The organism is Pleomorphomonas sp. NRK KF1, from assembly GCF_023721755.1.
Classification (GTDB): Bacteria; Pseudomonadota; Alphaproteobacteria; order Rhizobiales; family Pleomorphomonadaceae; genus Pleomorphomonas.
Genome location: NZ_JAMDLH010000001.1, coordinates 571,772 through 628,305, shown reverse-complemented (window position 1 = coordinate 628,305; position 56,534 = coordinate 571,772). Strand labels below are relative to the sequence as shown.

Below are 56,534 nucleotides of genomic sequence, written 5' to 3'. Positions count from 1 at the left end.
CGTATCCAGCTCGAACTGCTTGGCCCGGAGTATGCGCTTGAGTTCTCCTCGCTCAACACCGGCCTCAAAGTGTTCATGTCGCGCCGGGTCCGCGGCAGCGAGGGCGAAGATCTGGTCGAGAAACAGAATGCCGAGCAGGGATTGATGCCGGTGCTGGAGGATGAGGCCGGTATCTACGGTTACACCGACGAGAACCGGCACATGGTCGAACGCTTCCGCAAGGGGCAGGCGCCCGACGAAACCTTCGCCGACGGTGTGGCGGTGATCGAGATGCTGATGGCTCTCTACAAGTCGGCCGAAGAGGGACGCACGGTCTATTTCGACCGCGAGGACCTTTCCGATTTCGTGCCGGCGGTCGGCCGGCCCGAGTAAGCGGCTGCTATGCCTCCTGCGCTAGAAACTCCTGGCGCAGGAGGCCATAGCAAACCGATCCGGTGACGGAGCCGTCGGGATGGCGCTTGTCGGCGCGCACGTGCCCTTCCTGACGCATGCCGAGTCGTTCGGCGATGCGCCGGCTGGCAATGTTGGTGTCGTCGCACCAGATCCCGACGCGCTGGGCGCCGCATTCGCCAAAGAGAGATACGACCGTGGCCGTCGCGGCCTCACGGATGTAGCCCTGTCTCACATGGGCTTCGTCGCAGAAGTAGCCGACTAGGTAGCCGGGCAAATCGGCATTGCTGACCCCGACATAGATCTGCCCGACAAAAACGCCATCATGGCGCCGGAAGACGCCAAGAAAGGCAGCCCGACCCGCCTGTGCCTCCTCGTCGAAGTCGCGAATGGCGGCCGCGGCGTCGGCTTCCGTTGCGATCTTCATCGCGGCGTTGTCTCGCTCGTGGCGCGACAGGTGCTCGCGGTTGCGTTTTGCCATGGCTGCGTACCAGCCGGCATCGTCCGTGGTGTAGCGACGAAGGATGAGACGTTCGGTGGTAAGACTGACGGGAAGGGCGGGCATCGGAGGGAGCTCATTCTAAAGTCATTATCGCTCAGGACTGGACCTCCGTTCCGACGCCGTCAATTGTCGTGTTTCTCCTGACACATTGCGCGTATAGGCCACTCGTGAGTTTACGGGCCATTGCTTTCGCAAGAAATCGGTGCGTTGCCAGCAATGGTTACACTTTTCAACCTCTTTTGATTTGCGGGCTGGAGCGGAAGCAGTCCAAATCGCAACGGTTCGAAATAGGGATAGTCAGTGCAGCCATGATTTTGCGCGCGGATACGATGGTCAGCGGTTCTTCCTCCCTCCGTCGCGCAGTGGGGATCACCGTCCCCCTTCTCGGCCTGCTTTTGGCGGGCTGCGCCGTCGGTCCCGATTATATGATGCCTCGACTTGCGCTGCCGGCGAGCTGGAGTTCTTCCGGTGCCGAGACGCCGGCGAGGCCGGTCGAACTCGGGCGCTGGTGGGAGCGTCTCGGCGACAAGGAGCTCAACGCACTGGTCGAGGAAGCTGTCGCAGGCAATCTCGACGTTGCAGCCGCCAAGGCCAAGATTCGCGCGGCACGTGCCACGGAACGGCAGACGAATGCTGCACTGGCACCATCCGCCGATGCTTCTTCCTCGGCCTCGCGCCAGAGGTCGCAGGGCGACGTTGGCAACCAGTTCAAGGGGGGCTTCGATGCGTCATGGGAGCTCGATCTGTTCGGCGCCAATGCGCGATCGTCGGAAGCGGCGAGTTACGGTCGTCAGGCGGCCGACGAGGATCTCAACTCGGTTCTCCTGACGCTGGTCGGCGACGTCGCCTCCAACTACGTGGCGGCGCGCGGTTATCAGGCGCGCATGGCGCTGGCGAGACAGACTGCCGCCTCGCAACGCGAAACGGCAGGGCTCACCCGGAAGAAGTTCGAGGCGGGTTCGGCTTCGGCGGTCGATGTCTCCAACGCCGAGGGGCAGGCGGCGAGCACGGAGGCCAAGCTGCCTGACCTGCAGACGGCCTATTCCGAAGCCGTCCATCGCCTGGCGGTTCTGACCGGCCGCGTCCCGTCGGAGCTCGACGCCCGCATGAAGCGGGGCGGAGCCATCCCGAGGCCGCGCCAGCCCGTGCCGACCGGATTGCCCGCCGATCTTCTCTCCAACCGGCCCGACATCCGCAAGGCCGAACGTGAGTATGCGCAGGCAACTGCCAAGATCGGCGCCGCCGCCGCCGCTCGTTATCCCTCCGTCAGTCTGTCCGGCGCCATCGCAACGACGGCAACCAGCGTCGGCGACCTCGGCAAGTCTTCGTCGATCTCCTGGAGCCTGGGGCCATCCCTGTCGGTGCCGATCTTCAATGCCGGCAAGCTTGCCGCCGCGCAGGAAGCGGCCGAGGCCACCCGCGACCAGTATTTCGTCGCCTACAAGGCGGCCGTGCTCGGGGCGCTGGAAGATGTCGAGAACGCCATCGTCGCCTTCCGGCAGGAGCGCATCAAGTACGGCCGTCTGGCCGCCGCCACGCAGGCCTATCGCAAGGCGTCCGAGCTGGCGCAGTCGCTCTATCAGTCGGGTTCTTCAAGCTTCCTCGACGTGCTCGATGCCGAGCGGTCGCTTTACTCTGCCGAAGACTCCTTGCTCACCAGCACGGTTGCCATTGCCGACAACTACATTGCCCTCAACAAGGCGCTTGGCGGGGGGTGGGACGGAGCGGTCGATGCGTCAAAACCGGAAGTGGTGGACACCAACACCGGCCCGCGTCTGCGCAGGGTGGCCGCCAACTGATCCAATGGCCTTGGGCCGCGAACCGGCGCTTCCCCGGTAGACCCGTGAAACGATGTCCTCTTTTGCGTCCGTCAAACTCAACATCCTAAGCCTGACCCTTATTCTTGCCGCCCTCACGGCTTTTGCACCGCTTTCGACCGACATGTATCTCGCGAGCTTTTCCAGCCTCGCCGAGACTTTCGGCACCGACGAGGGCAGGGTGCAGCTTTCGCTGTCCGTGTTCTTTTTCGGTCTGTCGGTCGGTCAGCTCATCTACGGTCCCCTGGTCGATCGCTTCGGTCGCAAGCCGCCTCTGATCGCCGGTCTCGTGATCTTCACCTTGGCCTCGGCCGCCATTGTCGTCGCGCCGACCGTCGAGAGCTTCATCGCCCTGCGCCTCTGTCAGGCACTCGGCGGCTGCGCCGGCATGGTGGTGAGCCGCGCCATCGTCGCCGACCTGTTCGACGAGCATGGAAGCGCCCGCTTTCTGTCGCAGATGATGCTGGTGCAAGGCCTTGCCCCGATCGTCGCGCCGCTTCTCGGGGGATATATCCTGGCCGTGGCGCCATGGGAGGCGATCTTCGTCGTCCTGACGCTGTTCGGCGTCGGTTGCCTCGTGGCCACGTTGCGTGGGCTGCCGGAAACACTGCCGCCGGACCGGCGACATGCTGTGGGCATCGCCGGGATTGGTCGCGCCTTTGGCGAAGTCATTGCCAACCGTGCCTTCATGGCCCCAGCGCTGTCCGGTGCTTTCGCAGCTGCCTGCATCTTTGCCTTCATCACCGGATCCCCGTTCGTCTACATGCATCTGCATGACGTCGACCAGCAGCACTATGGCTGGTTGTTCGGGCTCAACGCTTGCGGCATGATTGTCGCTTCTCAGCTCAACCGATTGCTGCTGAGGTGGTTTTCGACGCGGAAGGTCATGGCCGGCGCACTTGCCTTCAACGTCGCGATGGGCATCATTCTCGTCGCCCTGGCTGCGGAGGTGCCGCTGCCGATGCTCGTCGCACTTCTGATGCTCTGTCTGTCGACAGGACCTTTGATCGGCGCCAACTCGACGGCGATCGCCATGAGTCACGTGGGCGCCCATCGCGGAACGGCATCGTCGGTTCTCGGCGTCATGCAGTTTGCCGTCGCCAGCCTTGCCAGCGCCGCCGTCGGGCTGCTGCACAATGGAACCGTCTATCCGATGGTGGGTATCATTCTCGCCGGAGGGGTCCTTGCCTCGTTGGCCTACTACATGGGGCGCCACGCATGACTGCCGCACCGCGCAAACGCAAGAACCGTCGCGGTCTGATCCTGCTGATGGCGCTCGTCGTCCTCGGCGTTGGCGCCTATGTCCTCAGGAGTTCCTATTACGCGACTCCGGCCGTCACTATGATGACCGCAACCGTTTCGCGGGGCAGCGTCGAGGAGACCGTACTGGCAACGGGTCAGGTGCGACCGGTGAAGCTGGTCGCGGTCGGCGCGCAGGTGTCGGGCCGCATAACCTCGCTCGAGGTTGCTCTCGGCGATCGGGTGAAGGCCGGCGATCTCATCGCCGAAATCGACTCGGTGACACAGCAGAACGACCTCAAGAAAGCCCGGGCGTCGCTTGCCAGCGTTCGCGCCCAACGATCCGAGAAGGAGGCGTCGCTTTTGCTGGCCCAGCAGACTATGGAACGCCAACAAACCATGGTCAGTCAGAACGCCATCGCTCGGGCCGATCTCGAGAGCGCGGAGGCGACCGTCAAGACGACGGAGGCCCAGATCGCCGCCCTCGATGCCGAAATCCAGTCCTCGGAGGTGGCGGTGGAGACGGCAGAGGCCAACCTCGGCTACACCCGCATCACTGCTCCGATCGACGGCACGGTTCTCGCCGTGGTCAGCCAGGCCGGACAGACCGTCAATGCCGCCCAGTCGGCGCCGACGATCGTCGTGCTGGGGCAGCTCGACACCATGACGGTGCGGGCCGAGATATCGGAGGCCGACGTCGTGCATGTGGCGCCGGGCCAGAAGGTCTACTTCACCATCATCGGCGATCCCGAACGTCGTTATGATGCGACGCTCGAAAGCATCGACCCCGCCCCGGAGTCGATCCGCACCGACGCGGACATCACGTCGTCGAGTTCCTCGTCGTCATCAAGTTCGTCGTCTTCCGCCATCTACTACTACGGCAACTTCAGCGTTCCCAATCCCGACGGGCGTCTCCGGACCTACATGACCGCCGAGGTGAATATCGTGCTCGGACGTGCCGAGAACGTGCTGACCGTGCCGGCCGCCGCGCTGGGCACGCGCGGTTCCGATGGAAGCTATCGGGTCAGGGTGCTGAATGCCGACGGCAGTACGACCGAGCGGCGGGTGGAAGTCGGTCTCAACGACAAGGTCACCGCCGAGGTGAAGTCCGGACTTGCCGAGGGCGACAAGGTGGTGACCGGTGAAATGACGGCTGCCCAACGGGCAGCGGCCTCGTCATCGCTCCGGCTCGGGCGTGGCGGCGGTGGACCGCCGCCAGGGATGTGAGCCATGGCCGAACTCATCCGCCTGGAAAAGCTTCGGCGTGATTTTCCCTCGGGCGACGGCACGATCACCGTGCTGAAGGACCTCGATCTCGTGATTGAGGCGGGCGAGATGGTGGCCATCGTCGGCGCGTCGGGTTCCGGCAAGTCGACGCTGATGAACATCCTTGGCTGCCTCGACCGGGCGACGGCCGGCAGCTATCGCATCTCGGGCCGTGAGACCGCCTTGCTGGAGCCGGATGAACTCGCCGCTCTCCGGCGCGAGCATTTCGGCTTCATTTTCCAGCGCTATCACCTGCTGGGCGAACTCGATGCGCTCGCCAACGTGGAGATCCCGGCCATCTACGCCGGAATGCCTCCACGCGATCGACGGGCACGAGCGGAACAACTGCTCGACCGGCTCGGCATGAGCGACCGCACGGATCACCGTCCGGGGCAGCTTTCCGGCGGTCAGCAGCAGCGCGTCTCCATCGCCCGTGCCCTGATGAACGGCGCCAACGTCATCCTGGCCGACGAGCCGACCGGCGCCCTCGACAAGCATTCAGGCGAAGAGGTGCTGCGCATCCTCGAGGAGTTGAACGCCGAGGGCAAGACGATCATCATCGTCACCCATGACATGAATGTCGCAAGCCGCGCCCGCCGCATCATCGAGATTTCCGACGGCGTCATTCTGAACGATCGGAAGAGCGAGACGACGGAGGAGCGCGCGCCTGCGGCTGCTCCCACGCCGCAGGGGGAGCGCCCAAGACGCGGTGGCTATTTCCGCTCGGTGGTCGATCGCTTCAAGGAAGCGTTGCGCATGGCCGTGCTGGCCATGGCGGCTCATCGGCTCAGGACTTTTCTCACCATGCTCGGCATCATCATCGGCATCGCGTCGGTGGTGTCCGTCGTGGCGATCGGGCAGGGCACGCAACAGCAGGTGCTCGCGAATATTTCCAGTTTGGGCACCAACACGCTGGAGATTTTCGCCGGCCGCAACTTCGGCGATACCCGTTCCAGCAAGATCACCACGCTGGTCGTTTCCGATGCAGAGGCGCTGGCACGGCAGAGCTATGTGGCGGCCGTAACGCCGACCGTCTCCACAAGCGAGACGTTGCGCGTCGGCTCTCTGGAGGCCAATGCGCTCGTCAACGGCGTCGGCGAGCAATATTTCGCCGCGCGCGGTACCAAGCTGGCGGAGGGCAGTTTCTTCGATGCCCGGTCGGTGCGCAACCGGGCGGTGGACGTTGTCATCGACGAGAACACTCTCAAGACGCTGTTCGCCGACAGCCAGGCATCGCCGGTGGGGCAGGTGCTGCTGATCGGCAATGTGCCGGCTCGCATCGTCGGTGTCACCCAGCCGCAGCAGGGCGGCTTCGGTTCCAGCCAGAATCTCTCGGTCTATCTACCCTACACCACGGTGCAGACGCGCTTTCTCGGCAACATGTCGCTGCGATCGATCACTGTCCGCGTCGCCGACGACGTCGATACCAGCCTGGCCGAGCAGGACGTCACGCGCTTTCTGACGCAACGACATGGCAGCCAGGACTTCTTCATTCTCAACACCGACGACATTCGCCAGACGATCACCTCGACCACGCAGATGCTGACGCTGCTGATCGCGGCCATTGCCGTCATCTCGCTTGTGGTCGGCGGTATCGGGGTGATGAACATCATGCTCGTTTCGGTATCGGAGCGGGTGAGCGAGATCGGCGTTCGCATGGCCGTTGGTGCGCGACAGGGCGACATCCTCCAACAGTTTCTGATCGAAGCCGTTTTGGTGTGCCTGATCGGCGGTCTCTTGGGCATAGGCGCCGCCTTCGGCATCGGCCAACTCGTGAAGCTCATTTCCAGCGACTTTGCGCTGATCTACTCGACCACATCGATTGTGGCCGCCTGCCTTTGCTCTACACTGATCGGCGTGGTGTTCGGCTTTCTGCCGGCCCGCAACGCTTCACAGCTGGATCCGGTGGTCGCATTGTCGCGCGACTGACGATCCCTACAAGACCCTCGAAGATTTCGCGCATAAAGCCGGTCCGGTTTGCCTCTTGCCATCCGTAAATCAGTCGATTGACTGAATTGGTGTTAGGTGTAGATTGGTGGCATGACAAAGCCCCCATCAACCGATATCGCCCGTAACGACGGGACCCGCGAAAAGCTCCTTCTCGCCGCGCTCAACCTGTTCGGCCAGTATGGCTTCGAGGGCGTTTCAACCCGCAAGCTTGCCGAGCTGGCAGGCGTCAACCTTCAGGCGATCAACTACTATTTCGGCAACAAGCGTGGCCTCTACAATGCCGTTGCCGACTACCTGATCGAGCGGTTGCAGGTGCGCATCGGCGAACGTCGGAAGATGGTGCTGGGCCGCTTCGCCGAAGCTCAGTTCGGCGGGCGGCCGATCGACGTCGAAGAGGCGCGCGCCATTCTGACTACGCTCGGCGAAGCCATGTTGACGCTGTTCGCCGAAGATGAGTCGGCCGTGTGGGTCCGCTACATGGTTCGCGAGCAGGCCGAGCCGACCGAGGCCTACGATCGAATCTACACGGGGTTCATGCAGCCGATGCTGACGGCCGTGCGCCATCTCGTCGGCATCCTCCTCGAAGCCGATCCCAACTCCGAGCGCGTGCGATTGCGGACGCTGTCTCTGGTCGGCTCGCTGATCGTCTATCGCGTCGGGCGGGCAACCATCCTTCGCGAGATGGAGTGGTCGGCAGTCGGTTCGAAGGAAACCGCCGCGATCCGCAGTATCGCCGGCGAACTCGTCGCCGGCATTCATCCCACCGGGGAAAGTGCAACATGAACAAGATCGTCCCCGTCGTCCTGCTTCTCGCGGCCGCTGGCGCCGGTGCCGCCTGGTACCTTGGCGTGCCGCAGCGCTACGGCTATTTTGCCCCAGCGCCGCCGACGCAAGTGATCTATGGCAATGTCGACATCCGTCAGGTGTCGCTCGGTTTCCGTGTAGCCGGCCGGCTCGCTGCCGTGGTGGTGGAGGAGGGCGACGTTGTGAAGACCGGCGACGTTCTGGCTCGTCTGGATTCCGGCCCTTACGAGATCTCCGTTCGAGCTGCCGAGGAAAACGTTGCGGCACTTAAGGCGACGCTCGACAAGCTCAAGGCCGGCGCCCGTCCTTCGGAAATTGCCAAGGCGCGGGCCGCCTACGAGGAGCAGGTTGCAAGTCTCGCCAACGCCGAGCTGGCTCTGTCCCGCGCCGACCAACTGCGCAGCCAGGGTACCGTTGCCCAAGCCAGCCTCGACACGGCGACCGCCGCCAAGGACATGGCCAGCGCCCGTGTCGCCAGCGCCAAGGCGGCGCTTTCGCTCATCGAGGAGGGGAGCCGGACGGAAGATGTCGCGGCCGCCGAGGCTCAGCTTCGCGCCGCCGAGGCGCAGCTCGACGCCGCCCGCACGTCGCTTGCCGACACCGAACTGAAGGCGCCCGCCGACGGCGTGATCCTGTCGCGCGTCAGCGAGCCGGGCGCCATCGTCGCCTCCTCTACCAATGTTCTGGTTCTGGCGCTGACCGAACCGGTCTGGGTCCGCGCTTACGTTTCGGAACCGGATCTCGGCCGTGTTCATCCCGGACTGAAGGTCAAAGTCACGTCCGACAGCATGACCGGCGCCGGCTATGAAGGACAGGTCGGGTTCATTTCGCCGGTGGCGGAGTTCACGCCGAAGGCGGTCGAGACGCCGGACCTGCGTACCGATCTCGTCTATCGTCTTCGCGTCATCGTCGAGCATCCGGGCAAGGATTTGCGGCAGGGCATGCCGGTGACCGTTCACCTGCCGCCCGCCCCGAGCGAGGCAAAATGAGCACCGCCGCGGAAGGCCAGCCCGTCCTTGTCCGTCTCGAAGGGGTCGTCAAACGGTTCGGCGCCGGCGCGCCGGCGCTCGATGACGTGTCGGGCGATATTCATGGCGGCGAGATTACCGGCCTCGTAGGCCCTGACGGGGCTGGTAAAACAACGCTCATCCGCCTGATGACGGGCCTGATGCAACCGGAAGCGGGCCGTATCGCCGTACTTGGGCATGACGCGCGCGCCGAGGCGCCGGCCATACAGGCGGCGATCGGTTACATGCCGCAACGCTTCGGTCTCTACGAAGACCTGTCGGTTCAGGAGAATCTCGACCTCTATGCCGATATGCGCGGCCTGCCGCACCGCGAGCGACCTGGTGTTTTCGATGAGTTGCTGACCTTCACGGATCTCAAACGCTTTACCGGTCGCCTTGCCGGCAAACTTTCCGGCGGCATGAAGCAGAAGCTCGGCCTCGCCTGTGCCTTGATCCGCAAGCCACGCCTCCTGCTGCTCGACGAGCCGGGAGTCGGCGTCGACCCGATCTCGCGGCGCGAACTGTGGAAGATGGTCGAGAACCTGACCGCCGAGGGTATCGGCGTCGTCTGGTCGACCGCCTATCTCGACGAGGCTGAAGCTTGTGATCGCGTTCTGTTGATGAATGCAGGCAAGTTGCTCTATGCCGGCACGCCGTCCGGCCTCACGGATCGCGTAGAGGGCAGGGTGCAGCGCCTGACCGGCATTGAGGGTAGTCGTCGCCGGCTGTTGGCTCGGCTGCTCGAAGAGGACAAGGTGGTCGATGGCGTGATTCAAGGCGAGGCGATCCGCTTGGTCCTGGCCGCCGAGGGCGACGCCGAAGAGATCGCGAAAACCGCGGGCCTTGGGTCCGCCCGCCTCGGCTCCACCGCGCCGCGCTTCGAGGACGCCTTTGTCGACATGCTGGGCGGAGGTCCCGGCGGCCGCTCGGCGCTGGCCGACGCGCAGGCACTACGCCCCACCGGCGACGGTCGACCGGTGATCGAAGCGCGCGGGCTGACCAAGCGTTTCGGCGACTTCACCGCCGCCGACCGCATCACCTTCGATATTCCTCGTGGCCAGATCTTCGGCTTGCTCGGACCCAACGGCGCCGGCAAGTCCACCACCTTCAAGATGCTGTGCGGCCTTTTGAAGCCGTCGGAGGGCGAGGGCAGGGTTGCCGGCTTCGATCTTCGCAAGGACGCGGCCGAGGCGCGTAACCGCTTGGGCTACATGGCGCAGAAGTTCTCGCTCTACGGCGATCTCTCGGCTGTTCAGAACCTGGACTTCTTCGCTGGCGTCTACGGCCTTTCGGGCGCGCGCCGGCGCGAGCGCATTGCCATGATGCTGGACATCTTCGATCTGGGGCCGCACGCGACCATGTCGGCCAAGGATCTGCCGCTCGGTCTCAAGCAGCGTCTCGCACTCGCCGCCGCCGTCATGCACGAGCCGGAAGCCTTATTTCTCGACGAGCCGACTTCGGGCGTCGACCCCATCACCCGCCGCGAGTTCTGGACCCACATCAACGGGCTTGTCGAGAAGGGCGTGACGGTCCTCGTCACCACCCATTTCATGGACGAGGCCGAGTATTGCGACCGCATCTCGCTCATCTATCGGGGCAAGTCGATCGCGCTCGGTTCGCCCGATGAGCTCAAGCTCCAGGTAGCAGGGCCAGACCGGCCCGATCCTACCATGGAGGACGCGTTCATCGCCCTGATCGAAGAGAGCGAGAGGGAGGCCTCGGCATGAACGCTCTTCGTCGAGGGCGAGCCCCCCGCGTTCTGGCGCTTGTTCGCAAGGAGAGTTTCCAGATCATTCGGGATCCGTCCAGCATCCTGATTGCTCTCGTATTGCCACTCATCCTGCTGTTTCTCTTCGGCTACGGGGTATCGCTCGACACGACCCGCACCAGGGTCGGACTCGTGCTTGAAGAAACGACCCCGGTCACTCTCGATCTCGCGGCAAGCTTCCAGAACTCCCGCTATTTCGCCGTGACCATCGGTCGTGATCGGCGCGAGTTCACCTCGGATCTCGTTCAGAGCCGTATCGGCGGCATTCTCGTCATTCCCAGCGGCTTCACCGCCGATCTCTCGGCCACCCGCCATCCCGCAGTGCAGGTGATCGTGGATGGCGCCGATCCCAACACGGCCAACTTCGTGCAGAACTACGCGGCCGGCACCGTCTCCAACTGGGAGGCGCAAAGAGCGGCTGAGCGGGCGCTCACGGCGACGCCGCTCTCCATCCAGCAGCGCTTCTGGTTCAATCCCGAACTCAAGAGCCGCAACTTTCTTGTCCCCGGGTCGATCACCATCGTCATGACGTTGGTGGGCACACTGCTCACCTCGATGGTGATCGCTCGCGAATGGGAGCGCGGCACCATGGAAGCGATGATGGCGACGCCGGTCACCGCCTGGGAGCTGCTCGCTGGCAAGATCGTGCCCTATTTTCTGTTGGGCCTTGCCTCGATGACACTCTGCGTCGTTCTCGCGGTATTTCTGTTCGGCGTTCCGTTTCGAGGGTCCGTCCTGGCGCTTTATGCGCTGTCGGCCGCCTTCCTCATGCCGGCACTGGGGCAGGGGTTCCTGATATCGGCGGTCACCAAGAACCAGTTTCTCGCCTCGCAACTGGCGCTTCTGTCCGGCTTCCTGCCGAGCTTTCTCTTGTCGGGGTTCATCTTCGAGATCAACTCGATGCCGCTTGTGATCCAGTACGTCTCGATGATCGTGCCGGCCCGCTACCTGATCCCCAGCCTTCAGTCGGTGTTCCTGGCCGGCGACATCTGGCCGATGTTTCTTCGCGCCATCCTGATCCTGATCGGCTTCGGTCTCGTTCTCTTCGCCGTTGCTATTCGCAAGACCGCCAAGAGGATTTCCTGACGATGGAACTGACCCGCCTCCTTGCGCTCGTCCGGAAGGAGTTCCTCGCTCTCTTTCGCGATCCGAAAAGCCGGATGATCCTGATCGCGCCGCCGGTTCTTCAGCTACTGGTGTTTTCCTACGCGGCGACGCTGGAGGTCCGGAACGTCGACGTGATGGTGCTCAACCGCGATGCCGGTCACTGGGGGAGCGAGCTGACGAGCCGCATCGAGGCTTCGCCTCAGTTTCGTCTCGTCCGGCGGACCGACAACCCCGAGGAGCTTCGCGAGGCGATCGACCGCGAGCGGGTGATCGCGGCCGTCGAGATCGGCGCCGATTTCTCGCGCAACATCGAGGCAGGCGAGACCGCCGACGTCGCCATCATTCTCGACGGCCGCCGCTCCAATGCCTCGCAGATCGTATCCGGCTACATCTCGTCGATCGCCACCGGGCTTGCCGCGGATACGCCGGCCGGCCAGCGGCTTGCCTCGGTCAGGGTTGGGACCGTCGCGCGCAACTGGTTCAATCCCAACCTGGACTTCAAGTGGTTCATGGTGCCGGGCCTCGTTGCCTCGATCGCCATGTTGGTGGGCCTGTTGGTCACGGCTTTGTCCATCGCTCGCGAGCGCGAACTCGGTACCTTCGATCAACTGATGGTCTCACCGCTCCGGACGCACGAGATCCTGGTCGGCAAGGTCATTCCGCCGATCCTGATCGGCTTCCTGCACATCACCCTCTTCGTGCTCGCGGCCGTCTGGATCTTCGGCATACCGTTGCGCGGATCGGTCGTCGCCCTCTACGTCGCCGCTTTCTTCTATCTGATCTCGCTGGTCGGCTTCGGTCTGTTCATTTCGGCGCTGGCGGCGACGCAGCAGCAGGCGATCCTCGGCGCCTTTCTTTTTCTGGCGCCCGCCATGCTGCTTTCGGGCTTTGCGACGCCCATCGCCAACATGCCCGAGTGGCTTCAGATACTTACCTACGTCAATCCGCTCCGCTACTTCCTGGTCATCGTGCGTGGCGTGTTCCTGAAGGATATCCCGATCGCCGAGATCGTCGTCGAGACGGTGCCGATGGCGCTGATTGCCTGCGTGACCCTGCCGACCGCGGGCTGGTTGTTCCGTCGCCGGCTGGAATGAGCAAAAGAAAACGGCGGCCCGTGAGCCGCCGCGAAGGTGCTGTCAGATATTGGTTCTCAGGTGCTCCGCACCGAAGACAGGAAGCGAGTGACCTCGTCGCGAAGCGTGTCCGACTGGCGAGCGAGGTCGTCGGCCGAGGACAGAACCTGCGTCGCGGCGCTGGAGGACTCGGTAGCCGCCTGGGTGATGCCGACGATGTTCTGTGACACCTGATGGGTTCCCGACGAGGCCTGGGCGACGTTGCGGGCGATCTCGTTGGTTGCCGCGCCCTGCTGGTCGACGGCCGCAGCAATCGAGGAAGCGATGGCGTTGAGCTGCTCGATGATCGAGGTGATGCCGACGATCGCTTCGGCCGACGACTGCGTCGACGACTGGATCTCGCCGATCTGGCGGGAGATCTGCGACGTGGCCTTCGACGTCTGGTCGGCAAGCTGCTTCACTTCGGCGGCGACCACGGCAAAGCCCTTGCCTGCCTCTCCGGCCCGCGCCGCTTCGATGGTGGCGTTCAACGCCAGAAGGTTTGTCTGGCTGGCGATGTTGTCGATGAGGTTGACCACCTCGCCGATGCGATTGGCGCTTTCGGCCAGTTCACGCACCCGGTTGGCGGTGTCCTGGGCGTCGCTGGCCGCGCGGGAGGCGACGCGGGTGCTCTCATCCGCCTGACGCTTGATCTCGCCGATGGAGGAAGCGAGCTCCTCGGCCGATGCGGCCACCGTTTCGACGTTGGTGGACGCCTCTTCGGCGGCGCTCGCGACGGTGATCGACTGGCCCGATACTTCCTCGGTCGCCGAGCTCATCGAGCGCGCGGCGAGCTGCAACTGGGAGGAGGCGCTGACCACGGACTGGACGACGCCGCCCACGGCCATTTCGAAGGCATCTGCGAGTTGACTCATCTCCCCGCGACGGCGCTCCTCCGTCGCGGCCTTGGCATGATCCTGCTCGACGCGCAGTCGCTCGTTCTCGGCCAGCCCTTCCTTGAAGACGTTGAGTGTGGCGGCCATGGTGCCGACTTCATCCGTTCGGCCAAGTCCGGGAACGGTCACGTTCAACTCGCCGGCAGAGAGGCGCTGCATGGCGCGGGTGATCGATACGATCGGCCTGGAAATGCCGCGACCGAGGAGAAGGGCGAGGACGAGCCCGACAACGAGACCTCCGGCGGAGATTCCCCACAGCATGGTCTCGGACGAGGCCAGCATCTGCTCCGATTTTGCCTGCAGGGCGGCCTGGCTCTTGGTGGCAACCCCCATGAAGGCGTCGAGCGTGCTGATGATGGCCGTGACCTTATCGTTGAGGGCGGCGACGTCCTTGATGTTCTGGAGGCTTGAGGCCTGAATGACCGTGAAGTCCGATTCAAACTGCTGCGCCTTGCTCAGCAGTTCGGCGAACGTCGAGCGCAACTCCTTGGGGCCGGACTTGGCCGAGGAGTCGATCCAGCTGTCGGCGGTGGTCAGCGTGTCGAGTGCCGCCTGAAGAGACTCTTCATCAAGGTTGGCGAGGGCGACATTGGCCTGGTTCTGCACCAGCAGTACCAGCCGCAGGATCTCGTTGACGGTATCGCGCGTCGAAGCATCGCTGGTCGCCAGCGCGATGGCGGCGACGTCTTCGAGGCCCTTCTGCACGGCGGCGATGGCCGGTTCCATGGACTCGACGCGCATCGTCGCCAGCTTGGCCTTTTCCGTGCCGATGCGGGCAAGTTCCGTTGCGTAGGATTCGAATTCGAGGCTCAGTTCCTGAAGGGTGTCGCGCTGTCCGAAGTCCGAAACCTTGCTGACGCCGTCGGCGATGGCCGAACGCAGCGTCTCTGCTTGTTTCTCGGTGGCCTGGGCCGTTCCGGGAAGCGAGGTGTAGATGAGCTCGCGGCTGAGACGACGGTATTCGAGGAACTTCGCCTGGATGTCATTGGCGATGCCGACCTCGACGTTGCGTGTGGCGAGATCGGTCACCACGCTGTTCGATTGAGAGAATGTCCTGAGCGAGACGCCAGCTACGACAGCCATTAGCGTTAGCGCTATCAGGAAGCCGGAAACAATCTTTCCGGATATGCCGAGCCGCAAGGCCTTCACCTTGAGTTTGCCAACAGTCCAGCGCATCTCTCTCTCTCCCAAAAGCAATCGCCCAGCCAACTTTGTTGTCCGAACCGCGCATTCAAATGTGTAGGCACATTTCAGGGCATGCGAGGTTAAGCTGTCGTTTACTCGAGGACCAAACTTGGGAGGCATGTTTGTGTGGCTGAACAAATGTCGAGATACTTATCGTTGTGCGTTGTTTTGACTTAAGATGAAACGATACAAATGATGGTGATTGTGCACTCTATTCTATGTATAGACCTGTTGTTTTCATGTTTATTCTGTCGTGAGCATGAGTGGTTCGCTTTTTGAGGGTGAAAAAGCAATGTGATCCTGAAGGCGATGAGGGCTTTCCGTCTCAACGCATCGTCCTGTAGCCTTGTCTCGGCGCAGCTGGATATTGAATGCTCGGTTCTCCGGCTGGACGGCCGGACAGATTTTCTTTCCGGGCGCGGGAGACGGACGCGACCTCTCATCTTGCTTCATAAAAATACGTATAGACAAAAGGCTTAGGCGTTTTTGCGGTTCAGCGCGACGCGCAGTGCAAGCAAAGTGCTGGGTCAGACCGGAACACGCATCCGGTTTTCATCGGCTCCTCCCCGATACTGCAATCTGCGTGGCGAAGACGAGAACCGTCCCGGGGCGTCCTCGGGCGTCACCGAACCGTCATGCGGCGGCAATGCCTCTGTCACAAGCCGCTCCTACTGCTTGCCGTCACCGACAACCTCGAGAGTAGGAAGACGCCATGCTGACGCGGTCCCTCATCGCCGGACTTGCCCTGACCTTCTTGTCCAGTTCCTCCTTTGCCGCTACCGAGATCACCTGGTGGCACGCCATGGGTGGCGAACTCGGCAAGAAGCTCGACGAGATCGTCGCCAAGTACAACGCCTCGCAGGATGAGTACAAGGTAACCGCCGTCTACAAGGGGTCCTATCCCGAAACGATGACGGCTGCCATCGCCGCCTTCCGCGCCAAGCAGCAGCCCGATATCGTGCAGGTGTTCGAGGTCGGCACCGGCACGATGATGGCGGCCAAGGGCGCCATCTACCCCGCCTACCAGCTGATGAAGGACACCGGAGCCGCTTTCGATCCGAAGGCCTTCCTGTCGGCCGTGGTGGGCTACTACACCGATGCCGACGGCAACATGCTGTCGATGCCGTTCAACTCGTCGACCCCGATCCTCTACTACAACAAGGACGTCTTCAAGAAGGCCGGTCTCGACCCCGAGCAGCCGCCGAAGACGTGGGAAGACGTCGAGTCCTATTCGCAGAAGATCATGTCCTCGGGTGCCGCCAAGTGCGGCTTCACCACCGGCTGGATCTCCTGGGTGCAGCTTGAGAACTTCTCGGCCTGGCACAACAAGCCGATCGGTACCCTTCAGAACGGTATCGGCGGCATGGACGCGGAACTGACCGTCAACGGCGACCTGCAGGTGCGTCATTGGACCAACCTGAAGAAGTGGCAGGACGAGGGACTGTTCCAGTATGGCGGCCCGGCCGGCGGCAACGATGCTCCGCCGAAGTTCTACAGCCAGGAATGCGCCATCTACATGAACTCGTCGGCCTCGCGCGCCGGCGTGATCGCCAACTCCAAGGACTTCGAGGTCGGCTTCGGCATGCTGCCGTACTATTCCGACGTCCAGGGCGCTCCGCAGAACTCGATCATCGGCGGTGCCACGCTCTGGGTTCTGAAGGGGCACGGCGAGGCCGAGTACAAGGGCGTCGCTGACTTCTTCAGCTTCCTGTCGTCGCCGGAAGTGCAGGCCGACTGGCACCAGTATTCGGGTTACCTACCCATCACCGAGGCCGCCTACAAACTCGGCCAGGAGCAGGGCTTCTACGCCAAAAACCCGGGTTCCGACGTCGCCATCAAGCAGATCACGCTCAACCCGCCGACCGACAACTCCAAGGGCCTGCGCTTCGGCAACTACGTGCAGATCCGCGACGTGATCGACGAGGAGTTCCAGAACCTGCTCGCCGGTCAGAAGAGCCCGAAGGACGCGCTCGACTCGGTCGTGACGCGCGGCAACAAGCTGATCGCCGACTTCCGCGCCGCGAACGGCTGATTACTCGCTTCAAAGTGACATCCGGCGCCGGCGGGCCTCCCGTCCGGCGCCGGCCTTCTTGCGGGTAGCTGCCGAAAAACGCCGCATCCGCGTTACTCGATCCGGTTTCCTTCATGCAGACCAAGCGCACCGTCTTCGGCAATCGCCTGCTGCCCTACGCGTTCCTTTTGCCGCAGCTCGCAGTGACCGTCATTTTCTTCCTTTGGCCGGCAACTCAGGCCGTCATCCAGTCGTTTCAGCGTGAGGATGCCTTCGGTCTGTCGACGACATGGGTCGGTCTTGCCAACTATGCCGATCTCCTTCATGAGCCGACCTATCTCAACTCCTTGAAGGTGACCGCCATTTTCGCACCGGCGGTCACGCTGTTGTCGGTGGGACTCGGTCTCGTCTTCGCGGTCAGTCTCGACCGGCTCGTTCGCGGCAGCCGCGTCTACGCGGCACTCCTGGTCTGGCCCTATGCCGTTGCGCCGGCCGTCGCGGGCATCATGTGGTGGTTTCTTTTCAACCCCACCATCGGCTTGCTGCCTTATCTCCTTGCCGCGGTCGGTTATCGCTGGGATCACTCGCTGCAACCCACCGATGCCATGATTCTGGTCGTCATCGCCGCGAGCTGGAAGCAAGTTTCCTACAATTTCCTGTTCTTCATGGCCGGCCTGCAGGCCATCCCGAAATCGATGATCGAGGCGGCGGCCATCGACGGCGCGGGACCGGTGAAACGCTTCTTCACCATCGTGTTTCCGTTGCTGTCGCCGACCACCTTCTTCCTCGCCGTCATCAATCTCGTTTACGCGATGTTCGACACCTTCCCGGTGATCCACGCCACAACGGGCGGTAACCCGGCCCAGTCGACCAACATCCTGGTCTACAAGGTGTTCGTCGACGGCTTCATCGGTCTCAATCTCGGCTCGTCGGCCGCACAGTCCGTGGTGCTGATGGCCATCGTCGTGACGCTCACGGTGATCCAGTTCAAGTGGGTCGAGCGCAAGGTAACCTATTGAGGAGTCGGCCATGATCGATCGCCATCCGTGGCTCGACGCGCTCGCCCATGCCGTGCTGATCGCCGGCATCCTGATCGTCGCCTTTCCCGTTTATGTCGCCGTGATCGCCTCGACGCATGGTCCCAACGACTTCATGTCGGGGCTTGTCCCTCTGTTGCCGGGCAGCGACGCGATCGCCAACTATAGTTCGATGCTGACTGACGGCCTCTCCAGCTCGGGGGCTCCACCTCTCGGCGGCATGTTGTGGAACTCGCTGGTCATGGCGCTCTCCATCGCCTTCGGCAAGATCGCCATCTCGATCCTGTCGGCTTACGCCATTGTCTACTTCCGCTTTCCCTTTCGCGCGGTGGCCTTCTGGATGATCTTCGTCACGCTGATGCTGCCGGTCGAGGTGCGTATCGTGCCGACCTTCAAGGTGGTGGCAGATCTCGGCCTGCTCGACAGCTACGCCGGCCTGACGATCCCCCTGATCGCCTCGGCAACGGCCACTTTCCTATTCCGGCAATTCTTCTTGACCGTACCGGAGGAGCTGATGGAGGCCGCGCGGATCGACGGGGCGGGGCCGCTCAAGTTCTTCCGAGACATACTTCTCCCGCTCAGTCGCACCAACATCGCCGCGCTGTTCGTCATTCTCTTCATCTACGGCTGGAACCAGTACCTCTGGCCGATGATGATCACCACCACATCCAGCCACTACACCATCGTCATGGGGATCAAGCGCATGTCGGATGTCGCCGATGCGCTTCCCCAATGGAACGTCGTCATGACCACCGTGGTGCTGGCCATGCTGCCGCCCGTGATCGTGGTGGTCGGCATGCAAAGGCTGTTCGTCAAGGGCCTCATCGAAACGGAGAAATGAGCATGTCCGCCATTGAAATCACCGGTGTGAGCAAGGTTTACGCCGGTGGCGTCCGGGCCGTTTCGGATGTCAACCTTTCGATCGCCGATGGCGAGTTCATCGTTCTCGTCGGTCCGTCCGGTTGCGGCAAGTCGACGCTGCTCAGGATGATCGCCGGCCTGGAAACGATCACCTCGGGGACCGTCTCCATCGGTAGCCGGGTGGTCAACGAGGTCGATCCGGCGGCGCGCAACATCGCCATGGTGTTCCAGAACTACGCGCTCTATCCGCACATGAGCGTCTACGACAATCTCGCCTATGGCCTCAGAAACCGTGGCGTGCCCAAGGCGGATATCGATGCCCGCGTGGCCGAGGCGGCGCGCATGCTGGAGATCGAGCCCTTCCTCCAGCGCAAGCCGAAGCAGCTCTCCGGTGGTCAGCGGCAGCGCGTCGCCATGGGCCGCGCCATCGTGCGCAAACCGGACGCCTTCCTGTTCGACGAGCCGCTCTCCAACCTCGATGCCAAGCTGCGCGTGTCCATGCGTGGCGAGATTCGGCAGTTGCAGAGGCGGCTGGGGGTAACGTCCGTCTACGTGACGCACGACCAGCTTGAGGCGATGACGCTGGCCGACCGCATCGTCGTTTTGAACGGGGGGCGCATCGAACAGGTTGGACGGCCGCTCGACGTCTATCACAATCCCGCCTCGACCTTCGTGGCGAGCTTCATCGGCTCGCCGGCCATGAACCTCGCCGATGCCGAGGTGACGAATGGCTTGGTAGCGATCGGCGGGCAGGTGGTGGCGAGCGGGGTCTCCGGCGTCAAGGATGGCCAGGTGATCGTCGGCCTTCGCGCCGAGGACATCCAGCCGGCGGCGCCCGGTACGGGCGTCCCCTTTGCCGTTCGCTATATCGAGGAGCTGGGAGCCCTGCGTCTGGTTCACGGGTCGGTCGAGGGTCGCCACCTCACCATGGCGCTGTCGCCGGACCTGCCGCTCGCCGACGAAATAAAGGTGGCGGTTGCTGCCGACCGACTTCATTTCTTCGAGGATGGCAGCGGCCGTCGGATGACGAGATAACGAAAGTGGCGGCCGCCGTCAGGCTGGCAGATAAGCGATCGCTTCGTCGGTGCTCATGACCGAGCAGTAGATCATGTTCATGATCTCAAGCTCCCTGTCGTGCAGGTCCATGGTGCCGGCCGCGCAGGCGTCCTCGGCCACGATGACGTCGAAGCTCTCGTCGGCAAGGCTGCGCACCGTGGAAGCCACGCACTGGTCGGTGAAGATACCGCAGCAGACCACATGGGTGATGCCGAGGTTTGCGAGCACGAGGCGAAGATTGGTGCCGGTGAGGGCACTGTCTGTCGTCTTGGTGACGACGATCTCATCGCCCTCCGGTGCGATGGCCGGAACGATCTGCGACGCGAGTTCGTCCTTGGGCAGCAGGAGGTTGTTCCAGCCCGGCTTCTTCTGGCTCAATGAACGGTCGCGACCATCCTGGCGCAACGCAGCGATGCGGGCATAGAGCACGTCGAGCCCACGGCTGCGAAAGGCGGCGAGCAGTTTTCGGATCGCCGGGATCACCGTGCCGTGCATGCGTTCGTGGAATGGCGCCCAGGCGTGATAGCGGGCGAGATCATCTCCGCTCAGGGTCGTGGGGTCTGAACGCTCCAGGTAGACGTTTTGAACGTCGATGACGAGAAGCGCCACCTTGCCGGCGACGAGTAAGGGATCCTCGGGTTCGGGAGCGCCGTCGTAGTAGAAGGAACGGCGGGCGGTTTTCCAGGTCATGGTCGCTCCTTTGCTGACTGGCGGTCTGTCGGCCTGAACGTCGACGCCTCATAGGGGGCCGCCCTCGCTTCCGCCGCGGCGATGCGGTAGGCGAGGGCGGCACAGCCCTCCGGGTGGCTGGCCCCACGTTTGCGGAGGGCGAATGCGTTACCGTCAGCCCTCCACAGCTTTCAGGAAGTCCGATACGGTCGCTAGGCACTTCGCCTCTTCTTCGACGTGGGGCATGTGGCTCGAGTGCTCGAACAGCACCCAGCGGATACCTGGGACCTTCTCGACATAAGGACGAACCACCTCCGGCGTGGCCTCGTCATACTTGCCCGAGATCAGCAGGGAGGGCACGTCGATCTCGGGCAGCCGATCCTCGATCGTCCAGTCCTTCATCGTGCCGATGACGTGGAACTCGGTAGGGCCGTTCATGTTGATGTAGACGGTGTTGTCGAGGTCCATCAGCTCGAAGGTGCGGCTCACCTCCTTCGGCCAGGGATCGAGACGGCAGACGTGACGGCTGTAGAACACCCTTGAGGCGGCGATGTAGTCCGGGTGGCTTATGGTGCCGGCTTCTTCGTGTTTCAGAAGCGTCGCCTGTACGTCCGGCGGCAGCTCCTCGCGTAGGCGGTTGGCCTCGCTGACCCAGGTGTGCATGTTGGCCGGCGAGTTGGCGATGATCAGCGCCTTGAGGCCCTTTGGACGTCGTACGGCGTGCTCGGCGCCGAGCATGCCGCCCCAGGACTGGCCCAGATAGGCGTAGCGGTCGGCGATGCCGAGGTGGGAAAGGAGGGCGTCCAGCTGGTCGAGGAACAGCTGGACCGTCCAGAAGTCCTTGCCCTTGTCGGGCAGGTGGGTCGAGTTGCCGGAGCCGAGCTGGTCGTAGTGAATGACGGCGCGGCCATCCAGGTCGGCGATGCGCTTGAAGCTGTCGACGTAGTCGTGCGTGCATCCCGGGCCGCCATGGGCGATGATCAGGGGCAAACGAGGAGACGACAGCGAGCCACTGACACGGTACCAGGTTTCGTAAGCGCCAAAGGGCGCGAATCCTTCCACGACTTCAACCACCGCTCACCCTCCGCTGCATATGCGTTGGGCAAAAACATAGCGCGGCGAAAAGCTGAGCAGCAGCTATCAGAAGTTATAGGTTCGAGGTTCGTCCAGCAGGCGGTAGTGGATGGCGCGCACGACGGCCTGGGTGCGATTGCGGGCGTTGAGCTTGCGGATCGCCGAGTTGAGATGCATCACGACGGTCGGCACCGAACGGTCGATGATGCGCGAAATCTCCTTGGCCGATAGCCCTTCGGCGGAGTGACGCAAGCATTCGCGCTCGCGGTCGGTCAGTCGTGGCATGGCGCCGACGCGAGCTGGAGCATCGAAGGCCGAATAGGCCGTTTCGTGGAAGAGGTGGGCGAGCAGGCCGAAGTCGGCGATGGCGCCTTCCGCCGTACGCTGGAAGTCTGCTCCGGCGCCGAAGCGAACGCCGGTAACGGTCGCATAATCTCCGCCCGGCAGATGCACCGGGACCGTGACGCCGGATGTCAGGCCTCGATCCCTGAGGTAGCTTTCGACCGGGCGACTGTCCTCGCAAAGATAGCGACGGATCGCCGTGTCGGCATTGCGATCGTAGTTCCAGAAGAAGGGGGTCGACGTCCGGAGCGCCAACTGCTGCACCGGATCGAACCGGAAATACCCTCGGCCGCACCAGTACTCGTGCATGTCTTCGGGCACGTTCCTGAGCTTCAGAAGCGAGGGGATGTTCATGCTGCCGTCGACATCGTAGGGCACCGGCGTGTAGTCGTAGATGAACGCGTCGAAGCCGAAGCCCTTCACCATGTCAAAGGCTTGGTCGATGCACCCTTCCAGGTCTGCCTTGGTGGCGAGCCGCTTCCTGACGGCGGCAATGTCGACGGACATCGATAGCTACTCCGGAGTGAAAAGCCTCCCGGATGGCGGGTTCAGGCTCCTCCATCTGCCCGACCCTATCACTTCTAATAGCTGGTGTTGAGCGTCAATTCATCCAAAATTTGATCACGCTCAAATCCTGGGCTTTGAATCGGATTGAGGAGATCGATCATGTGGCGGGAGATCGCCCCGGATGCCATGCACGTGGTGAAGGTCGACGGTCATGACGTCGTTGCCTACGAGTTCGGCACGGGCGACGACGTGGTCTTTCTCGCCAACGGCGGTCCGGGGCTGCCTTGCGACTATCTGCGCGAGGCTCACTCTTGTCTGGTCGACCATGGCTATCGCGTCATTGCCTTCGATCAACTCGGCACAGGGGCGTCCGACAGGCCTACCGATCCCGCGCTTTGGACGATCGGTCGATACGTCGAGGAGACCGAGACGGTACGGAATGCGCTCGGCCTCGGCAGGGTTCATTTCCTGGGACATTCCTGGGGCGGATGGCTCGCCATCGATTATGCGCTGACCTATCCGGATGCTCTCAAGACGCTGATATTAGAGGATACCGTCGCCGACATGCCGCATCTCGTCTCGGAGCTCGAACGCCTACGCGGCGCGCTCGGCTCCGAAACGGTGGCAATGATGCAGGCGCATGAGGCTGCCGGCACTATCGATCATCCCGAGTACGTGGCGGCAATCACGTTGCTCAACTATCGCCACGTCTGCCGCCTGAAGGAGTGGCCGGCGCCGGTCAATCGGTCGCTTTCCGATTGGAACATGGGCCCCTACGGGACCATGCAGGGGCCGAACGAATTTCTCTACACCGGCAACCTCAAGGATTGGAACCGCGTCCCGGACCTCCACAGGATCACCGTACCCACGTTGATCACCTGCGGCGAGCACGATGAACTCACGCCGGCCTGCGCGTTGCGCATCAAGCTGCACTTGCCGGATGCCGAGCTCAAGGTGTTCGCCAACGCGAGCCACATGCCGTTTTACGAGAACCCGGGGGATTACTACCCTGCGCTCCTTGCCTTCCTGGGGAAACACAGCCAGCGATGACGCTCGCCCTATCCATGACAATCGTCTCCAAGCCCGGGAGCCACGATGCACCGGTATAAGTTCGTCCTCTACCGTCCCCTGCAGTTCCTGCCGGTGCTGCTGGGCATCAGCATCATCACTTTCGTCCTCGTTCGCCTCATTCCGGGCGACCCGGCACGCGTGCTGTTGGGAACCAAGTCGACGCCGGCCGCTATCGCGGCCATCCGAGCCCAATACGGGCTCGACCAGCCGATCTGGCTGCAATACTTCTACTTTCTCCAGAACCTCGCCCACGGCGAGATGGGCAAGTCGATCCTCTACAAGATCGACGTTCTGAGGCTGATCACCACCCGCATCGAACCTACACTGGCTTTGGTGCTCTCGGCGGTCCTGCTGTCCCTCGTGATAGCCGTGCCGCTTGCCTCGCTGGCCGCCCGCTCCAACGGCGGTCCCGCCGACCATGCGGTGCGATTCATTTCGACTTTCGGCATCGGTTTTCCGCCGTTCTGGCTGGCATTGATGCTGATCATCTTCTTTTCCGTGCGGCTCGACCTGTTCCCCGTGTCCGGGTATGGCGAGAGCCTTGCCGACAAGCTCTACCATCTGATCCTGCCGTCGCTGACCATCGCGCTGTCGCTGTCGACGGTGCTGATCCGTTCGCTTCGGACGGCGATGATCGCCGAACTGAAGGGCGATATCGCCACGGCGGCGCGGGCGCGCGGCATGCCGGAAAGTATCGTTTTCTGGCGGCACGTCATGCCCAACTCGCTGGTACCGACGGTCAATCTGCTGGCGGTCAACATCGGGTGGCTGATCGGCGGTACGGTCGTGGTGGAAAGCGTCTTCGCTTTGCCGGGCATGGGACAGTTGCTCGTCCGCGCCATTTTCTCGCGGGACTATATGGTCGTTCAGGGCGTCGCCATGGTGTTTGCCTGCGCCACCGTGCTGGTGAATTTCGTCGCCGACATCGTCACGGTGGCCATCGATCCGAGGGTGAAGCAATGACCGCCGCGCTTGTTCCTGCCTGGAAGGCGGTTCGCCGGCGGCCGACATTGCTCGCCGGCCTCATCCTTCTTTCCCTGTTCGTCGTCATCGCGTTGCTCGCACCGCTGATCGCGCCGTTTGACCCGATCCTCCAGAACGGCGACCTTCGCCTTCAGCCGCCCTCCTGGGGACACCCGTTCGGGACCGACAACTTTGGCCGCGACATTTTCTCGCGCGTCATCTGGGGCGCGCGCGTCGACTTGCAGATCGCCGTGATCGGCGTGCTCTTTCCCTTTCTGATCGGCACGACGGTCGGCACGATCGCCGGCTATCTCGGCGGCAAGGTCGATATCGCCTTCATGCGGTTCATCGACATCATTCTCGCCTTTCCCTTTCTGGTGCTGATGCTCTCCATCATCGCCATTCTCGGGCCGGGACTTCAGAGCTTCTACATCGCCATGGCGCTCGTCGGCTGGGTTTCCTACGCCCGACTGATCCGGGCGCAGATGCTGGTGCTGAAGACCGTGGACTATGCGACGGCGGCACTCAGCCTCGGCTTTTCCGGGCCGCGCATCATGTTCCGCCACCTCTTGCCCAACGCCATCGCAGGATCTGTGGTGTTCTCGATGTCCGACTGCGTGCTGGTGCTGCTGTCGGGTGCGGCCATCAGCTATCTCGGCCTCGGCGTGCAGCCGCCGATCGCCGAGTGGGGCGTGATGGTGGCCGAAGGGCAGAGCTTCATCACCACAGCCTGGTGGATCACGCTGTTCCCGGGTCTCTCCATCGTGACCCTGGCCTTCGGCTTTTCGCTGACCGGCGATGGCCTTGGCGATCTTCTGGGGGTGCGCGAATGAGCGAGGCACTGCTCTCCGTCCACGACCTCAGCGTCGTTTTCTCGGGCGACGATGGCCCGCGCACGCTGATCGACGACCTGTCGTTCGATCTCGGCAAGGGCGAGATTCTGGGGCTCGTCGGCGAAAGCGGCTCGGGCAAGAGCCTGACCTGCCGTTCTCTTGTGCGGCTGATGCCGTCGCCCAAGTTGAAGATCACCGCGGGCACGGTGATGCTCGACGGTCGTGACCTCACGCAAGTGTCCGAGGCCGATATCCGTTCGGTGCGTGGCCGCGACATCGGCATGATCTTCCAGAACCCGACCAGCCATCTCGATCCGCTGATGCGCATCGGCGACCAGATCGCCGAGGGCGTCCGCGTCCATCGCGGCGTCGATGGCAAGGAGGCGAGGGCGGTCGCGCTGGATATCCTGGCGCAGGTCGGCTTCACGCATCCGGCGCGGCAGTACAACGGCTATCCGCACGAGTTCTCGGGTGGCATGCGCCAGAGGGCGATGATCGGCGTCGCGCTGTCCTGCGATCCCCGCATACTGATCGCCGACGAGCCGACGACGGCGCTCGACGTTACCATTCAGGCGCAGATCCTGAGGCTCTTGATGGACCTCAGGGAAAGCCGAGGCCTGTCGGTGATCATGATCACCCACGACCTCGGAATCGTCGCACAGACCTGCGATCGCATCGCCGTGCTTCGTCAGGGCAGGCTTCTCGAGATCGGTGACAAGCGCGATGTCCTCGGTCAACCACAGCACCCCTACACGCAGAACCTGATCGCTTCTCATCCGTCGATGCCAGCGCGACAGACGACGCCCGTCGTCATGCACGACCAGACTTCAACGAAGGCGCGACCGCTCATCGAGATCGACGACCTTCACGTTCGCTTTCCGGTGACCGGGCGAGCCCTGTTCGGCGGCGGACCGCGCGAGTTCTCCGCCGTGAAGGGGGTCAGCTTGCAGGTGATGCCCGGTGAGACGGTCGGCATCGTGGGCGAGAGCGGCTCCGGCAAGTCGACGCTGGCGCGGGCCCTGCTTGGCCTTGCGCCCATTTCCGAGGGACATGTTGCCTTCGACGGCGCCGACATCGTTACCGAGCGGACCAAGGCGCTGAGGAAGCTCCGTCACGAGACAGCGATGGTGTTCCAGGATCCCTACAACGCGCTCAATCCGCGTCTCACCATCGGCGCCATGCTGGCCGAAGTGCTCGCCGTGCAGGAGAGCGTGCCGAAGGAGAGGATCCACGAGCGCATCGGCGAGCTTCTCGATCTCGTCGGCCTTGAACGCGAGTTCGCCGACCGCAAACCGCTGTCCATGAGCGGCGGCCAGTGCCAGCGGGCCGGAATCGCCCGAGCTCTGGCGGTCAATCCCAAGCTGATTGTCGCCGACGAATGCGTCGCCGCCCTCGATGTCACCATCCAGGCGCAGATCGTCGACCTCTTCCGCGATCTCAAGAAGCGGCTCAACCTGACGCTGCTGTTCATCGCCCATGACCTCGCCATCGTCCGCAGTCTCTGCGAGCGGGTGGTGGTGATGTACCACGGCGAGATCGTGGAAGAGGGGGCGACCGCCAAGGTGTTCGCCGCGCCGCGTGAGGCCTACACGCGGGCGCTGATCGGCGCCATTCCGGATATCGATCCGGACAAGCCGCTTCTGCCTCCGAAAGGTGGGGAAGAGTTTGACGACGAAACGTCCGGGCTCGTCACGGGCGAAGCATCATAACCAGAAGGGAACTCGACATGACCGCAAAGTGGACCAAACTCAGCGTGGCGACCGTTCTCGCCACCCTCGTTTTCGGGGCTTCGATCGCCGAGGCCGCCGGTGTGCTGACCATCGGTCGCCGTGAGGACGGCACGACCTTCGATCCGATCAAGACCGCCCAGAACGTCGACAACTGGGTGTTCTCCAACGTGTTCGACGTGCTGGTGCGCGTCGACAAGACCGGCACCCAGCTGATCCCCGGCCTTGCCGAAAGCTGGACCGTGTCGGACGACGGCCTCACCTATACCTTCAAGCTCCGCGACGCCAAGTTCTCCAACGGCGATCCGGTGACCGCCGAGGATGCCGCCTTCTCGATCCTGCGCATCCGCGACAATCCGGGTTCGCTCTGGGCCGACAGCTACAAGATCGTCGACACCGCGACCGCCACCGATCCGAAGACGCTGGTCATCAAGCTGACCGGCCCGTCGGCGCCTTTCCTGGCCTCGCTGGCCTTGCCCAACGTTTCGGTGCTTCCCAAGAAGGTCGTCGAAGACATGGGCGAGGACGCCTTCGGCGAGACGCCGATCGGCTCCGGCGCCTTCGCCGTCAAGGAGTGGCGGCGCGGCGACCGCGTGATCCTGGTCAAGAACCCCGAATATTGGGACGCCGCCAACGTCAGCCTTGACGGTGTCGAATGGATCTCCATTCCCGACGACAACACGCGCATGCTGAAGGTGCAGGCCGGCGAGATCGACACGGCCATCTTCGTGCCGTTCTCCCGCATTGCCGAACTCCAGAAGGATCCCAACCTCAAGGTCCATCTCGATACGTCGACGCGTGAGGACCATCTGCTGATCAACCACGAGCATGGGGCGCTGGCCAAGAAGGAAGTGCGCCAGGCGCTCGACATGGCGATCGACAAGAAGGCTATCGTCGATGCCGTGACCTTCGGTCTCGGCGAGGTTGCCTATTCCTATGTTCCGAAGGGCGCCCTCTACCACTACGCCGACAACCTTCAGCGGCCCTATGATCCGGAGAAGGCCAAGGCCATGCTCGCCGAAGCCGGCGCAGCCGACCTCAAGCTCAACTACATCGTCAATGCCGGCGACGAGGTCGACGAGCAGATCGCCATTCTTCTCCAGCAGCAGCTTGCCAAGGCCGGAATCACGGTGGACCTGCAGAAGGTCGATCCGAGCCAGAGCTGGGACATGCTGATCGCCGGCGACTACGACATATCGGTCATGTACTGGACCAACGACGTGCTAGACCCGGACCAGAAGACGACCTTCGTGCTCGGCCACGACAGCAACATGAACTACATGACCCGCTACAACAATCCGACGGTCAAGGATCTGGTCGGTGCCGCGCGCGTCGAGATGGATCCCAAGAAGCGCGAGCAGATGTACATCGATCTCCAGAAGAAGGCCAAGGACGACGTCAACTGGATCGACCTCTACTATAGCCCCTACCGCAATGTCTCGCGGTCGAATATCGAGAACTTCGATCAGAACCCGCTCGGTCGCTTCTTCCTGGAAGACACCAAGAAGAACTGATCCGTCCTGTGAGCTGCCGCATTGACGGCAGTCGCCAAACACTCGCCTCGGCAACTTGCATGCCGGGGCGATTTCCTATCAGGTGCCACGTTCATCACCCAACCGTCATCGCGCTGTAAACGCGCTGACATCGGCGCTTTCTACCGTAGTCGGGTTTTCTCCTTTCATTTCAGGTGAGCCCGATGAAGACCCTGCTTTTGGCGTCCGTCGCCATTGTCGCTTCCGCTGCCTTTGCCAACGCCGACGAAGTCGCCTTCAAGGCGACTCTGGCTTCGCAGGTCGTATTGCCGGCCAATACCATCATTGCCGCGCCGACCGATGCGCCCGAGTTTCTGAAACAGGCCGGCAAGTTCTCGACGCCGGATCGCAAGCGCGCCACCGTGCTCGGCTCCGTGCCGGGCGCTGACGGCGTCCGCAAGACCGGCCTCGGCCTGCCGTTCGACGGCCAGCCGGTACAGGGTTTCTCGGGCATCAAGACCATGGCTGACGGCACGTTCTGGAGCCTCAGCGACAATGGTTTTGGCAGCAAGGCCAACTCCAGCGACGCCATGCTGATGCTTCATCACGTCAAGTTCGACTGGCAAGGTGGCAAGGTCGAGCGCCTCGACACCGTGTTCCTCAGCGATCCGGACAAGCTGGCGCCGTTTCCGATCGTCATGGAGGGCGCCGACAAGCGCTACCTGACCGGAGCCGACTTCGATATCGAGTCGATCCAGCCGGTGGATGACGGGTTCTGGATCGGCGACGAGTTCGGTCCCTATCTCCTCCACGTCACCACTGACGGCCGACTGACCGATGTCGTGCCGACGCTTGTCGACGGCAAGCCGGTGCTGTCACCGGACAATCCGACCATGGGGCTGCCGTCTGATCCCACCAAACCGATGCCGGCCTTCAACGTCCGCCGCTCCAACGGCTTCGAGGGGCTGGCGCAATCCAAGGATGGCAGCAAACTCTACGCGCTGATGGAGGGCCCGCTGTACCTGGGGGACGGCAAGTTCGAGCAGATAGACGGCACGAACGCCATCCGCATCATCGAGTTCGACGTTGCAAGCAAGGCGTGGACAGGCCGTTCCTGGCTTTATCCGTTCTCGGGCGCCGGTACCAATATCGGCGACTTCAACATGGTCGACGAGGCCACGGCGCTGGTGATCGAGCGCGATGGCGGCGCCGGCCTTGCCGACAAGGCTTGTGCCGACCCGACCAAACCCGAGCCGACCTGCTTCGACAAGCCTTCCAAGCACAAGCGCATCTACAGGATCGCCTTCGGTGACGACAATGTCGGCAAGGCTGTGCGCAAGATCGGCTACATCGACCTGCTCGACGTTGCCGATCCCGATGGCAAGGCCAAGCAAGGGACGGAGAACGACATCTACACCATGCCCTTCGTCACCATCGAGAATGTCGACGTGGTCGACGCGACGCATATCGTCGTCGGCAACGACAACAACCTGCCGTATTCTGCCGGCCGCGCGCTCGACAGGTCTGACGACAACGAGTTCGTGCTGCTTGAGGTCGGCGAGTTCCTTGCCGCGAAGTAAGCGGCAAGGGCTGAACGAAAAGGCCCCGGAGCGTTGAGCTGCCGGGGCCTTGCTTTCTCACAGTATGGAACTCACTCGAAGCGTTCCGGCAGGTAGTCGTCCTTGGCGAGATCCGAGAAGCGGGTAACGGACGCGTCGAAGGCGAGCTGCACGGTGCCGGTGGGGCCGTGGCGTTGCTTGCCGATGATCACTTCGGCCTTGCCGGTGACGCGGTCCATCTCGGCCTGCCATTTGAAGAAATCCTCGGTGCCTTCCTTCGGCATGCGCGACTGCATGTAGTACTCGTCGCGGTAGATGAACATCACCACGTCGGCGTCCTGCTCGATCGAGCCGGATTCACGCAGGTCGGAGAGCTGCGGCCGCTTGTCGTCGCGGCTTTCGACCTGACGCGACAGCTGCGACAGGGCGATGATCGGAACCGCCAGTTCCTTGGCCAGTGCCTTGAGGCCGGTGGTGATTTCGGTGATTTCCTGCACGCGACCACCTTGGGCGGATCGTGCCGAACCCGAAAGCAGCTGCAGGTAGTCGACGATGACGACGTCGAGCCCACGCTGGCGCTTCAGGCGACGGGCGCGAGCGGCCAACTGGGCGATGGAGATGCCACCGGTGTGGTCAATGTAGAGCGGCAGCGTCTGCATGCGCTGGGCAACGGCAGCCAGTTTGGCGAACTGGTTCTCGTCGATGTTGCCACGGCGAATGTCCGACGAGGACACTTCCGATTGCTCGGCGAGAATACGCGTCGCCAGCTGTTCGGACGACATTTCCAGACTGAAGAAGCCGACGATGCCGCCGTTCACCGTCTTGAGCGAACCGTCCGGCTGCTCGGCCGCCTCATAGGCGTTGGCGACGTTGAAGGCGATGTTGGTGACCAGCGACGTCTTGCCCATGGCGGGGCGGGCGGCAAGGATGATGAGGTCGGACCTTTGAAGGCCGCCCATCGTTCGGTCGAGATCGGCGAGGCCGGTGGCGATGCCCGAGAGATGACCGTCGCGCTGGTAGGCGGCGGCGGCCATGTCGATGGCCTCGCGCAGCGCGTCGGAGAAGGTGTGGAAGCCGCCCTCGTAGCGACCGCTCTCGGCGATGCCGAACAGCCGGCGCTCCGCATCCTCGATCTGGGCGCGCGGCGGCATGTCGATCGGCGCGTCATAGGCGATGTTGACCATGTCCTCGCCGATGCGGATCAGATCGCGACGGACGGCGAGGTCGTGGATGATGCGGCCGTAGTCCTCGGCGTTGATGATGGTGGTCGCCTCTGAGGCGAGCCGCAGCAGATACTGCGTCACCGGCATCTCGGCGATCTGGTAATCGGCCGGATAGAAGGTCTTCAGCGTGATGGGCGAAGCCACCTTGCCGCCGCGGATGAGCTGGCCGATCTTCTCGTAGATCGCCTTATGCTGTTCGATGAAGAAATGGGGCGGTTCGAGGAAGTCGGAGACGCGGAAGAACGTCTCGTTGTTCATCAGCATGGCGCCCAGCAACTGCCGTTCCGCCTCGACATTGTGCGGCGCGCTCCGGGCGAGCGCAGTAGCCTGATCTTCGACGCGGCGGATGGTGGACATGGGTCGGACGGGTTCCTGAGGGCAAACGAGGAAAGGACAGTATCAAGCCGCAGTGCTGACAGGGGGCGGCAGTGGCGACTGACCCCGATATTCACAAACGAGTCTGATTCATGAAACGAGGAGCATTGACTCTCGCTTGCGATCGAGTCTCCCGGGGCAGAATCGACAGTACCTTGTTTTGACACGAAAAACCCCGGGGTTGGAGACCCCGGGGCCGATCTATCACGATGATCTCGAACCGAAGCCGGCTCAGAGTTCCTCGCGGTCCATTCCCTCGTCGTCGAGCACCGAACCGACTTCACGAACGAAGGTGTCTTCGCGGGCGCCGGCGGTGACGTCCTCACCCTTGGCCTGACGCTGGGCCTCATCCTCGGAGCGGGCGATGTTGAGGGTGATGGTGGCGCGAACGTCGGCGTGCAGCACGATGTCGACGTTGTGGACGCCGAGGTTCTTGATCGGCGCGTTGATGTCCACCTGCGAGCGGGTGATGGTCTCGCCGGCAGCGGCCAGGATGTCGACGATGTCGCGGGCGGCGACGGAACCGTAGAGCTGGCCGGTCTCGGCAGCCTGACGGACGACGACGAAGGAGCGCTGGTCGAGACCGATCTTGATCTGCTCGGCCGACGACTTGCGCTCGGCGTTACGGGCTTCGAGGGCGGCGCGCTCGCGATCGAAGCGGGCCTGGTTCTCCTTGGTGGCGCGAAGCGCCTTGCCCTGCGGCAGCAGGAAGTTGCGGGCGAAGCCGTCGCGAACCTTGACCGTTTCGCCGAGGGTGCCGTGCTTGCCGATGCGCTCGAGAAGGATGACCTTCATTTTCTGTACTCCGTTCTGTCTGTTGTAGCGTTGCCGCCGTTTCGGGGATCGAGGCCGTCAGGCGCCCGGTCGTTGGTTGAGCCGCTTGGCCCTGAGGCCGAGCGGACCGTCGAGAATGCCGGCGATCGCCAGCGGAATAAGAGGAATTGAAAGGACGAACGTGGCGCCGTAGGTGACCCCCAGGATGAGTGGGGCAGCCGGGTTGCCGCGGACGAAAACGTGGAGGACGGCAAATCCCACCATCGCAAAGCCCATGCCCGCAGATCCGGCAACTACGCCGGCCACGAGGCCGACCGGGCTGTCGACACTGGCAAGCAGCGCCGCGCCCACGAACAGGCCCGCCATCCACATCGGAAGCGACAGCGTTTCGGCGATGGAATCGTCGCCGCGCTTGAGGCGACCGGACATCCGCACCACGCGTCCGCCCAGCCAGAGATTGAACGCCGTGAGCACAAGCCAGAACATGCCAAGCGCAAAGGGCATCAGACGCATGTAGACGAGCAGTGCGGGCAAAAGATCTTCGCGGGTCGGAGCGCCGGGCTCGCCCGAAGCCTGCCCCATGGCCACCAGCATGTCGGCAACGTCGGAGGCGGTCGCCTGAATATCAAAACCGATCACCATGCCAACGCCAACGATGGTCGCAGCGGTGATCAGTACCATGGCCGTGAAGATGCGGCCGAGCGGATACCACTCGAAGCTTCGGCCCTCGGGGTCGAGCGGCCGGCCAAGGCCGACGAGATAGCCATAGAAAGCCATGGGGCCGGCGATCACCAGCGCATGCAGCAATGCCGCCTTCCAGGACACGAAGACCCAGAGGCCTACGAGCCCCGCGAGCACGGCGAAAATGCCGGCCAGTGTGCCCCAGCCGATGGTGACGATGGCGACGGGAAGCGCGGACATGAAGAACAGCGGCGTGCCAAGGGCACCGCCACTTGTGACGGCCGCGAAAAGCAGAGCGGAGGCGGCACCTGCTGCGATGCCGAGAAGAAGTCCGTTCACTTTGGTCTCGCTGTCCCGCGCGATCGCCGAAGAAGCGATCGATGCTGTGATCGACGGCCGGTGCCGCCGGGCGGTTAGGGGTGCCGAGCCGAAAGGCCGCATCCCAACTTTGCAGGAAAGGCGCCGCAGCAGACCGCGACGCCGGATCGTCTCAATGCGCCGTCAGGCGCCCGTCATCACTTGATGATGAACGGCAGCAGGCCGAGGATGCGGGCGCGCTTGATCGCCTGGGCGAGCTCGCGCTGCTTCTTGGCCGACACCGCGGTGATGCGGGAGGGAACGATCTTGCCGCGCTCGGAAATGTAGCGCTGCAGCAGACGCACGTCCTTGTAGTCGATCTTCGGGGCGTTGGCGCCGGAGAACGGACAGGTCTTCCGACGACGGAAGAACGGACGACGGGCGGCCGGGAGGGAGGTGATTTCCATGATTATTCCATATCCCCAGCTTCGGTTTCACGACGGGGGGCACGGTCGCGGCGCGGGCCACGATCGCCACCGCGGAAGCCACCACGGTCGCCACGGCCGGCGGGAGCGCCATCGCGCTCGTCACGGTCGCGCTTCTGGAGCATGGCCGACGGGCCTTCTTCCAGTTCGTCGACGCGAATGGTCATCGTGCGGAGGATGTCTTCGCTGAGGCTCTCCTGGCGCTCCATCTCGGCGACGGCCGCGTGCGGCGCATCGAGATTGAACAGGACGTAGTGAGCCTTGCGGTTCTTCTTGACGCGGTAGGCGAGGGCGCGCAGGCCCCAGTTCTCCACCTTCTTCACCGCGCCGCCATTGCTTTCAATGACGGCCTTGTACTGGTCAGCGATCGCTTCCACCTGCTGGGCGGAAACGTCCTGGCGGACCAGGAACACGTGCTCGTAGAGCGCCATGTCGGTACAGCCTTTCTCGGTTCATTGACCACCCGGCGCCAAGCCTCTGCGAACCCTCCGAAAGGCTCCACAGATACGAGATCGAGAGCGGAGACACGGGAAGACGATCCTTGTTTGAGGATCAGAGACCTTGCCTTGCGGCGCGGCCACCTTCCGTTCAGCCCCCAGCCGGGTATCGTCCATCCTGAACGATGGCGCGCTCATTACAGGAAAGGCGCCTGTGCGGCAAGCAAAATCGCCTTCCGGCAGTAGGTCGACCGCCGCTGCCGGCAATTGTTGCATGGCACAGGGATTTGCCCGGATGGTCAAGCCCGTCCGGCCATGCTTGGCTGACGGTCTTTGGAGGATGAAGCGGCGAGGAGGCCGACATGGACGTGATGCTCGTCGTCGATATGCAGGTTGGCCTCAGGGAAGGATTGCCCAAATACGATCTTCTCGGCGTCGTCGGTCGCATCAATGCCCTCGGCGCCGCCATTCGCAAGCGGGGCGGCCGACTGGTGTTCATCCAGCATGCCGGCGAGAAAGGCGACAGCTTTGAGCCGGGCACTTCCGGGTGGCGGTTCCTTCCGGAACTGCGGCGAGCCCCCGATGATCTGGTGGTGGCCAAGACGTTCAACGATCCTTTTCATGACAGCCCGCTTTCGGAGATCCTCGACAACCTCGGCACCGAGCGTCTGTTCGTGACCGGTTGGGCAACCGATTTCTGCGTCGATGCCACCGTTCGGCGGGCGGTTACGCTCGGCCGGCCGGTGATTCCCGTCGCCGACGCGCATACGGTCTCCGATCGGCCGCACTTGCCGGCCCGCGCCGTCATCGAACATCACAACTGGGTCTGGAGCGGCCTGATCGCGCCAGGCGGCGTCGACGTGTTGCCGACGCATGCCATCCTGAATGGCGACGGCTGAGCGTCAGGACGCGAATCCGTCGCCAAGCTTCGGGGCGACCTCTTCGCGCCAGAGGCGCTCTTCCTCTTCCGACAAGGCCGCCTCGCCGTTGCTGACAACCTTCTGGGCGGCGAGATAGGCGTCGGAGCCTTCTTGCAACTCGCCTTGATCCACCAGCGTCAACAGTGCTTCCGACAGGATCAGATTGGAACGCTCGGACATGACAAAAGCCTCCGTTTGTTAGTACGGAGGCTCAACGCATAAGGACGAAGGATGTTCCGAACGCTTCGGGTCGAACGCTGAAGCAATACGTGAAGAACACCGCCTTAGGCAATGATTTCACTTTTCTTTCAGGAGAAAGTGGCGGGAGTGACGGGGCTCGAACCCGCGACCTCCGGCGTGACAGGCCGGCACTCTAACCAACTGAGCTACACCCCCGCTGGGCCGTATCGTACCGCTCGCTGTCTTGCCGGCAGCGCCGCGTTCCGTGTTGGTGAGCGGTGAATTAGGGGATGCCTCCGGGGAAGTCAAGCGGCCTTTTTCGACTTTTTATCGACGAGGTGCCTTCAGCATGCAAAATTGGCGGAATCCTCCTGAATTATCTCGTCAATTTCCATCTGTGGGTTGGCCGTGGACAGGCGGCATCGGCACGCCCCGGCCCGTTGGCCGAGACTTTGCCGGCGAATCCGGATGGTGCCGTGGCGCACGTCTGGAGCTTGCCTTTGGAACGGTTGCCCGCTGTTCCCGCTGCCACGGCCTTGATGATGATTCAGCTGCCGCGCCGGAGGTCGTCGGCGATAGCCAGGCGGGCCCCGTCGAGCCGTTCACGATAGACCTGAATATTCTCCAGCACACGCTGCACGTAGTTGCGCGTCTCCCCATAGGGAATGCTTTCGATCCAGTCGACCGGGTCGACACCGGGGTTGCGTGGGTCGCCAAAGCGCTGCACCCACTCCCGGACGCGGCTCTTGCCGGCGTTGTAGGCGGCGAAGGTGAGGATGTAGGAGCCGCCGAACTCGTCCAGAAGCTCGCGCAAATGGGCCGCCCCCAGCGTGGCGTTGTAGCCGGCGTCGCTGGTGAGGCGATCCTTGGAGTATTTGACGCCAATCGCCTTCGCCGTATTGGCCGCCGTCGACGGAATCAGCTGCAGAAGGCCGAGCGCGCCAGCTTTCGAGCGGGCACGAGGGTCGAAGGCGCTTTCCTGGCGGGCAATGCCGTAGACCATCGCCGTCTCCACCTGCTTCTGGTGGCGGGCGCTCTCGGGGATGGCATCAAGCGGGAAGGCGAGGCGTTCCGCCCCGAGCCCCCGGTCGGCGGCGAGCTTGCCGATCTGAAGAGCAAGGCGATGATCTCCCTGGCTCTCGGCGAATCCGGCAAGCAGCGCCACCTGGCCGCCCGTGGTCAGCGTCTTCGCCAACTCGAGATAGAGCAAATTGGCGTCGCTCTCCCGCCCGGTCCTGAGCAGTTGCACCAGAACGCGGGCAAGATCGGTTCGTGCGAAGGCGGCGCGGTCGGCTTCGGTCGGTTTTGGCGCCGGCGGCAAGCCAAGGCTTGGGAGGCCGAGCTTCACGCGCGCCAGCTGGCCATAGAAGGTGAACTCGTCAGATGCGGCGCGGCCATAACGCGTACGCGCATTTTCGGTGCGACCGGCGGCCTCTTCGGCGCGGGCCATCCAGTAGTTGGCTCGGGCGCGGGAGATCGGCTTCTGCGACACCTTTTCCAACTGGCCAAAGTGCCTCAGCGCCGCCTGCGGATCCTTCAGGAAGCGCAGGGCATACCAGCCAGCGTGAAAATAGGCTTCCTGAAGGGTCGTTTCGCCGCCGCCCGCGTGATTGGCGACGACCTTGTAGGCAAGGCGATGGTTGTTCTTCTCCATGAGATCGCGGGAGACGATGCGCCTTTCCACCCACCAGTCATCACCGTGGAGCGCAGTCGCCTTGGCGTCGACGGACAGGATGACCTTCGCCGCCTGCTCCGGCCGGTCGGCGCGGCGGTGCCATTCGGCCAGCGTGAAGGCGTAGAGCGGGTCCTTGCGGGCGGCCTTCGGCACCGCGTCGAGCTTGCGGCCGGCGTCGGAGCTACCGCGCAGAACGGCAGTCCTGGCGGCGGCGAGAGCGGCGTAGCCGTTCGGCAGATAGGGGGCGAGCGCAGCAGCCTGCGTGACGCGGTCGGCATACATCAGCATGTCGTAGCGCGCCTTGTGCTGGGCGCGCGTCAGCACCCCGCCGAACTCGGCAATCGTCGCCTTGTCTTCGGCCGGCGACAGCCGTTCCCGCGCCCACCAGGCGCCGAGCAGGGCGGAGGCATCGGAGTTGCGCCCCGCGGCGATCAGGGCTCGGGCGAGCGATTTGGTTCCCTTGTCCGAAATCGGCGCCGAGCCCGCATAGGCGGCAATCTCGTCGGCCGGGGAAAGGTTCATGTCCGACAGCGCCTGCTCGGCACGGCGGCGCATCAGCTCCACGGAGGGCCAATCGGGCCGGCGGCGGGCGAAATCGGTGATCGTGCCGGGCGTGAGGCCCTCGACGCCCCGTCGGATGGCCATCCACGTGACGATGTCGCGATCGATCTCGGACAGGTTGGCGGCGATCGAGAGGGCCCCGGCCAGGTTCTTGGAGTCGAGTGCGTCCAGGGCCGAACGCAGACCATCGATATTGGTTTGCGACAGGTTCGGCAGAGCGCCCGTAATGTCGGCGGAAGGACCGGCGGCAAGGGCCGATGACGGCTCCGACAGCATGGCCGGCAGGGCGATCAGCAGAGCGGCAACGAGCGAAGGCGTCTTGAACATGGCAACCCTCATCAAGTGAAAATTAACTTCAAGATGTCGCCACTTTGTTGAGGAAACCTTGACGCTGCCGACGGGGGTGGGGTGAAGCCGATTTTGTGACACGGCTTTGTGGCAAATTTTCACAAAGGCTGGCGGGGCAGTTGTTCTTCGCCCAACCTCGCCTTATTGTCCGCCGGCTGCGGACCGGGGGGCACCTTCGCACCCTGCCCAGTCCATCATGAAGAGGGATCATGTTCAAGGGATCGATCACCGCGCTCGTCACGCCTTTTCGCGACGGCGCCATCGACTGGAAGGCCTTCGAGGCTTTCGTCGACTGGCAGGTCACGGAAGGCAGTCATGGCCTGGTTCCGGTGGGGACCACGGGCGAAAGCCCGACACTCAGCCATGACGAGCACAAACGGGTGGTCGAAACCTGCGTCAAGGTGACAGCCGGCCGCGTGCCGGTGATCGCCGGCGCCGGCTCGAACAATACGGCGGAGGCGATCGACCTCGCCCAGTTCGCCGAGAAGGCGGGGGCGAACGCGCTTCTCGTCGTCACGCCCTACTACAACAAGCCGAACCAGGAGGGCCTTTACCGGCACTTCAAGGCGATCAACGACGCCGTCGGCCTGCCGATCTTCATCTACAACATCCCCGGTCGGTCGGTGATCGACATGTCCGTGGAGACGATGGCCCGGCTCAACGAGCTCAGGAACATCGTCGGCGTCAAGGATGCCACGGCGAAAGTCGAGCGCGTATCCGCCCAGCGGCAGGCGATGGGGCCAGGTTTCATCCAGTTGTCCGGCGAGGATGGCACCGCTCTGGCGTTCATGGCTCACGGCGGTCATGGCTGCATTTCGGTGACGGCCAATATCGCGCCGCGTCTCTGCGCGGAGTTCCAGAACGCCTGTCTCGCGGGCGACTACGCCAAGGCGCTGTCGATCCAGGACAAGCTGTTTCCGCTGCACCACGCGCTGTTCATCGAACCGAATCCGCAGGGCGCCAAATACGCCTTGTCACTGATCGGCAAGATGGAGAACGAGCTGCGTCTGCCGTTGGTACCAGTGGCGTCGTCGACGGAAACGGCGCTGCGCAAGGCGCTTGAGCACGCCGGCCTCTTGAGCTGATGGGCATCGAGTGATGGCGCAGAAGAAGAAAAAGGCCGATCCAAACCGGAAGGTCGTCGCCGATAACAGGGCGGCGCGCTATCACTACGCGCTCGGCGAGAAGCTGGAAGCGGGAATCATGCTGCTCGGCACGGAGGTGAAAAGCCTGCGTGCCGGGCGCATCAATCTCGGCGAAGCCTATGTCGGCGTCGCGGGCAGCGAGGTCTACCTCTACAACGCCCATATCCCCGAGTATCTACAGGGCAACCGCTTCAATCACGAGCTGCGGCGGCCCAGGAAGCTGTTGCTTCATCGGCGCCAGATCGACCGGCTGATCACCTCGATCCAGCGTCAGGGCATGACCATCGTGCCGCTTCGCCTCTATTTCAACGAGCGCGGCATGGCCAAGTGCGAGATCTCGGTGGCCGAGGGCAAGAAGCTGCATGACAAGCGGCAGGCGACCAAGGAACGCGACTGGAATCGCGAAAAGGCGAGGCTCCTTCGCTCGCGCGAGTGAGCGAATCCCTTGCCAAGGCGACGAAAAGTCGACATGGTCGCGCGCCGGCATGGACGGATGGCCGAGTGGTTTAAGGCAGCGGTCTTGAAAACCGCCGAGGGTGCAAGCCCTCCGTGAGTTCGAATCTCACTCCGTCCGCCATTTCATTTCAGCTGCCGAGATCTGCAAGACTTTTTAGATGAGTGCATGTCGCGGATTTCACAGGTGGCAGCATCGGGTGCTCAAGGCAGAGCGCCACATTGTGTTCCCGGATGGCTGCCGTGACCTGCTGGTCGTTCGCGAGCCCGACGGAACCTGTGAAGTCACTCTTACAGAGTTCGATTTTCATCCTCGACCCGCCGCGTTGCGCCCGGGAACCGACATCTCCGGCTATCGTCTGAGGCCCGGCGCGGACGTCTCACGACCCGTCGTCGAGGCGATCGCTGCCAACCCCGACCTGGCCGAGACGATTCTCGGCGGTGAATGTGGCGATTGGAACGATCTGGACGAGGCCATTGCGGCCCTAACAATGCCCGGGGCAACGGTGGCGGCAGTGGCCCGGAGCCTTGGCGTTTCTATCCGGACCATGCAGAGGCACTTTCTGTCTCGAAATCTGCCGCCACCCGACTTTTGGCGGTTGCTGGCGCGAGCCCGTCAGGCGGCGAGATTGCTAAGCGACGCCGCGCCGCTTGCCGAAGTGGCCGACGAGTGCGGTTTCAGCGATCAGGCGCACATGACCCGTGACTTCACGCGATGGTTCGGGCTGACGCCCGCGCAACTGCGCGGGAACGCATCGCTGTTGAAGATCTTGGGTCAGCCGGCGCTCGGCAACTGGACCGGAGAGCAGATCTCCACGAGATAGCCATTGGGATCGGCGACATAGGATGTCGTCTGGCCCCAGGGTTCGTCACGAACCTCCTGTATCGGTTTCGCTCCCGCGGCGACGGCTCGGTCGAAAGCAGCCTTCACGTCGTCGGTTTCGAAGGCGATCTCGAACACAGGCGCCTTCGGGTTCGGCTTGCCGGGTGTCTTGCCGAGTTGGGTCATCAGAGCAACCGAGGAGAACGCGAGCCTTGTCTCTCCGGTAGAAAGCTCGCCGTAATCGCCCGACTCGTGAAGGAAGGTTCGCGTCAGGGCGAAAGCGCGTTCGTAGAAGTCGAGCGAGGAGGCAACGTCGGTAACATAGAGGATCGTGTATCGCAGGATCATGTGGGCTCTCCGAAAGTGGGTCTCGGAGAACTATCTGCACTCGGAGGCGCTTTGCGTCTTGAACGATTGCGACATGCGTTGTGTGTGACCGGTGCAAGGTCGCGTCGACGTGAGTTCGCCGGCAAGACGCACCGAGAGCACCTGACGGATATGGAAGTCGGCTAACCCTGAGATCGCCTGATCGCCTGGGGTGGCTGACCGAAACGCCTCAGAAACGCCCGTCGCATCCGCTCCGGATCGTGAAACCCCACGGCCGTCGCGATCTGTTCGATTGGCTCGCGCGAGCTTTCGATCCGCTCTCGCGCCGCTTCCACCCTGAGACGTTCGACCGCCTTGGCCGGGCTGATCCCGATCACTTTCAGGAAGGCGCGTGAGAAGTTGCGCGGGCTCATCGCCATGCGCTCGGCGAGCTGTTCCACCGTCAACCTCTCGGCAAGATTGGCTCGCATCCACTCAAGCAGGGGAGAGAAGCGAGTGTCGCCGCCACCCAGGTCGGCAAGCGCGGAGAACTGCGACTGCCCACCCGGACGGCGATAGTAGACGACCATTTCCTGTGCCACCCGCCGGGCGACTTCTTCACCCAAATCATCGGCGATCAATGCAAGGGCGAGGTCGATGCCGGCGCTGATCCCGGCCGATGTCCACATGTTGTCGGCGCGGATGTGAATGCGGTCGACCTCGACGCGAACCGATGGAAAGAGTTGCTGGAGTTGTTCGGCCCTTCGCCAGTGGGTCGTCACGCGCTTTCCGTCGAGCAATCCTGCCGCGGCCAACGGAAAGGCGCCGGAGCAGACACTGCACATCCGACGGACATTGGCAGCGCAAGCGCGCAAGAAAGCGATCGTCTCGGGGTAACGCATGACGTCGCGGCTGCCGTTGCCACCGGAAATGACCAACGTATCCAACGGCGGGGCATCGGACACCGGCAGGCTGTCCATCGCAGCGCCGGACGAACTCTCCACCAGTCCACCCTTTATCGACAGGAGTGCCAGGCGATAGGCATCGGGCTTCACTCGCGCGGCGATCTCGAACGCAGTGATTGGTCCCGACGCATCGAGAAGCTGGAAGTCCTTGTAGAGAAAGATGCCGATGTTCTTTGTCATGACTGAAAATGAGGGATCCTTGTCATTTCGGCAAGTTGCTCGCTTGGGCATGATGGAGCAAGTCGAAAAGAGGGGGAGTTACCCGTGACCACATCGCCGTTCCGGATCGTCTTCGCCATCTATCCCGGCATGACACATCTCGATTTTACCGGACCGCACCAGTTTCTCTCGCGTCTGCCACGCAGCGAGGTGATCGTCGCCAGTGCCGCCGGCGGAGACGTGCCAAGCGAAGGACTGACCTTCGCCGCGACCCGGCGACTTGGGGACATCTCGGCCTGCGATCTGATCTGTGTACCCGGAGGCGCCAACGCCACGACCGTCGCGCTAGACGACGCCTTTGTCGGAGAGATCAGAGGCTTGGCGTTGAGCGCTCGTTACGTCACGTCCGTGTGCACCGGATCTCTGATCCTCGGCGCGGCGGGCCTTCTGAGAGGTCGACGCGCGGCCTGTCACTGGGCATGGCGGCACTTGCTGCCTCTATACGGCGCCGTGCCCGATGAGGCGCGCGTTGTTCGCGACGGCAACCTGATCACCGGCGGGGGCGTGACGGCCGGCATCGACTTCGCGCTTGTGGTGCTGGCCGAGGTCGCGGGCGCGGACGTGGCCCAGATGGTGCAGCTTGGACTTGAGTACGCACCGGCGCCACCGTTCGATGCCGGTCACCCGGATCGTGCGCCGGTCGCGATCCTTGCCGCCTATCGCGAGCGAATGGCCGGCCTGTTGCCGGCTCGGGAAGCCGAGGCGCGCGCGGCTGTCGAACGTCTTGACACCTAGACGGCTCCGGTGCTCAAGGAGCGCCGGCGTCGAACGTAAGGCCGCCTTGCACCAAAGATCCCTTCGGACCGTATAGGCGTATGGACGTCTCGCAGAATGGCTTCAACCCGTTAGCTGCGATTTGAAGGCCTGCCTGTTTCTCGGCGTCGTCGTAAACTTTGGCCCACAGGTCGCACTCCATTTCGCTTGCCCTGAACCCGTTCCACGCAAGAGCAAGGTAGCCAAGAAACGGCTCCAGGTTCCTCTCGAGGTTCGGGCAAAACTCCCCCGCCGCCCCGACCGCCGCTAGATGCTTGATCAGGTTGGTCTGCTCGTCGGAGTATCTGGAAGGACACGAAGAGGAGGCGGCATGCGAGACACTCGACATGGCAAGCATCGCGACAACGGCTAGATACTGCGCTCGATACATCAGGCTTCTCGTCACTGTGTGGTGTCGTGGGCAAACGATCCCACGGATAGTTCACTCACTAAGCGAGTGACTCAGACACAATTACAGCCAAACGCATGCAACTCCAGCGATTATTCTGCCATGTTTCATAATCGCAGAGAGATGTTCGCGGAAACGTTCCGCAGCTCCGACGAACGACGAGTCATGACGCTGGGCACCTGAACCAGTGGCCATCGCGAAGGTCAGTCGGACAGTGTTGCCGCGGCACGAGGTTCCATAGGGAGACCGGCGGCGGTCCGTGTGCAGACCGTCGCCGGGATTGGTTAGCCGTTTACCAGCATGTAGCCGACGTAACGCTTGGAATCGATGGGATCGAAACCGAGACGCGCTCGCAGCTTCTTGCGAAGCTTGCTGATATGGCTCTCGATCACGCTCTCTTCGACCTCTTCGTTGCAGAAGCCGTAAACGAAGCCGAAGATCTTTTCCTTGGTGACGCGTTTGTTTTGGTTTCGCACCAAGTACTCGAGAATTCGGCGCTCGCGGCGCGGCAGAACGAAGGGTTCGCCGTTCACTTCCGGGTCGCGTCCGTCGAAGAAGACGCGCATCGACCCGATGATCCGGCAATCGTCGGTCTGGCCGCCGGCCCGGCGCTGGATGGCGCCGGCCCGGGCGATGATTTCGCGGACGTGGACCGGCTGCCGGACGACGTCATCGACGCCGACGGCGAACAGATTCAACGTCTGCTCGAGGCTGGGAACGTCGCTGAAGGCGATCAGAGGAGCACCGCATCTCTCACGGATGATTTTCGGCACCGACTGACGATCTTCGCAACTGCCCAGCAAAAAGCCCTCGATGGTTAACAGGTCGCTGTCAGGCGCGGCCCCCATCCAGTCTCGGAACTCCGGCGATCGAAATCCGATCGAGGAAACCCCTTCTCGTTCAAATCCTGACGTGTAACCGGAAGTAACGATCTTCCGGTCATCAATGATGACGAACATAGCTCACATTCCCCGTCAATCGACCTGGTGGTAAAGATCAACGTCGGGGATAAGCTAGGTTGAGAAGTGGAGATTGGTCAACGATTTGCTATATGTATCCGATGTGCTTCTGGAAATGTGTTTATGTATATGGAAACGCTACCAGTCGAATTTGTCTGACAAAAAGCGTCATTAAATATCGAAAAATTCCATAAAATTATGTACTGTTGCCAATGGAATTCATCTTCTATTCACATTGAGATTCATGTATACGCCGATCATCTGACCGGTCAAGCCCTGCGAAGCTTGCGGTCTGTATATTTGCATATAACGGGTGTGTTCCGGCTCAACTTCCCTTGTGGCCGCAGAAGGCCGCCGAGTTGGGAGTCCATGCCCCAAAGCCGCTTCTCACCATATTGCCGATGACCAGGCAAACGTAGCGTTTCTGCGCCGGGTTGTTGTTCGGACCGGCATGGTAGCGGGCAACGGCCATGGTCCAGGTGTCGTGACGGGCCCGCAGTTCGTTGAGAAAGCGAGCGGCATACTGGACGTTCTTGTGCGGATCGAACATCTCGGCCACCGAGGCAAAGCGCCCGCCGTGATAATGGTGATTGATCTGCATGCAGCCCAGGTCGATGAGCTTGACGCCGCGCGCGCGCTCCTTCTCGAAGCGAGCGAGGCCCTCTGCGAGGCTGGGCGCGACATAGGGCTTGCCGGCAATGTTCATCGCCAGAGGCTGCAAACCTTTCTTGCCGCCGCTCTCGGTCATGCCGACGGCATAGAGCACGCCGAGCGGAATGCCGTACTCGTCGGCCGCCGCCCGCATCTCACGCTCGCAGATGGTCAGTTCTTCGGCCGGCGCGCGATCGATGGAGCTAAAGGTAGAGATCGCCGCCAGAACGGCCAGTACCGCTTTCTTCATGGCCTGTTGCTTCCATCGGTTGCGGACGGGCCGACGGGCGGTCGCCTCCACCTGCGGCATTGTTGGAATCCCGGTTGCCGCCAGCCTGTGAGCCGGCTTGGCCGGATGATGCCTGGCCGCCCGACCGATTGTCACCGGTCATCTGGCCGCTGTCGGGGGATGTGGAGGTGGTTATGGTCACGATATCGGCGGCGTAGCCCGAGCTGCGCAACGCACGCGTCAGCATGTCCCTGTCCTTGGCGAGAAGATCCGCGGTCTCCTGTCGGGAGGCTACCACCTCGAGTTCCAGCGACTTGTCGACGAGCCGCATCTTGAGGACGACGGCGCCAAGGTCTTCCGGCTCGAGCTTGAGGTGTAGCACCTTGAGCGGCCCGGAGGAATGGCGGGCCGGCTCGGCCGGTCGCGTGGCCACTTCTCCTTCAGCGGGGTCGGAGAGGGCAGCAAGGTCGTCGCCAACCGCCGTGGCGATCTGCTGCACCGGAGACAGGCGCGTTACCGGCTCGAAATGCGTTTCGCGGGCGATCACCGACATCTTGAGGGGGGCAATATCCACGCCTTCGGGCTCGGCGGCCGTGTCGATCTCCCCGTCAAGCAGCGAGGACAGGGCGGTAAATGGATCGGCCTGTTCGGTCGCCGCCGAACCGGTCGCGTCGGTACGGGCGAGATCGATATCCGTGTCGGATGGCAGCGTCACGCTTGACAACCGGCTTTGGCGATCGGCCATCGTTGGTGTTTTTTGCTGTGGCTGGGCCGAGTCGTCTGTCAGCGGGCGCGGCGCGACCCATGGAGCCAGATCCAAGGCGAGGGGAGGCTGTCCTTGTTGTTCGCCGCGCCCGAGAATGGCCTGCCAGTCGACCGCTTGGTCACCTGCGGCCATGGGCTCGGCTGGGGTCGCGGTCGAGAGGGCATCCGGCGACGGTTCCGCCACCTTGTCCTCCCTGGACGCCGCCCGATGGCAAGTGGGCGAATGCTTGCGCGTGACTTCGCCGGGAACGTCCTTCGCGTCCTTGCCAGCATCCCCTTTCTTGGTGCTCGAATGACCGCCAAGTTGCCGCAGCAACGACCGGAAAGCAGCCTGCCGGCCATCGTCGTCTTTGGGCGACGTCTTTCCGGTCGTCTTGTCGGCCGACTTCTCCGGGGCGGGTTGGGTGAGCGGCGTATCGATCCTGGTCATGGACTGTTCGCCTTTTCAAGGAGTGTATCGGCGGCGGAAAGGCCGGCTTCGGCGGCGCGCATGGTGCCGGTCACCCATGCATCGCCGCGCTCGGTATCGGCTGCCACCACCGAAACGGTGTCGATCGGCGAGGGCGGCGGCGGCACCTCGCCGACGGCGGCGGCAACCGCGATGGCAGCGTCCAGAAGGTCAGCGTCGCGCCGGCCCAGCTGACGCCGGTTGAGCCCCGCGAGGCGCTTGCTCACCTCGACGATATCCTTGCCGGGGATGATGGAGGCGGCGGCGTCATAGAGGCCGGCGCGCATGGCGTCATGGCCACCGATCGTGGCGAGCGCGGCCGCGTCGGCCGCGGCCGATCGGGCCGTGCCGAGCTTGCCATGCACCACGGCCGCCTGGGCAAGCTGCAGGAAGAGCGCTCGCTGGTTCTCCGGATCTGAGGTCTTCAGGATGGCCTCCAGGCGAGGGAAGCGATCGTCTCCGTCGGCAATTCCGAGCCGGGCGATGGCGGTTGCAAAGCGCTGTCGGAAGTCCTCGGCGTAGACCGAGGTACCGAAGCGACGGAGGTATTGCTGCGAAAGGAACTCGAAGCGATCGAGGTTGCCGGTCTGCGCGATGAGAAACACCTCGCGCCGCAAGGCCGCCTCTTCCACCAGCGTTCCCGGCATCAGCAGGCGGGCATCATCGAGCAGTCCGATCGCCTTGGGGAGGTCTTCCCGGGCGACGAGGCTGCCCTGTACCAGAGCCACCTGACCGCCCAGCGACATTGGCAGAGTGCGAGCGTCGAGTGGCAATAGTCGCTTGCGGGCCTCGTCCTCCCGGTTCTCGATATAGGCAAGCGCCCCGGCGGCCAGATCGGCCTCGATGGCGATCGGTGGGTCGAGTGCGAGGAGGCTCCGCATCAGTCGAGGGCTTCCGCCGGACAGCGTAAAGGTGACGGCGGCGCGTGCGTTGCGCCCGTCTCGCCAGACCGAGGGATCGGCGGCGAGAAACGTCTTCTCCATCACGGAAAGCAGATCGCGCTGTGCGGCGACGGCGGTAGCGTTGCCACCGGCGATCTGCGCCTGCAAGGTTTGCAGCGTGCGCACCATCTCGAAGGGCGGTATGCTATCGGACCTCACTTCGGCAGCAAGAAGCGGACCGGCGGAGAGCAGTGCGACGACGAGGAAAACGCGGCGGATCACGTCGGCATCTCCCGGATCAGGATTTCGATGCGGCGGTTCTCCGGCGCCTCGGGATCGTCGACATTCTTGAGCCAGTGGTCGGCATAGCCTTCGATCTTCTCGAAGCGTGTCTCCGGAACGCCACCACGCACCAGCATGTAATAGGCCATGTGCGCGCGGGCGGTGGACAGGCGCCAGTTGTCATAGTCCTTGCTGCGGAACGGCCGTGCATCGGTGTGGCCGCGCACGACGATCTTGCCGGGGCGCTCGCCGATCAGCTTGCCGATCGCGTCGATGGTGCGGATGAGTTCGGGCTCGGGTTCGGCCGAGCCGACGGCGAACATGCCGAACTTGCGCTCGTCCATCAGCGTCACCAGGAGACCCTCCGGCGCCGCCGTAACCTCGATGCCGGGTGTCGGGCCGATGTTGCCGATGGCGGTGTGAATCTCGCGGTCAAGCGCCTCCGCATCGCCCCCCGTTTTGGTCTGGGCAACCTCGGCCGGCGTGGTGACCACCGGCTTGTCGGGAGCGATGACCGTCGTCTCCTCGGGACTTGCCCCAACGGCTTTCTCGGATTCGGTGACGGGTCTCGGCGCTGGGTCCGGTGTTGTGGACTTGGTGGTCGCCTCAGAATCGCCGGCGGTTTTGACCTCGACCGGTGGAGTTGCGGACAAGACGACAGATGCGGCGGCGACGTCCTGCCTCGATTCCGGAGGGGCGACCGGAGGCTTGGCAAGCGGCAGGGGTGGGACGGCGTTCCTGAGTTCGGCTTCTTCGACGGTGGCGGGATCAGTCATGGCGGATTGGGCCAGGATCGGTTTGCCTTCGGTCTTGTCGCCGACGATATCGGTGCCACCGGTCTCTTCGCCGTCCCCCGGCGCCGGCGTACGCGACATTTTCCAGTAGACCGGATCGAAGGGATCACGTTGGGCGTCGCCACCGTTGAGGCCGGGCTCTCCCGACTGGCCAAGCGTCTCGAAGGCGCCGACGTTGTCGGCCGACTGGTCCGGCTCCGAACCGGCGACCAGCGCGGCGAGGACGGCATAGGGGTCTTCGAACAGCGCCGCTTCCGAGTAGCGCGGTTTGCGCTCGTTGGGCTTGTCGAGCGTCTGGCTATAGCCCTCCAGACTTTCGTCGACGCTCTCGGTAGCCGACCTTTGGTCCTTGCCGTCGGGCACGCCTTCCTTTTCCGTTTCGAGCGGATCGCGCAGGCCTTTCTTGTCGACCGTCGCCTCGGCAAGCTTGATGGGGTTGAAATAGCTGGCAACCGCCTCGCGCGTCTTCTGGTCGGTGGCGTTGATCAGCCACATGACGAGAAAGAAGGCCATCATCGCCGTCATGAAGTCCGCGTAGGCGATCTTCCAGACGCCGTGCTGAGGCGCCTCGGTTCTGCGGTGCAGCGACCGGCGGACGAAGATGATTTCCGTGGGCTCGGCACTCATGGCGCTCACTCTTCACTATGCAGGAGGCGGGCGACCCATTCCTGAAGGCGGGTCTCGATCAGGGTTTCGCCCGCCGTCACGGCGATGTCGGCCTGGTCGCCGGGATGAAAGGATATGGCCGCGGCGTGTCCACCCAGCTTTTCGGCAAGCCGATCAAGCAAATCGGCCGGTCCCGTGATTTCCAGTGGCGGGGAGGTGCCGTCGGTCATGATCCGCTCGATGCAGCTTGCCAGGTCCACGACCGATCGATCGACGAGGCGTTCGACGAGAAACGGCCTGAGCGCGCGGGCGGCGGCGACGCCGAGGCGTTCCCCGAGTTCGGCAAACCGGGCATCGATCATGGTGACAATCCGATCGGACTGCTCCTCCACCCACGCTTTGCGCGCGGCATCGTGTTCGGCACGCAGGGATCTTGCCTGCTCGGCCAAGGCTTCGGTCAGTTGCCACTCGGCATCGGCGCGCTCTTCGGCACGCACAGTCGCGACGGCTTCGGCCACACGGCGCTCGATTTCCTCGGAGATCGAGTATCCGAGCGGCTCGATTGGCGGCTCCGCTTCCAAGGCCACTGGCGGCGGCTCACGGCGGTCGAGATCGAAGACGGCGAGTACATCGATGGCCGAACGAAGCATCAAGCCGCCTCCTCTTCGTCCATCCACTGCCTGAGGATGCTGGCGGCCTGCTCCTCATCCATCTCAACCAGCTGTTCGAGCAGCTTGAGCGGCGAGTTGCGCATGCGGGCGTTCATGTCCTCGATCAGATGCTGCATGGCGCCGACAGCCTCTCCGGCGGGTAGCGCCGTCTGACCGGCGCCGGGCAGGGCGGTCGCCGGCTCAGCGGAGGCATCGGCCAAGGCCACGACCGCATCCTTCTCCTCGGCTTTCGCTTCGAGCCGCGGCAGCAGGGCGTTCATCGCCGGCCGGAGGCCGAACCAGATGAGGAGCAAAGCGACCGCAAGAATGACGACGGCGTTGACGACGGTTCCGGCCTGGCGCAGCAGCACGTCCTTGAAGGTCAGCGGGGGCACGGGCTGCATGTCGGCATAGCTGTCTGAGAAGTCGACGGCCGTCACCTGGATGCGATCGCCACGCCCTTCGTTGAGGCCTGCGGCCGAAGCGGCAAGGTTGCGCATCTCCGTCACCCGCGCCTCGACCGCTTCGTCGGTGGGATTGTCGCCAAGCGATTGGGCGATCCGCGCACGGTTGACGATGAGGGCGACGGACAGCGACTTCACCTGGTATCCGTCGCTGATCACCTCCTTGGTGGTGGTCGATATCTCGTAGTTGGTCAGCTCTTCGCGGCGTTGGTTCTCCTCGCTAGAACGCTCGCCGGCGTCGGCCGACTGAACCGTTTCCTCCGGCAGGTTCTGCTCGACGGTGGTTGGCGCGTCCTGGCTGGAGTTTTGCGAGTTTCCGCTTTCGCGCACGGTGCGGACGGAACGTTCGACGCGCGACTCCGGATCGAAGAGGGTTTGATTGGTGCGGGTACGATCGGTGTTGAGCTCGGCGGCGACGCTGATCTGGAAGTTCTCGGAGCCGAGATAGGGCGTCAGCGCGTGCCGGATGTTCGCCTCGATGCCGGTCGCCACGGTCCGTTCCAGGCGGTTGGTCTTGCTGCCGGGCAGCGTGGTTGCATCTTCGCCCGACGCCAACACGGTCCCTTCCGTGTCGAGAACCGTGATGCGGTCGACGCCGAGTCCCGGCACGCCGCCGGCGACCAACTGGCGGATTGCCTCGGCCATGCGCACGTCCTCGGGAACGTCGGTGCGGATGATCACCGAGGCCGACGGCGGCTGCTGATCGCGCCGGAACGAGCCGCGATCGGGCAATACGATGTGAACCCGCGCCGCCTTGACGCCCTTCATCGTCTGGATGGTGCGGGCCAGTTCGCCCTCCAGCGCGCGCACCCGTGTCACCTCCTGCATGAAGGAGGTGAGGCCGAGCGAGCCAAGCTCGTTGAAGAGCTCGTACCCGGCGGCGGCGCTGCGCGGCAATCCCTTCTCGGCGAGCAGCATGCGGGCCTGCGAGGTCTGGGCCGGCGTGACGTAGACCGTGGCGCCGTCGGCGCTGACGTCGAAGGAGATGCCGGCGTCCGTCAGCGCAGAGCCGATGCGTGACGCATCGCCATTCTCAAGGCCCGTGTAGAGTACGGTGTATTGCGGGCGGCTGAGGTAGTAGGCCGATCCGGCGATCAGGGCCATCATGGTGACGGCGACCGTGGCCAGGGCGGCAAGCCGCCGTGGTCCGAGGTCGAGAAGATTGATCCAGAGGGTTTCGGCGTGTTCGCGAGCGGTCATCTGTCGATCTCGATGCGGTCCGGTGCGTCAGGGTCGGAGCCGGCGGGCGGCCCGGGTGCGTCTTGCCGCCCAGTGTCCGTCGGCAAACTTGCGCGAGCATTGCCGCCAGAGAGGCGAGCGCTTTCGCAAAGGAAAAAGCCACGCCCCGAAGGGCGTGGCTTCCATACGGCTTGAAGCGGGTGGTGGTCGCTTAGCCGCGGAACAGCGACAGAATGTTCTGGCTGTTGGAGTTGGCGATCGACAGCGCCTGAATGCCGAGCTGCTGCTGGGTCTGCAGAGCCTGGAGGCGGGTGGATTCGGCGTTCATGTCGGCGTCGACGAGCTGGCCGATGCCGCGGTCGATCGCATCGGTCAGCGCCTGGACGAAGTCCTTCTGCGTGTCGATGCGGTTCTTGACGGCACCGAGGTTCGAGGCGCCGTCAGTCAGCTTGCTGAGGGCGGCATCGACGATCTCGATGTAGGACGACAGTGTCGCCTGGTCATCGGCGGAGTCCGTGAGGGCCGAAATGTCGAGATCCTTGATCGACAGCGAGACGGCGGCCGGGGTGGCGAGCTTGTCGCTGAAGACCTGCCATTCGGTGTCAAAGAGGCCTCGGCCATTCATCTGGACCACGCCGTCCGCAACGGCGGTGGGAGCCGTCGCAGGCGTCGGAAGGGCAGCTGCCGCGTTGGCGTCATAGAGCTTGATCTCGTTGACGTCGACCTTGATCGTCTCGATGGTGATCGCATTGCCGACGCGCGAGAAGGCCGCGACGACCGACTTGTCCTTGTTGAAGCTGCCGCTCGAGTCGACGGACAGCCAGTTCTCGCTGTTGAACACCGACGACGAGGCGATGGAGTTCATCTGGCCGAGACGAGCCTTGATGTCTTCCTGGATCTGGCCGCGGTTGACGCCCGGGGTCTTGGCGCTGACGAGCAGCTTGCCGATCTCGGTGAGCTCTTTGACGGTGGCTTCGAGGGCGGTGTACTGCACGTCCACCGTGGCGGCGCCGAGGCCAAGGCTGTCCTGCACGGCAGACAGAGACTTGTTGTCGGAGCGCATGGTGGTGGCGATCGACCAGTAAGCGGCACCATCGGAAGCCGTCGAGATGCGCAAGCCCGTGGAAATGCGGTTCTGCGTACCGTCGAGAGCCTTGTTGGTGGACGCGAGGGTCTGGAGGGCGGTCATTGCCGCGGCATTGGTCAGAAGGCTAGCCATTTTCGTATGTCCCTTTGGATGAATGAGATGGGACATTCCGGGTTTTCACCGGTATGGCAGGAGCGGCATCATGCCCTTGGATCCTCCTGGTTGGTTGAGCGATCCAACCTGCCATGGCCTTACCTTGTCCGACGAGGCTTGCGCGAAGCTGACGCGCCGAAATGGCTGTCAAAAGGTCAGGATTCCGGACCAGACCCCACAAACGCAAAGCCCGCTCCGGTGAGGAAGCGGGCTTTTCAGGCAACGGGGGGAGGCCGCTAGAAGAACGAACGCACCAGGCCGCCGACCAGCATGTTCCAACCGTCGATCAGCACGAAGAACAACACCTTGAAGGGCAGCGACAGCACGGTCGGGGGCAGCATCATCATGCCCATGGACATGGTCAGCGTCGCCACGATCATGTCGATGACCAGGAAGGGAAGGGCGATCAGGAAGCCGATCTCGAAGCCGCGCCGCAGTTCCGAAATCATGAAGGCCGGAATGAGGACACGTAGCGGCGTCGCGCCAACCTCGGTCTTGATGCCGAGGTGTTCGGCGGCGAGGTCGTCGAACAGCTTCAGGTCCTTGTCGCGGACGCGCTGGGCCATGAAGTCGCGAAACGGATCGGAGATCTTCTCGAAGGCAACCTCCTCGGAGATCTCGTTGCGGGTCAGCGGCAGCACGCCATCGTTCCAGGCCCGATCGAACGTCGGCGCCATGACGTAGAAGGTCATGAACAGTGCGAGGCTGATCAGGATGAGGTTGGCCGGCGTTGTCTGCAGGCCGATGCCGGACCTCAGAAAGGACAGGGCCACGACGATGCGCGTGAAGCTCGTCACCATGATGAGAAGGCCCGGCGCCACCGACAGAACCGTCAGAAGCGCCACCAGTTGGACGATGCGGCCGGAGGCCGACCCCTCGCCGGCGGGAATCAACGAACCGAGATCCGGCATGCTGCCGCCAAGACCGGAAATTTGCGCAAGGGCCGGCGTGCTCGTGGCAGCCAGCAGAAGGATGGCGAGCAGGATTTTCTTCACTGGACGACCAGGCTTTCGATGATGAGGTCGCGCACGTCGCCACCCGAACGGATAGCCACCCGATCCCGGAGGTCTTCGCGGAGGTGTTGAAGCTGGGTAGCACCTTCGAGCTGCCCGACCTTCAGCGTCTTCAGGAAGGCGAGAAGATCCTCGGATATCTCCGCAGAGATGATGTCCGAGTTGGGCATCTCGTCCTCGAAGACGATGGCGGCGTCGAGGCGGAGCCAGACGTCGGCGGGCTCGGTCAGATTGGTCACGATCGGTTTCAGGCGATAGAGCCGCGACGTCAGGGGATCGCGTTCGCCCCCGGTGGTGGTTTCCCGTTGCTGACCGGCGTCGGCGATCTGCGCGTAGCGAACGAGATGGACGCCCAGGCCGAGGCCGGCGGCGACGGCCAGAACCGTCAGGAAAAACGCCGGCTTCAACACGCCCCCGCGTTCGGGGGGCGGCGGGCGACGAACGTCTGCGTCGGTCTCGGAAGGCGCCGCATCACGGGCGGCGGGAAGCGGAAGCTTGGCCATGCTGCCTCTCAGAACGGAGCCACGCGGTCGTAGAGCTGGTGGAGCACGCCCGGCTGCTGCACTTCGGTCAGCCGGCCGCGGCCGCCATAGGAGATGCGCGCTTCGGCGATCTTCTCATAGGGCACGACGTTGTTGCCCGAGATGTCGCGCTGGCGAACGATGCCCTGGATGTTGACCACCCTCATCTCGTAGTTGACGCGCATTTCCTGCGAGCCGGAGATGATCAGGTTTCCATTGGGCAGGACGCTGGTGACCACCGCCGCCAAGGTGACCTTGATCGCCTCGGAGCGCTCCACGGCGCCTTCGCCCTTCGACCGCGAGGAGGAGTTGACGCTGCCGTCGAGACTGGCGTCGGACCCCTCGCCGGCCACCGAGAAGCCGAATCCGGCGCCGAAGCCCGCGCTTGAAACGCGGGAGCGTTCCGACGAGTTGTCGAGAGCGGCCTTGTCGTTCATCAGGATCAGGACGGTCAGGACGTCGCCGACCTGATGGGCGCGAGAGTCGCGGAACAATCCTTCGCCGCCGTGAACGTAAGTCGAGGTAGGATCCCGGAACATTGCGGGAGACGGTGTCAGCGCGTTGAGAGGAAGCGCCGCACCGACCTGCGACATGGTCGGCTCGGTGTTGAGATCCGCGGTCGTGTTGCAGCCGACGAGCGACAAGCCGGCAATGAGAAGCAGGACACGCTTCAAGGGAGTTCTCCTTTGGCGGACAGTTCGGTCATGCCGGCGAGCGCGCTGGCGAGTTGCGAGGCGCGGGTGGGGTCCATTTCGTTGAGTATGGCGCTGGATGAACGTGCGTTGAGGCGGGCCAACACGGCGGCAGCCATTTCGTCGTCGAGGGCGGTGAGCTGGCTGGCGGCCGCTTCGGGGCGCATCTTGGCGTAGATGGCCACGATGTCGTCACGGGCGGCGGCGAGGAAGTCTTCCCGCTTCTTGAGCCAGCTTTCATACTCGGCGCGCTTCTCCTCAAGCTCGGCGATCCGCTCGGCGACGCGCTTGTCGAGGGCCTCCAGAGTCGATTTCTGCCAAGCGTAGCGGGCATCGGCGGCGACATTGCGGATATTGACGCAGTACTGTCGCGCCTCTTCGGTCAGGGCCCGCATTTCGAGGCCGGAGTGGCTGGTGGCCGCGGTCTCGACAGGCGATACGGTCTTCGCTTCGGTTTCCGCCGCCAAAGTCACGACCGGACAAAGCTGAACCACCATGGCTGCCAGAAGCAGGCGAGACGGAAGGCACCGTCGGATCGACGTCATGCCGAAACCTCTTCAGTCGTTGATTTCATATCCGGCAGGTTCGCACCGCAGACTTGCGCGGGGCTGATCGTCTGACCGGACACCTTCATTGCACCACGAGGTCGGCCTGGAGGGCGCCGGCGGTCTTCATGGCCTGGACGATGGCGATGACGCCGGTCGGCTTGAGGCCGATCTGGTTGAGGCCCCGGACCAAGGTCTGCAGGTCCGTGCCGCCGATGATCGCCAGGTTACCGCCGCTCTCGCTGGCGTCGACCATGGTGCGGGGCAGCACCACCGTTTCGCCGTCCGAGAACGGCGCCGGCTGAGAGGCGACAGGCGCTTCGCTGACGCGGATGCTGAGATTGCCGTGGGTGATGGCAACCGTCGATATGCGGACGTCGGCCCCCATCACCACGGTTCCCGAACGCTCGTCGATGACGACGCGGGCCGGCGTATCGGGACGAACCGGCAACCCTTCTATCTCGGCGATGAAGCGGGCGGCCGACATGCCGCGCGGCTTGATCAGGGCGACGGTGCGATAGTCGCGTTCTTCCGCGACCGGGGCACCGTAGCGATGGCGACTGTATTTGTTGATTGCATCGGTGATGCGGATGGCAGTGCGGAAGTCGGGGTTGCGCAACTTGAAGGTCAGTGCGCCGAGGCCGTCGAGATTGGTCTGAAGTTCGCGTTCGATCAACGCGCCGTTCGGAATGCGCCCGGCCGTCGGTGTTCCCTTCTGCACGCTCTCGGCCATGCCGACGGCGCTGTAGCCGGTCACGGCGATCGGCCCCTGCGCCACGGCATAGACCTCGCCATCGGCGCCGGCGAGCTGGGTTATGATCAGCGTGCCGCCCTGCAGCGAGCTGGCGTCGCCGAGCGAGGCGACGTTGACGTCGATCCGCGAGCCGGCGCCGGCGAAGGCCGGGAGTTCGGCAGTCGCGATGACCGCGGCGATGTTGCGCGTTCGAAGAGCGCTGTCGCGGACGTTGACGCCGAGGCGTTCCAGCATCGACTGAAGCGACTGCTCGGAGAACGCGGCATTGCGCAGGGTATCGCCGGTGCCCTGGAGACCGACGACGAGGCCGTAACCCACTAGCTGGTTCTCGCGAACGCCTTCGATGGATGCGATGTCCTTGATACGCACATCTCCCGGCGACAGGGAATGCACCATGGTGTCCGGCGTGTTCGGCGCCTTCGGTTCCGGCCCTGTTCGAGGGACGACGGGCACGACGGGTGCGACGGCGGGAGGGGGTGGCAGGGACGAGTTGGGTTCTATATCCGCGGCCAGCAGCGTTCGGCCGCCCTGGGAGGCGAAGGTCAGGGGGGCGTCGACGACGCTGACGACCTCGCCAGTCTGCGGATCGAGGGTAATCGGCATCCGC

At 63.4% G+C, this 56,534-nt stretch carries 53 protein-coding genes and 2 tRNA genes (1 of these 55 cut by a window edge); 26 read left to right on the top strand and 29 right to left on the bottom strand.

Annotated elements, in window-relative coordinates:
* Positions 1-372: the final stretch of a Gfo/Idh/MocA family protein gene (locus M4J39_RS02870; protein WP_251726287.1), read on the top strand. The gene continues 873 nt to the left of window position 1, outside the view; 372 of the gene's 1,245 nt are visible here — the last part of the coding sequence; its start codon lies off the left edge, out of view; it ends in the stop codon at positions 370-372.
* Positions 373-379: 7 nt separating this feature from the next.
* On the opposite strand, the gene M4J39_RS02865 is transcribed toward M4J39_RS02870, so the two are convergent.
* Complete coding sequence (locus M4J39_RS02865; RefSeq protein ID WP_251726286.1) at positions 380-955, bottom strand: GNAT family N-acetyltransferase; 576 nt, start codon at positions 953-955, stop codon at positions 380-382.
* Between the two features lie 245 nt (positions 956-1,200).
* Here M4J39_RS02865 and M4J39_RS02860 point away from each other — a divergent pair, with 245 nt between their 5' ends.
* From M4J39_RS02860 to M4J39_RS02820, 9 genes are all read left to right on the top strand, one after another.
* On the top strand, positions 1,201-2,691 hold the full coding sequence (locus M4J39_RS02860) for an efflux transporter outer membrane subunit (RefSeq protein ID WP_371875371.1): 1,491 nt from the start codon (positions 1,201-1,203) through the stop codon (positions 2,689-2,691).
* Between the two features lie 52 nt (positions 2,692-2,743).
* Positions 2,744-3,931: a multidrug effflux MFS transporter gene (locus tag M4J39_RS02855; RefSeq protein ID WP_251726284.1), complete on the top strand. Its 1,188-nt coding sequence runs from the start codon at positions 2,744-2,746 to the stop codon at positions 3,929-3,931.
* Complete coding sequence (locus M4J39_RS02850; RefSeq protein WP_251726283.1) at positions 3,928-5,175, top strand: efflux RND transporter periplasmic adaptor subunit; 1,248 nt, start codon at positions 3,928-3,930, stop codon at positions 5,173-5,175. The genes M4J39_RS02855 and M4J39_RS02850 overlap by 4 nt, the downstream gene beginning before the upstream one ends.
* Before the next feature lie 3 nt (positions 5,176-5,178).
* Entirely contained in the window at positions 5,179-7,143 is a 1,965-nt protein-coding gene (locus M4J39_RS02845) for a MacB family efflux pump subunit (RefSeq protein ID WP_251726282.1), read from the top strand.
* Positions 7,144-7,254: 111 nt separating this feature from the next.
* On the top strand, positions 7,255-7,947 hold the full coding sequence (locus M4J39_RS02840) for a CerR family C-terminal domain-containing protein (RefSeq protein ID WP_251726281.1): 693 nt from the start codon (positions 7,255-7,257) through the stop codon (positions 7,945-7,947).
* Positions 7,944-8,957: a secretion protein HlyD gene (gene hlyD, locus M4J39_RS02835; protein ID WP_251726280.1), complete on the top strand. Its 1,014-nt coding sequence runs from the start codon at positions 7,944-7,946 to the stop codon at positions 8,955-8,957. Before M4J39_RS02840 ends, hlyD begins: the two co-directional genes overlap by 4 nt.
* Positions 8,954-10,702, top strand: coding sequence for an ATP-binding cassette domain-containing protein (locus M4J39_RS02830; protein ID WP_251726279.1), 1,749 nt, complete (start codon positions 8,954-8,956; stop codon positions 10,700-10,702). The genes hlyD and M4J39_RS02830 overlap by 4 nt, the downstream gene beginning before the upstream one ends.
* Positions 10,699-11,829: an ABC transporter permease gene (locus tag M4J39_RS02825; protein ID WP_251726278.1), complete on the top strand. Its 1,131-nt coding sequence runs from the start codon at positions 10,699-10,701 to the stop codon at positions 11,827-11,829. The genes M4J39_RS02830 and M4J39_RS02825 overlap by 4 nt, the downstream gene beginning before the upstream one ends.
* A gap of 2 nt (positions 11,830-11,831) precedes the next feature.
* Positions 11,832-12,944 (top strand): ABC transporter permease, encoded by a 1,113-nt coding sequence (locus M4J39_RS02820; protein ID WP_251726277.1) that lies wholly within the window; start codon positions 11,832-11,834, stop codon positions 12,942-12,944.
* Positions 12,945-13,000: 56 nt separating this feature from the next.
* Here the strand turns inward: M4J39_RS02820 and M4J39_RS02815 are convergent, their stop codons facing one another.
* On the bottom strand, positions 13,001-15,034 hold the full coding sequence (locus M4J39_RS02815) for a methyl-accepting chemotaxis protein (RefSeq protein ID WP_251726276.1): 2,034 nt from the start codon (positions 15,032-15,034) through the stop codon (positions 13,001-13,003).
* Between the two features lie 721 nt (positions 15,035-15,755).
* Between M4J39_RS02815 and ugpB the strand changes: the two genes are divergently transcribed.
* From ugpB to M4J39_RS02795, 4 genes are all read left to right on the top strand, one after another.
* A complete protein-coding gene (gene ugpB / locus M4J39_RS02810) occupies positions 15,756-17,075 on the top strand; it encodes a sn-glycerol-3-phosphate ABC transporter substrate-binding protein UgpB (RefSeq protein WP_251726275.1) in 1,320 nt (439 codons plus the stop codon).
* A 113-nt stretch (positions 17,076-17,188) separates the two neighbouring features.
* Entirely contained in the window at positions 17,189-18,073 is an 885-nt protein-coding gene (ugpA, locus tag M4J39_RS02805) for a sn-glycerol-3-phosphate ABC transporter permease UgpA (RefSeq protein WP_251726274.1), read from the top strand.
* Positions 18,074-18,083: 10 nt separating this feature from the next.
* Positions 18,084-18,932 (top strand): sn-glycerol-3-phosphate ABC transporter permease UgpE, encoded by an 849-nt coding sequence (gene ugpE, locus M4J39_RS02800; RefSeq protein WP_251726273.1) that lies wholly within the window; start codon positions 18,084-18,086, stop codon positions 18,930-18,932.
* A gap of 2 nt (positions 18,933-18,934) precedes the next feature.
* Positions 18,935-19,987 carry an ABC transporter ATP-binding protein gene (locus M4J39_RS02795; RefSeq protein WP_251726272.1) on the top strand — a complete coding sequence of 351 codons (1,053 nt, stop codon included), beginning with the start codon at positions 18,935-18,937 and terminating at the stop codon, positions 19,985-19,987.
* Positions 19,988-20,005: 18 nt separating this feature from the next.
* On the opposite strand, the gene M4J39_RS02790 is transcribed toward M4J39_RS02795, so the two are convergent.
* The 3 genes from M4J39_RS02790 to M4J39_RS02780 form a co-directional block, all read right to left on the bottom strand.
* Positions 20,006-20,698 carry a cysteine hydrolase family protein gene (locus M4J39_RS02790; RefSeq protein ID WP_251726271.1) on the bottom strand — a complete coding sequence of 231 codons (693 nt, stop codon included), beginning with the start codon at positions 20,696-20,698 and terminating at the stop codon, positions 20,006-20,008.
* Between the two features lie 153 nt (positions 20,699-20,851).
* Positions 20,852-21,751, bottom strand: coding sequence for a proline iminopeptidase-family hydrolase (locus M4J39_RS02785; RefSeq protein WP_251726270.1), 900 nt, complete (start codon positions 21,749-21,751; stop codon positions 20,852-20,854).
* A 66-nt stretch (positions 21,752-21,817) separates the two neighbouring features.
* The gene (locus M4J39_RS02780) at positions 21,818-22,600 is read right to left on the bottom strand and encodes a LuxR family transcriptional regulator (protein WP_251726269.1); all 783 of its coding nucleotides are present in this window, start codon (positions 22,598-22,600) and stop codon (positions 21,818-21,820) included.
* Positions 22,601-22,759: 159 nt separating this feature from the next.
* Between M4J39_RS02780 and M4J39_RS02775 the strand changes: the two genes are divergently transcribed.
* From M4J39_RS02775 to M4J39_RS02750, 6 genes are all read left to right on the top strand, one after another.
* Positions 22,760-23,650 carry a proline iminopeptidase-family hydrolase gene (locus M4J39_RS02775; RefSeq protein WP_251726268.1) on the top strand — a complete coding sequence of 297 codons (891 nt, stop codon included), beginning with the start codon at positions 22,760-22,762 and terminating at the stop codon, positions 23,648-23,650.
* A gap of 45 nt (positions 23,651-23,695) precedes the next feature.
* Entirely contained in the window at positions 23,696-24,634 is a 939-nt protein-coding gene (locus M4J39_RS02770; RefSeq protein WP_251726267.1) for an ABC transporter permease, read from the top strand.
* The gene (locus M4J39_RS02765) at positions 24,631-25,467 is read left to right on the top strand and encodes an ABC transporter permease (protein ID WP_251726266.1); all 837 of its coding nucleotides are present in this window, start codon (positions 24,631-24,633) and stop codon (positions 25,465-25,467) included. The genes M4J39_RS02770 and M4J39_RS02765 overlap by 4 nt, the downstream gene beginning before the upstream one ends.
* The gene (locus M4J39_RS02760) at positions 25,464-27,176 is read left to right on the top strand and encodes an ABC transporter ATP-binding protein (RefSeq protein ID WP_251726265.1); all 1,713 of its coding nucleotides are present in this window, start codon (positions 25,464-25,466) and stop codon (positions 27,174-27,176) included. Before M4J39_RS02765 ends, M4J39_RS02760 begins: the two co-directional genes overlap by 4 nt.
* Before the next feature lie 17 nt (positions 27,177-27,193).
* Positions 27,194-28,708 carry an ABC transporter substrate-binding protein gene (locus M4J39_RS02755; protein ID WP_251726264.1) on the top strand — a complete coding sequence of 505 codons (1,515 nt, stop codon included), beginning with the start codon at positions 27,194-27,196 and terminating at the stop codon, positions 28,706-28,708.
* Between the two features lie 182 nt (positions 28,709-28,890).
* Positions 28,891-30,246: an esterase-like activity of phytase family protein gene (locus M4J39_RS02750; RefSeq protein WP_251726263.1), complete on the top strand. Its 1,356-nt coding sequence runs from the start codon at positions 28,891-28,893 to the stop codon at positions 30,244-30,246.
* Positions 30,247-30,317: 71 nt separating this feature from the next.
* On the opposite strand, the gene M4J39_RS02745 is transcribed toward M4J39_RS02750, so the two are convergent.
* The 5 genes from M4J39_RS02745 to rpsF all read right to left on the bottom strand — a co-directional run bounded on the left by M4J39_RS02745 (position 30,318) and on the right by rpsF (position 34,491).
* Positions 30,318-31,805 carry a replicative DNA helicase gene (locus M4J39_RS02745; protein ID WP_251726262.1) on the bottom strand — a complete coding sequence of 496 codons (1,488 nt, stop codon included), beginning with the start codon at positions 31,803-31,805 and terminating at the stop codon, positions 30,318-30,320.
* 249 nt (positions 31,806-32,054) lie between these two features.
* Positions 32,055-32,618: a 50S ribosomal protein L9 gene (gene rplI / locus M4J39_RS02740; protein ID WP_251726261.1), complete on the bottom strand. Its 564-nt coding sequence runs from the start codon at positions 32,616-32,618 to the stop codon at positions 32,055-32,057.
* Between the two features lie 57 nt (positions 32,619-32,675).
* Positions 32,676-33,617 (bottom strand): hypothetical protein, encoded by a 942-nt coding sequence (locus tag M4J39_RS02735; RefSeq protein WP_251726260.1) that lies wholly within the window; start codon positions 33,615-33,617, stop codon positions 32,676-32,678.
* A 176-nt stretch (positions 33,618-33,793) separates the two neighbouring features.
* Positions 33,794-34,042, bottom strand: a complete 249-nt coding sequence (rpsR, locus tag M4J39_RS02730) for a 30S ribosomal protein S18 (protein WP_084632951.1) — start codon at positions 34,040-34,042, stop codon at positions 33,794-33,796.
* A gap of 2 nt (positions 34,043-34,044) precedes the next feature.
* Entirely contained in the window at positions 34,045-34,491 is a 447-nt protein-coding gene (gene rpsF / locus M4J39_RS02725; protein WP_101287919.1) for a 30S ribosomal protein S6, read from the bottom strand.
* Positions 34,492-34,859: 368 nt separating this feature from the next.
* On the opposite strand from rpsF, the gene M4J39_RS02720 reads away from it, so the two are divergent.
* The gene (locus M4J39_RS02720) at positions 34,860-35,396 is read left to right on the top strand and encodes an isochorismatase family protein (RefSeq protein WP_251726259.1); all 537 of its coding nucleotides are present in this window, start codon (positions 34,860-34,862) and stop codon (positions 35,394-35,396) included.
* A 3-nt stretch (positions 35,397-35,399) separates the two neighbouring features.
* Here the strand turns inward: M4J39_RS02720 and M4J39_RS02715 are convergent, their stop codons facing one another.
* The 3 genes from M4J39_RS02715 to M4J39_RS02705 form a co-directional block, all read right to left on the bottom strand.
* Complete coding sequence (locus tag M4J39_RS02715; RefSeq protein WP_251726258.1) at positions 35,400-35,597, bottom strand: hypothetical protein; 198 nt, start codon at positions 35,595-35,597, stop codon at positions 35,400-35,402.
* 139 nt (positions 35,598-35,736) lie between these two features.
* Positions 35,737-35,813, bottom strand: a tRNA-Asp gene (locus tag M4J39_RS02710).
* Between the two features lie 331 nt (positions 35,814-36,144).
* Positions 36,145-38,160 carry a lytic transglycosylase domain-containing protein gene (locus tag M4J39_RS02705; protein WP_251726257.1) on the bottom strand — a complete coding sequence of 672 codons (2,016 nt, stop codon included), beginning with the start codon at positions 38,158-38,160 and terminating at the stop codon, positions 36,145-36,147.
* A gap of 230 nt (positions 38,161-38,390) precedes the next feature.
* On the opposite strand from M4J39_RS02705, the gene dapA reads away from it, so the two are divergent.
* The 4 genes from dapA to M4J39_RS02685 all read left to right on the top strand — a co-directional run bounded on the left by dapA (position 38,391) and on the right by M4J39_RS02685 (position 40,603).
* Complete coding sequence (gene dapA / locus M4J39_RS02700; protein WP_251726256.1) at positions 38,391-39,266, top strand: 4-hydroxy-tetrahydrodipicolinate synthase; 876 nt, start codon at positions 38,391-38,393, stop codon at positions 39,264-39,266.
* A 13-nt stretch (positions 39,267-39,279) separates the two neighbouring features.
* On the top strand, positions 39,280-39,762 hold the full coding sequence (smpB, locus tag M4J39_RS02695) for an SsrA-binding protein SmpB (RefSeq protein ID WP_251726255.1): 483 nt from the start codon (positions 39,280-39,282) through the stop codon (positions 39,760-39,762).
* A 51-nt stretch (positions 39,763-39,813) separates the two neighbouring features.
* Positions 39,814-39,903 (top strand) — tRNA-Ser (locus M4J39_RS02690).
* Positions 39,904-39,979: 76 nt separating this feature from the next.
* Positions 39,980-40,603 (top strand): helix-turn-helix domain-containing protein, encoded by a 624-nt coding sequence (locus M4J39_RS02685; RefSeq protein WP_251726254.1) that lies wholly within the window; start codon positions 39,980-39,982, stop codon positions 40,601-40,603.
* Here M4J39_RS02685 and M4J39_RS02680 read toward each other — a convergent pair.
* Positions 40,555-40,950: a VOC family protein gene (locus M4J39_RS02680; protein WP_251726253.1), complete on the bottom strand. Its 396-nt coding sequence runs from the start codon at positions 40,948-40,950 to the stop codon at positions 40,555-40,557. The genes M4J39_RS02685 and M4J39_RS02680 overlap by 49 nt on opposite strands.
* 161 nt (positions 40,951-41,111) lie before the next feature.
* On the bottom strand, positions 41,112-42,053 hold the full coding sequence (locus M4J39_RS02675; RefSeq protein ID WP_251726252.1) for a GlxA family transcriptional regulator: 942 nt from the start codon (positions 42,051-42,053) through the stop codon (positions 41,112-41,114).
* Positions 42,054-42,137: 84 nt separating this feature from the next.
* On the opposite strand from M4J39_RS02675, the gene M4J39_RS02670 reads away from it, so the two are divergent.
* Positions 42,138-42,827: a DJ-1/PfpI family protein gene (locus M4J39_RS02670; RefSeq protein ID WP_251726251.1), complete on the top strand. Its 690-nt coding sequence runs from the start codon at positions 42,138-42,140 to the stop codon at positions 42,825-42,827.
* Positions 42,828-42,840: 13 nt separating this feature from the next.
* On the opposite strand, the gene M4J39_RS02665 is transcribed toward M4J39_RS02670, so the two are convergent.
* From M4J39_RS02665 to flgI, 14 genes are all read right to left on the bottom strand, one after another.
* Positions 42,841-43,236, bottom strand: a complete 396-nt coding sequence (locus M4J39_RS02665; RefSeq protein WP_251726250.1) for a hypothetical protein — start codon at positions 43,234-43,236, stop codon at positions 42,841-42,843.
* A 302-nt stretch (positions 43,237-43,538) separates the two neighbouring features.
* Positions 43,539-44,102, bottom strand: a complete 564-nt coding sequence (locus tag M4J39_RS02660) for a response regulator transcription factor (RefSeq protein ID WP_371875370.1) — start codon at positions 44,100-44,102, stop codon at positions 43,539-43,541.
* Between the two features lie 436 nt (positions 44,103-44,538).
* Positions 44,539-45,114: a transglycosylase SLT domain-containing protein gene (locus M4J39_RS02655; RefSeq protein ID WP_251726248.1), complete on the bottom strand. Its 576-nt coding sequence runs from the start codon at positions 45,112-45,114 to the stop codon at positions 44,539-44,541.
* Positions 45,068-46,288, bottom strand: coding sequence for a flagellar hook-length control protein FliK (locus M4J39_RS02650; RefSeq protein WP_251726247.1), 1,221 nt, complete (start codon positions 46,286-46,288; stop codon positions 45,068-45,070). The genes M4J39_RS02655 and M4J39_RS02650 overlap by 47 nt, the downstream gene beginning before the upstream one ends.
* A complete protein-coding gene (locus tag M4J39_RS02645; RefSeq protein ID WP_251726246.1) occupies positions 46,285-47,469 on the bottom strand; it encodes a chemotaxis protein in 1,185 nt (394 codons plus the stop codon). Before M4J39_RS02645 ends, M4J39_RS02650 begins: the two co-directional genes overlap by 4 nt.
* Positions 47,466-48,890, bottom strand: a complete 1,425-nt coding sequence (locus M4J39_RS02640) for a MotB family protein (protein ID WP_251726245.1) — start codon at positions 48,888-48,890, stop codon at positions 47,466-47,468. The genes M4J39_RS02645 and M4J39_RS02640 overlap by 4 nt, the downstream gene beginning before the upstream one ends.
* A gap of 5 nt (positions 48,891-48,895) precedes the next feature.
* On the bottom strand, positions 48,896-49,519 hold the full coding sequence (locus tag M4J39_RS02635) for a hypothetical protein (protein ID WP_251726244.1): 624 nt from the start codon (positions 49,517-49,519) through the stop codon (positions 48,896-48,898).
* A complete protein-coding gene (fliF, locus tag M4J39_RS02630) occupies positions 49,519-51,183 on the bottom strand; it encodes a flagellar basal-body MS-ring/collar protein FliF (protein WP_251726243.1) in 1,665 nt (554 codons plus the stop codon). Before fliF ends, M4J39_RS02635 begins: the two co-directional genes overlap by 1 nt.
* A gap of 190 nt (positions 51,184-51,373) precedes the next feature.
* Positions 51,374-52,381 carry a flagellin gene (locus M4J39_RS02625; protein ID WP_251726242.1) on the bottom strand — a complete coding sequence of 336 codons (1,008 nt, stop codon included), beginning with the start codon at positions 52,379-52,381 and terminating at the stop codon, positions 51,374-51,376.
* Between the two features lie 257 nt (positions 52,382-52,638).
* Positions 52,639-53,397 (bottom strand): flagellar type III secretion system pore protein FliP, encoded by a 759-nt coding sequence (gene fliP / locus M4J39_RS02620; RefSeq protein ID WP_371875369.1) that lies wholly within the window; start codon positions 53,395-53,397, stop codon positions 52,639-52,641.
* Positions 53,394-53,918 (bottom strand): flagellar basal body-associated FliL family protein, encoded by a 525-nt coding sequence (locus tag M4J39_RS02615; RefSeq protein WP_251726241.1) that lies wholly within the window; start codon positions 53,916-53,918, stop codon positions 53,394-53,396. The genes fliP and M4J39_RS02615 overlap by 4 nt, the downstream gene beginning before the upstream one ends.
* An 8-nt stretch (positions 53,919-53,926) precedes the next feature.
* On the bottom strand, positions 53,927-54,610 hold the full coding sequence (locus M4J39_RS02610) for a flagellar basal body L-ring protein FlgH (RefSeq protein ID WP_251726240.1): 684 nt from the start codon (positions 54,608-54,610) through the stop codon (positions 53,927-53,929).
* Positions 54,607-55,173 (bottom strand): MotE family protein, encoded by a 567-nt coding sequence (locus tag M4J39_RS02605; protein ID WP_251726239.1) that lies wholly within the window; start codon positions 55,171-55,173, stop codon positions 54,607-54,609. Before M4J39_RS02605 ends, M4J39_RS02610 begins: the two co-directional genes overlap by 4 nt.
* Positions 55,174-55,258: 85 nt before the next feature.
* On the bottom strand, positions 55,259-56,323 hold the full coding sequence (flgI, locus tag M4J39_RS02600; protein WP_251726784.1) for a flagellar basal body P-ring protein FlgI: 1,065 nt from the start codon (positions 56,321-56,323) through the stop codon (positions 55,259-55,261).
* Between the last annotated feature and the right edge of the window lie 211 nt (positions 56,324-56,534).

Coding starts and splice junctions, on each gene's coding strand:
- M4J39_RS02865 (WP_251726286.1), bottom strand. CDS start 955: ATGCCCGCCCTTCCCGTCAGTCTTACCACCGAACGTCTCATCCTTCGT.
- M4J39_RS02860 (WP_371875371.1), top strand. CDS start 1,201: ATGATTTTGCGCGCGGATACGATGGTCAGCGGTTCTTCCTCCCTCCGT.
- M4J39_RS02855 (WP_251726284.1), top strand. CDS start 2,744: ATGTCCTCTTTTGCGTCCGTCAAACTCAACATCCTAAGCCTGACCCTT.
- M4J39_RS02850 (WP_251726283.1), top strand. CDS start 3,928: ATGACTGCCGCACCGCGCAAACGCAAGAACCGTCGCGGTCTGATCCTG.
- M4J39_RS02845 (WP_251726282.1), top strand. CDS start 5,179: ATGGCCGAACTCATCCGCCTGGAAAAGCTTCGGCGTGATTTTCCCTCG.
- M4J39_RS02840 (WP_251726281.1), top strand. CDS start 7,255: ATGACAAAGCCCCCATCAACCGATATCGCCCGTAACGACGGGACCCGC.
- hlyD (WP_251726280.1), top strand. CDS start 7,944: ATGAACAAGATCGTCCCCGTCGTCCTGCTTCTCGCGGCCGCTGGCGCC.
- M4J39_RS02830 (WP_251726279.1), top strand. CDS start 8,954: ATGAGCACCGCCGCGGAAGGCCAGCCCGTCCTTGTCCGTCTCGAAGGG.
- M4J39_RS02825 (WP_251726278.1), top strand. CDS start 10,699: ATGAACGCTCTTCGTCGAGGGCGAGCCCCCCGCGTTCTGGCGCTTGTT.
- M4J39_RS02820 (WP_251726277.1), top strand. CDS start 11,832: ATGGAACTGACCCGCCTCCTTGCGCTCGTCCGGAAGGAGTTCCTCGCT.
- M4J39_RS02815 (WP_251726276.1), bottom strand. CDS start 15,034: ATGCGCTGGACTGTTGGCAAACTCAAGGTGAAGGCCTTGCGGCTCGGC.
- ugpB (WP_251726275.1), top strand. CDS start 15,756: ATGCTGACGCGGTCCCTCATCGCCGGACTTGCCCTGACCTTCTTGTCC.
- ugpA (WP_251726274.1), top strand. CDS start 17,189: ATGCAGACCAAGCGCACCGTCTTCGGCAATCGCCTGCTGCCCTACGCG.
- ugpE (WP_251726273.1), top strand. CDS start 18,084: ATGATCGATCGCCATCCGTGGCTCGACGCGCTCGCCCATGCCGTGCTG.
- M4J39_RS02795 (WP_251726272.1), top strand. CDS start 18,935: ATGTCCGCCATTGAAATCACCGGTGTGAGCAAGGTTTACGCCGGTGGC.
- M4J39_RS02790 (WP_251726271.1), bottom strand. CDS start 20,698: ATGACCTGGAAAACCGCCCGCCGTTCCTTCTACTACGACGGCGCTCCC.
- M4J39_RS02780 (WP_251726269.1), bottom strand. CDS start 22,600: ATGTCCGTCGACATTGCCGCCGTCAGGAAGCGGCTCGCCACCAAGGCA.
- M4J39_RS02775 (WP_251726268.1), top strand. CDS start 22,760: ATGTGGCGGGAGATCGCCCCGGATGCCATGCACGTGGTGAAGGTCGAC.
- M4J39_RS02770 (WP_251726267.1), top strand. CDS start 23,696: ATGCACCGGTATAAGTTCGTCCTCTACCGTCCCCTGCAGTTCCTGCCG.
- M4J39_RS02765 (WP_251726266.1), top strand. CDS start 24,631: ATGACCGCCGCGCTTGTTCCTGCCTGGAAGGCGGTTCGCCGGCGGCCG.
- M4J39_RS02760 (WP_251726265.1), top strand. CDS start 25,464: ATGAGCGAGGCACTGCTCTCCGTCCACGACCTCAGCGTCGTTTTCTCG.
- M4J39_RS02755 (WP_251726264.1), top strand. CDS start 27,194: ATGACCGCAAAGTGGACCAAACTCAGCGTGGCGACCGTTCTCGCCACC.
- M4J39_RS02750 (WP_251726263.1), top strand. CDS start 28,891: ATGAAGACCCTGCTTTTGGCGTCCGTCGCCATTGTCGCTTCCGCTGCC.
- M4J39_RS02745 (WP_251726262.1), bottom strand. CDS start 31,805: ATGTCCACCATCCGCCGCGTCGAAGATCAGGCTACTGCGCTCGCCCGG.
- rplI (WP_251726261.1), bottom strand. CDS start 32,618: ATGAAGGTCATCCTTCTCGAGCGCATCGGCAAGCACGGCACCCTCGGC.
- rpsR (WP_084632951.1), bottom strand. CDS start 34,042: ATGGAAATCACCTCCCTCCCGGCCGCCCGTCGTCCGTTCTTCCGTCGT.
- rpsF (WP_101287919.1), bottom strand. CDS start 34,491: ATGGCGCTCTACGAGCACGTGTTCCTGGTCCGCCAGGACGTTTCCGCC.
- M4J39_RS02720 (WP_251726259.1), top strand. CDS start 34,860: ATGGACGTGATGCTCGTCGTCGATATGCAGGTTGGCCTCAGGGAAGGA.
- M4J39_RS02715 (WP_251726258.1), bottom strand. CDS start 35,597: ATGTCCGAGCGTTCCAATCTGATCCTGTCGGAAGCACTGTTGACGCTG.
- M4J39_RS02705 (WP_251726257.1), bottom strand. CDS start 38,160: ATGTTCAAGACGCCTTCGCTCGTTGCCGCTCTGCTGATCGCCCTGCCG.
- dapA (WP_251726256.1), top strand. CDS start 38,391: ATGTTCAAGGGATCGATCACCGCGCTCGTCACGCCTTTTCGCGACGGC.
- smpB (WP_251726255.1), top strand. CDS start 39,280: ATGGCGCAGAAGAAGAAAAAGGCCGATCCAAACCGGAAGGTCGTCGCC.
- M4J39_RS02680 (WP_251726253.1), bottom strand. CDS start 40,950: ATGATCCTGCGATACACGATCCTCTATGTTACCGACGTTGCCTCCTCG.
- M4J39_RS02675 (WP_251726252.1), bottom strand. CDS start 42,053: ATGACAAAGAACATCGGCATCTTTCTCTACAAGGACTTCCAGCTTCTC.
- M4J39_RS02665 (WP_251726250.1), bottom strand. CDS start 43,236: ATGTATCGAGCGCAGTATCTAGCCGTTGTCGCGATGCTTGCCATGTCG.
- M4J39_RS02660 (WP_371875370.1), bottom strand. CDS start 44,102: ATGGGGGCCGCGCCTGACAGCGACCTGTTAACCATCGAGGGCTTTTTG.
- M4J39_RS02655 (WP_251726248.1), bottom strand. CDS start 45,114: ATGAAGAAAGCGGTACTGGCCGTTCTGGCGGCGATCTCTACCTTTAGC.
- M4J39_RS02650 (WP_251726247.1), bottom strand. CDS start 46,288: ATGACCAGGATCGATACGCCGCTCACCCAACCCGCCCCGGAGAAGTCG.
- M4J39_RS02640 (WP_251726245.1), bottom strand. CDS start 48,890: ATGAGTGCCGAGCCCACGGAAATCATCTTCGTCCGCCGGTCGCTGCAC.
- M4J39_RS02635 (WP_251726244.1), bottom strand. CDS start 49,519: ATGCTTCGTTCGGCCATCGATGTACTCGCCGTCTTCGATCTCGACCGC.
- fliF (WP_251726243.1), bottom strand. CDS start 51,183: ATGACCGCTCGCGAACACGCCGAAACCCTCTGGATCAATCTTCTCGAC.
- M4J39_RS02625 (WP_251726242.1), bottom strand. CDS start 52,381: ATGGCTAGCCTTCTGACCAATGCCGCGGCAATGACCGCCCTCCAGACC.
- M4J39_RS02615 (WP_251726241.1), bottom strand. CDS start 53,918: ATGGCCAAGCTTCCGCTTCCCGCCGCCCGTGATGCGGCGCCTTCCGAG.
- M4J39_RS02605 (WP_251726239.1), bottom strand. CDS start 55,173: ATGACGTCGATCCGACGGTGCCTTCCGTCTCGCCTGCTTCTGGCAGCC.
- flgI (WP_251726784.1), bottom strand. CDS start 56,323: ATGGTGCATTCCCTGTCGCCGGGAGATGTGCGTATCAAGGACATCGCA.